Here is a 54,710-nt window from a genome sequence, read left to right on the forward strand (position 1 = left end):
GGCGAACAGACCGGCTCTGGCCAGCCGCGGAACGACTTCAGCAGCGAGCGATGCGTCGCTGTCCAACGCGTGGGCTTGTGCTGCCAGCCATGCGGCATCGGTCTCAACGAGCATGTTGGCCCCGCAACTCTTTGGCTGGCCGGAAGCTCTTTGGAAGGTAGGGTTGGAGCTGCGGATCGACGGGGCTGCGGGCAAGATTGTTCGCGAAGTTGCACAGCGTGGCCAGATCTACGCCGAGGCTGACATCCAGCGCCCGTCGTGCATAGACTGAGGCGTAGGAGTACTCGAGTTGCGCGTCACTGACCGCACCTCCTGTCGCGACGATCGCCTCCGTGAACTCACGGACGGCGTCGAGGCTGGTGTCACCGCAACCCTCGACCGCCTGCAGTACGAGGAGTTGGGCTCGGGTGACCTTGGCCTGGTGCAGCCCGATCTTGGTGTGGCCTGCTATGCAGAAGTCGCAGCCGCAGATTCTCGCTGCCGTGATCTGCACGACCTCTCTCGCACGCGCCTTCCATGCGCTCTTGGCGTTGATCTGGCCGACCCTGAGGTAGGGGTCAAGTGCTTCAGGCGCATTTGCCAGCACATTGATCAGGTTCGGGATGAAGCCATTGGCAGCGAGGACCTTCTCGGCCGATTGGCGGGCGCCCTCGGGCGCGGTGGCAATCTCGTGCACGGGCAGGCGGGTCATGGTCGAGCACAGGTAGTTCGAAGCCGTCCAGCGCGGCATTTCAATACCGCTCTGCGGCAGGAGAGCGGAACGAAGCCAGAGGGTTTCATCGGACTCAACCTGCCACAACGGAAAAAAGGGATAGCGGGCGCTGTTTCTGGTTGATGTCTTCGCTCGCAGGGCACCCTCCTGCGCTCGGGCCCACACCGGTAGTGTCGAGCCCGGGGCGTGGTGGCCTAGGCTTTTGCGGTAATTAGCAGGCAATGCCTTGCACGTGTTCAATGCATGGACCACCCCGTGACTGACGACCAGCGACTGGCCCGTCAGTGCGTTGCTCGGGAACGAGGCGAACAGCAGGGCTACCTCTGCGACGTCGTCCAGCGTCGTGAACTCGCCGTCCACCGTCTCCTTGAGCATGACCTTGCGGATGACATCCTCTTCGGAGAGGTTCAGGGCTCTGGCCTGCTCGGGAATCTGCTTGTCCACCAAGGGCGTGCGCACGAAGCCGGGGCAGATGACGTTGGCACGCACGCCGTGTTTTGCGCCTTCCTTGGCGATCACCTTCGCCAGTCCGATCAGCCCATGCTTGGCGGTGACGTAAGGCGCCTTCAGCAGCGAAGCTTCTTTCGAATGTACCGAACCCATGTAGATGATGCTGCCGCCCTTGCCAGCGGCGTACATGTGCCTGAGGGCGGCGCGCGTCGTCAGGAACGCACCGTCTAGCTGGATGGAAAGCATCCTCTTCCATTCGGACAGCGAAAATTCCTCCACCGGCTTGACGATCTGGATGCCGGCATTGCTCACCAGGATGTCGATGCCGCCGAGTTCGCGGGCAGCCAGATCAACCGCGCGATCGACTTGCTCCTCGTCCGTGACGTCGACGCCGACGGCAAATGTTCGCCATCCCTTGTCGGCAAATCGCTGAGCCGTCTCGTGCGCAGCGCCCTCGTTCATGTCGGCAATGACCACGATGGCGCCTTCGCGCGCATAGCGTTCGGCGATTTGTCGCCCGATGCCGCTGGCAGCACCTGTAATGAACGCAACTTTACCTTCGAGTTTGGACATGGATGTTTCCTTGGGTTGATGGTCAATACTCGTGGACGACAGTACCGAGCGCGAGAGTGAGGTCGGTGACGAAATGCTGGGCGGACACCACCCTGCGCACCGGGAGACGAGTGACGGGGGCCAGGGCATGCGGGTGCAGATCCAGCGCGGCGGGCCCGGTCCAACTGCCTTTGACTGTGACTTCTGTGGTGTGGTACTCGACCAGCTCGCAGATGCGCGGAGAGCCGTCCACGTGGGGAATGACCTTCAAGAGGTAGTTCGGTGCGGACAGGGCTTGTTGAAGGACAGCAGGATCGGTCGCACTATGCTTGAACCCCATGGTGGCTGTTGCGAGGCGCACCGGCCCGTAGTCCAGAGTTCCAAGCAGGGTGTCGCCCGCGACAACGAGGACCGGTGAGCCAAGCTTTTTTGGAAATCCCCAGATCTCGCGCCCACCAGCAATCGGCGCCTCGCTGTCCAGGTACATGGCGTGCACGTAGTTGCCTTGCTTACCGTCGTAGTGCACAGGAATGACTTGGCCCGCCTCTGTGTAGTCGCCGAATCCCGTCGAGTCGGGCATCCTCATGAACTCGAAGTTGACGATCGGATCCCGCACCTCAAGCGGTTCTGGCACGATTTCCCTCAGAGCGTCGATGTCCGTTTCGTAACTCACCACTAGATACTCACGGTTGATGAAGCGGTAGGGCCCGCACGTGAAGGCGGGGGAAGAAAAGGGCATAGAGAACGCGTTCTTGCGAACGTGGCTTTCAAGCATGGAGGTGCTCCAGAAGCGAAGGGTTAATAAATGCCGAACACGAGATAGAGGGCAATGACGACGAAGACGGCCACCGTCTTGAGGCATGTGACCGCGAAGATGTCGAGATAAGCCTCTCGGTGTGTCAGCCCGGAAACGGCAAGAAGCGTGATCACGGCGCCGTTGTGCGGCAATGTGTCCATGCCTCCGCTTGCCATGGCCGCAATGCGATGAAGGACCTCCAGCGGGATGCCAGCGGCCTGTGCGCTCTGGATGAATTGGTTCGCCATGGCCGCAAGCGCAATGCTCATCCCGCCAGAGGCGGAACCTGTGATGCCTGCGAGCACGGTGACCGCCACGGCTTCATTTATCAGAGGGTTGGGAATGCCGGTCAAAGCATGTGCGACGATCGCGAATCCGGGTAGCGCCGCGATGACTGCGCCGAATCCGTACTCCGAGGCCGTGTTCATGGCTGCCAGAAGCGAGCCGCTGATCGCTGATTTGCTCCCCTCAATGAAGCCCGTCGTGACGTTGGTCCACGCAAAGAGGAGCACGCTGGCTATACCCAGAAGCAGCGCGCCTTCGACTGCCCAGATGGCTACCACGGATGCCACCTCGCCGGTCACCGGGTTTGCGAGGCCTGGAAGGGCGATGACATAGGTCTTGCCGAAGGCGGTAGGTATCCAGCCCGTGAGGAACTTGTTGGCGACAGCGACGACGAGCAGGGGGGAACGGCGACCCATACGTTCGGTAGCCTTGCACCGGTCACAGGCATCGGCTCATTGAGGGTGTGGTTCCCATAGCCCTCGCCACGACTGGAAGCCGCACGTCGCCGCCATTCGAGATACGCGATGCCGGAAACGAGGATGAAGGCGGAGCCGATCGACCCCATCCATGGTGCCGCCCAGGTCGTAGTGCCGAAAAACGTGGTCGGAATGATGTTCTGGATCTGGGGAGTTCCAGGAAGCGAGTCCATAGTGAAGCTGAACGCGCCCAGCGCGATGGTCCCGGGAATCAGGCGCTTGGGGATGTGCAGCTGACGAAATAGTTCTGAAGCGAATGGATAGACGGCGAAGACCGCGACGAACAGCGAAACACCGCCGTACGTGAGTGCGACGCAGACGAGAACGATTGAAAGCATGGCGCGTTGCTTTCCCACGAGGTCGATGGTGGAAGCGACGATGGCTCTGGCGAAGCCGGATATTTCGATCAGCTTGCCGAATAGTGCTCCGAGCATGAAGACCGGAAAGTACAGCTTGATGAACTGCACCATCTTGTCCATGAACACGCCCACGTAGACCGGCGCGACCAGCGCGGGGTGTGTCAGCAGGACGGCCAGGAGCGCGGCGATCGGCGCGAAGAGGATTACGCTGTGGCCGCGATAGGCGGCGAAGATCAGCAAGCCCAGCGCAAACAGAATTATCAGGAGTGACATGAAGAGTCGGTCGGAAAGTTGAATTGGAGGTCTTGGCGGCGGTCGCCGCTGGCCTCGCCGACCGTGGTGGCATGCGGGCGGGTGCCTTTCGAAGATTCTTGGTTGTCGCCAAGGCCTTGTCTCCGCCCGTCGAGGAGACGTGCGTCTAACCACAATGGGTGTCAGGCGCTTTGACTGGAGGGGCCGCATGGTTTTCGAAGCGGTCCGCCCCCTCGCGCCGCAGGAACGCGTGCTCGATATGCGCGGCGTGCGGCGCTCCCGCTGGGTGGCGCGCTCACGCGGTTCGTGCATATCGAGGGTGGCATCAATAAATAAAAGCGGCTGGAGCCCACAAGAATCAGCCGCTTGTTCGCGTTGGTGGACTACTTCTTTCGGTTCGGGTCGATGACCGAAACTTCTGCCAGCACGAGACCGTTAAATACCCGCGCAACGCTCACGCGAAAAATTTCGCTTGTGCCGGCCTTGTAGACCGCCGCCTTGTCCAACTGGCTCGCAAGCGACTCGTAGTCGCGGTCTCGATCCCGGTGCCGCGGTACTGGGAGCTCGGCATTGCGTGGGTTTCCGGCAGTCGCCCAGTTGCGGCCAAGTTGCGCCAAATGCTTGGCAGCGCTTCTTCGATCGCGAGCATTTCCGAGCGGCCCGGACCATCGAAAACCAGCATCACGTTGGCTTGATAGCCGATGCCGCCTGCGCGGTCGATGAGCCGGGCGTCGCCCACCACAGCGCCACCGTAGGTTAGGGCAACTTGGCGGCCGAAGGCGCCGCTGAGCTTCTGCATGTGGAGGTACCGGGTGCGGTGATCCGCGGTTCCGTCCAGGGCCACTTCCAGTTCGACGCGCAGGAGCTGGCCGAAAGGGTGCACGCGCGCAGTCTTGCTGAAGTAGGCCTTCGTTTCGTGCAGGCGATTGCGGTGATAGTCCTCGTGCACCTGCTGCGCGCGGCCGGCTTTGGCGCCACGTTCGAACACTCTAATGAGGTTCCCGAATAACTCTAGGACGGCGACACACGAGGCGTCTTGAAAGAGCCAATGCGGGTGCACTGCCCCATTCAGCTGATGCAACCTAACCTCCGAAAACGCGTGGCATGCGGTTTAGATGCGCGGTGTGAAGAGCACGTCTTCGCAATCGCTGCGGATGAGATGGAAGAGGACGGGAAGTGCGCTCGCGAGTACGGGCCCAAGCTTGGTGACAACCGTCCCCTTGGACGTGCGGCGGGTCCCCCACCCTCCGTGTGCTGAAAAACGGCAATGCGGCGCTGGCCGCGTCTTCCGTGCATGACGCTCATTCGCGCGCTTCGTAGACCACCTTGTCGTTCACGATGGCCTTGAGGGGAACGATGTCTTTGATCTGCTCATCCGTTCAGGACGGGGGCGTCCCGAGACGGACGCATTCCGCTGGGTCACCATCGAGTAGCTGCCGCTGCTTTGCGCGCCCAACCTCGCCGCGGTGCTGACCGGCGCGATCTCGCTGGCCGGGATCCAGGGGCAACTGCTGTACGAGGTGGTTCCGGTCGACGCATCGCCCGCGCCCATCGACTCGCGCGGTTGATCCTGCGCAACGCCGCGTGCGGCAGCCTGCTCAAGCATGCAGCAGGCCGCTCAAGAATGAGCGCAGGCCAGTCCAGACATCCACCGCGAGGTCGCCCCATGAAGAACGTCACATCGGACGCAGTTCTGCAGGTCGTCGGGTTCTGCATCGCCACGCTGCTGGCCACGGGCGTTCTCGTGCTGGCGAGGCTGAATGAGCGCAACGCCGCGCCGGACGGCCTTGCACCCGTTCCACACACGACAAAAGTTCCAGATCACATCCAGCCGCCGCATCTTCATCCTGACCCTCACCGCGACGGGCGCTGCCGCCTGCGCCTCCGGTGCGTTCGGGCAGGCCCAGCTCGACGAGAAAGAGCCGCAAGCCGTGGCGCTCGGCTACGTCGCAGATTCGGCCAGGGCCGATACGAAGAAATCCCCGAAGCACGACAACGCCCAGCTGTGCAACGGCTGCGCACTGTGGCAATCGAAGCCGACCGACCCGAAGAGCAGCTGCGCGCTGTTCTCCGGCAAGCAGGTCAACGCCAGGGGGTGCAGCGCCTGGGCGAAGAAGGCCTGAGGGCCGGGCTGCCGGCAGCCTGGCATTCAAAGACCCAGTGCGACCCCATCACCGCGAGGGTCGTGCGCGCCCGCCAGGCTGCCGTCGGCTTCAAAGCGGATCACGCCGGGCAGCCCTGCCAGTGGGCTGTGCGCGGCGATGGGCGCGACCTCGTGGCCGCGCGCGGTCAACGATGCCATCACCTCGGGCCCCACGTCCTGCTCCAGCTTCAGGCTGTCGCGGCTGTCGGAGAAGGTCCGTCCGAGCAGGAAGCGCGGCCTTGCCAGTGCCTGCGCGGGGTCCAGGCCGAAGTCGATCAGCCGGGTGAGCAGCGCCACCAGGGTCTGCGGCTGCCCGTCCGCGCCCTGCGTGCCCAGCAGCAGCTCGGGCCGACCGTCGCGCATGAAGGCGACGGGGTTCAGCGTATGGAAGGGCCGCTTGCCGCCGCGCAGCCCGTTGGGATGGCTCGCATCGTGGTGGAAGGCCGCACCGCGGTTGTGCCACAGCACACCGGTGTCGCCGGCCACGACACCGCTGCCCAGTCGTAGTAGATGCTCTGGAGCACGCCCGCACCGCGGCCGGAGGCGTCCGCGGCCGCGAAGAACACGGTGTCGCCGTGGCGGAATCGCTGGGGCCAGGGCATCGCCCGTGCGCCGGCCTGCGCCCGCGCCGCCTGCTGTTGGATGTAGGCGGCGTCGAGCAGCCGCTGCACGGGCACCTCGGTGAAATCGGGGTCGGCCAGGAAGCGGTCGCGGTCGACGAAGGCCAGCTTGATCGCCTCGACCATCCGGTGGAAGTGCTCGGCGCTGCCTTCGGCGATGCCGGAGAAATCCTGCTCGCCGAGGATGCCCATGGCTTCCAGCGTGGCGAAGCCCTGCGTCGGCGGCGGCAGGCTCAGCAGCGTTCCGCCGCGGTAGGGCACGGCCAGCGGCGTCACTTCCCGGGCGCGGGTGCCGCGCATGTCGTCAAGCGTGAGCGGCGAACCCGCGGCCTGCAGGCCGGCCGCGAGGCGGTGCGCGACTTCGCCTTCGTAGAACTCGCGCGGGCCCTGCGCCGCGAGCCGCGACAGCGTGTGCGCCAGCCCGGGCTGGCGCTGGTGCTGGTGCGAAGGCCCGCCCGGAAACGCCGCGTCGAAGCCGTGCCAGTGCCGCGCCTCTGCGGCCCGCATCTCGTGCCAGAAGCGCTGCGAGGCCGACACGGCAAAGCCCTCCTGCGCATGTTCGATCGCGCGAGACAGCAGTGACGCCCAGCGCTGGCGGCCCTGCCAGTTGCGCGCCGAGATGTCGAAGGCCCGGGCCCAGCTGTCCACCGCCGCGGCCGTGGTCAATGCCGACGCGCCGCCGCGCAGCGGGACTGGTCCCGACAGCGGCGGGAGCGCTGCGGCGGCCTGCCCGACGCCGGAGATGCCGCGCACGGGCGCACCGGGCTGCGCGATGAGCCAGAAACCGTCGCCTCCGAGCCCGGTGAAGTGCGGGCACACGACGCACAGCACGGCCGCCATGGCGATGGCGGCCTCGATGGCATTGCCGCCATCGGCCAGCACCTCCAGGCCCGCCGCACTGGCCAGCGGATGGGGGCTCGTCACCATGCCTCGCCGGGAGGTGGCCGAAGCAGGTGCGGCGGGCTGGCGTGTGGGCTCAGCGGACATGGAAGCAGTCATGCGGAAGTTCGTTCATGGCGCCTGCGTCAGGAAGGCCGCCACCATCTGGCGGGTCATCTTCTGGTGCGCCTTCTGCCAGGCCGCGGCCTGCAGGTCCTTGTTGAAGATGCGTGACAGCGTGAACGCATGGGCTCGGCCGTAGTACGACAGGCTCACCATCGCCACGTACAGGTGCAGCGCATCGATGCCACTGCGCACGACCCCTGCCGCCACCCCGCGCACCAGCAGGCGGCGGATCAGCGCGATCACCGGCGACGACATCTCCGGGATCCGGTTCGAGCGCGCGAGGTGCCGCGCCTCGTTGAGGTTCTCGAAGGCCAGCAGCTTGCGCAGCCGCGGGTGCGTCGCGAAGTGGTGGTCCACGAAATCGGCGATGTGCAGCAGGCCGGTCAGCGGCTCCTCGGCCTCCGGGTCCAGCCGGAGTTCTTCGTGCCGCAGGTCGGCCATCACCGCCTCGAGCACGGCGACGTACAGGTCGTCCTTGCTCCCGAAGTAGTGATACAGCATGCGGATGTTCGTGCCGGCGAGCCGTGCGATGCGTTCGGTGCGCGCGCCGCTGTAGCCCTCGTTCGAGAACTCGTCGATCGCCGCTTCCAGGAGCTTCGCGCGCGTGAGTGTGGCGTCGCGCCGCGCGATCGTCTCCTGGGCCGGCGCCCGCCGTGGGGAAAGTTTGCTCATCGTGTGGATGGGAATGCAGGCGCTAGTGTCGCGGCAAGTTCAAGCAGCCGTTCGTCATTGCCCCTGGCCGAGATGAAGGATGCGCAAGGCGGCAGGCCCTCGGCAGCCGGCAGCGGAAACACCACCTGCGGCAGCCCCGCATGGCCGGCCACCGCGCCGAGCGCCAGTGCGCGCTCGTAGAAGGCGCCGCGCTGAGCCGCATCGGCCCGGCGCGACAGCGCGAAGCAGGGTGCGGCGGGAATCAGCCACGCCTCGTCGGGGCCCATCCTCTGTGCCAGCCGCGCGGCGGCCTGCGCGCGCCAGTCGCTCCAGCGCGTTCCCTGTGAGGCATCGAGCGCCAGCGCCGCCTCGAAGCGCGGCGCGATGGCGGCGCCGAAGCGCGGCCGCTGTCGCCGGATCCACGGGCCGACGTGGGCCTGAATCTCCAGGCCCTGAAGCACGGCATAGGCTTCGAACCAGTCGCGCCAGTCGCTGCCGCCATAGGCGCTGCGCTCGCTGTCGATGCGCATCAGGCGGGCCCACGCGGCCAGCGGCTCGCGCACCGCGGGCTCCGCCAGCGCCAGCGCGTCCGTGGCCACGCACAGGCGCAGGGGCGGCGCGGGCCGGTCGCTGCCGATGCGGGCTTCGGTGCCGAGCAGCGCATGCCCGGCGCGGCGCAGCAGGTCGGCATCGCGCGCGAACCACCCCACCGTGTCGTAGCTCGGTGCGAAGGGCAGGACCCCGTCGAGCGGGATCCGGCCGTGCGTGGGCCGCATCGCGGCGACCCCGCAGAACGCCGCCGGTACGCGCACCGAGCCGCCCGTGTCGGTGCCCAGCGCCAGGTCGACCTCCGCCCATGCGACCGCGGCGGCGCTGCCGCTGGACGACCCCCCCGGCAGCCGATCGGGGTCGCTCGGATGGCGCGGCGCGCCGTAGTGGGCGTTCTCGCCCTCCAGGCTGAAGGCGAGTTCGTCGCTGATCGTCTTGCCGACGACCCGCGCGCCTGCGCCACGCAGTGCGGCCACGCAGGGCGCGTCGTGCACGGCCGGCACGTGGCTGGTGGCCCAGTCCGGGTTGCCGCCGCCGGTGACGGCACCTGCGATGTCGATGAGGTCCTTCACGCCCAGGCGCACCCCGTTCAGCGCGCCGACGCCGGTGGCGGGCCGCTCGCAGCGGGGGCCGGGCATCCAGCCGCCCGAGCCGTGCGCGGTCTCCGTGTGCATCAGGCGGGCAGCGCCGCGAGCACGGCGGCCGAGTCGGTCACGAAGCCGAAGCACTTCTTGACGTTCCAGATCGTCGCCTCGGTGCAGAAGTCCGGCGAGCTCGTGGCGCAGCAGTCGCTCAGCATCACGCAGCCGTAGCCCAGGAAGTTGGCGTCGGTGAGCGTGTGCAGCACGCACTGGTCGGTGTTGCAGCCCGCGAAGAGGATGCTGCGCACCCCGAGGTTGCGCAGGATGCTGTCCAGCGGCGTGTCCCAGAAGCCGCTGATGCGGTGCTTGTCGACCAGAAAGTCGCCTTCGTGCGGTGCGAGCTCGTCCACGATGGCCGCGGCCCACGAGTCCTTCTGCAGCACGTGGCCCTTGCCGCCGGGCAGCGGGTCGCCCAGGCCGACGCCCGTGCCGCTGTTCTTGTACAGATGGATCTGGTTGGGCGGCATGTTGGCCAGGTCCGGGCGGTTGCCCGAGTTGACCCAGACGACCGGCACGCCGGCGTGGCGCAGCCCGGGCAGCAGCTTCTGCAGCGGGGCGATCGGCGTGCGGTCCGCCGCATAGTTGCCGCCGATGTGGTCGACCCATCCGCCCTCGGTGCAGAAGTCGTTCTGCAGGTCGATGATGACGATGGCCGTGCGGCGCAGGTCGAGCACCACGTTCTGCGGCTGCGCCTGCACCCGGGCGCGCAGCGGCGCGGGCGGCTCCACGGACATATCGACCTCGCGCTCGCTGGCGACCCAGTAGTACTGCTGGCCCAGGCCCAGGGCGCCGTCGGGCCGGGCATCGGGAAGATAGGGGTGGCGTTTCATCAAAGGCTCCGGTGGTGTGCGGGCGAAGGGCGCATCGCCGCAGGCTGGTGCATTCGTTGCGGTCGCCGCACCGATATGCGGCAGAAAGTCGGCGAATTCATTGGCACTGTTATTGCGATGCGTTGTCGGTAAGTAATTGATTAGTTACTTAACCCTCCAACTAGCGAAAGGCATGCCATGCAGATTCCGTCTCCCTCCCGCCGCGCCGCCGTCCTCGCAGGCGTCAGCGCCTTCACCGCCCTCGTGCTGAGCCTGCCGGCCTCGGCCGCCGATCCGATCGCGGTCGGCATCCTCATTCCCGGGTCCAAGTCGGACAAGGGATGGATGGAGTCCGGCTACGACGGCCTTGTGGCCGCGCAGAAGGAGTACGGCGCCAGGATCAAGGTGCAGATGATCGAGAACATCAACTACGCCGACATGGAGCAGGCGCTGACCAACCTGGCCAGCAAGAACGCGCTCGTGATCGGCGTCGGCGGCCAGACGCAGGCCGCCGTGCTCAAGGTGGCCAAGCGCTTCCCCAAGACGCACTTTTCGATCGTCGGCGGCAACAAGGCCGAGGAGACGGCCAACGTGGCCGGCTACGACGTGAAGCAGGCCGAGATCGCCTTCGTCGCGGGCGCCGCCGCCGCGATGCTCTCGAAGAACGGGGCCGTGAGCTACGTGGGCGGCATGGAGATCCCTTCCATCGTCAACGCCGGCAAGGAGTTCGGCAACGGCGCCAAGTACATCAAGCCCGGCATCAAGTACTTCGAGAACTACACCGGCGACTTCGACAACGTGGCCAAGGCCAAGGAAGCCACGCTGGCGGCCATCGCGCAGGGCGCCGACGTGCACTATCACATCCTGAACCTCGGCCTGCGCGGCATGGAGCAGGCGGCCAAGGAGAAGGGCACGAAGATCATCGGCAGCTACACCAACCGCTGCGGCACCGATCCGCTCTATCCCGCCTACAGCATCACCGGCGTCGGCTATCAGGTGCAGTACGCCATCAAGGAGGCCGTCGGCGGTACCTGGAAGGCCGGCTACAAGCCCTTCGGACTGGTCATGGGGCCGAACGCATCGGACATGGTCATCTGCGGGGCGACCGACGAACAGAAGGCCAAGCTCGAGCAGATCAAGAAGGACATCCTGTCCGGCAAGATCAAGGTGCTGGAGGGCTGATGCGCGAGCGCCACGCCATCGGCCTCGGTGAGGGCATCGGCGACGGCGGCCCGGGGTTCGCCGCAACGCCGGCCGCCGCGCCGCTGCTGAAGCTGGAGGGGCTGTCCAAGCGCTTCGGCGCGCTGCAGGCGCTGCAGGACGTCTCGCTGGCGCTCCATCCCGGCGAGGTCCACTGCCTGCTGGGCGAGAACGGCGCCGGCAAGTCCACGCTGTGCAATCTCGTCTTCGGCGTGCACGCCGCGGACGCGGGCCAGATGACGCTGGCCGGCGAGGCGTTTCGCCCGCGCTCGCCGGCGGATGCCCTTTCTCACGGCATCGCGATGGTCCACCAGCATTTCAGCCTCGTGCCCGACATGACGGTGCTCGACAACCTGCTGCTCGGCCAGATGCGCGGCGTGCTAGACCGCAAGGCCGGCGCGGCGCGTATCGCCGCGATGCGGGAGCGCTACGGGCTCGCGCTCGATCCGCATGCGAAGGTGCAGGACCTGTCGGTGGGCGAGCGCCAGCGCGTGGAAATCGTGAAGTGCCTGGTGCGCGAGCCGCGCCTGCTGGTGCTCGACGAACCCACCGCCGTGTTGCTGCCGCAGGAGATCGAGGCATTGCTCTCGGTGTGTACGCGCGTGGCGCAGCAGGGCTGCGGCGTGGTGCTGGTCACCCACAAGCTGGCCGAGATCCAGCGCGTTGCGCGGCGTGCGACCGTCCTGCGCGGCGGCCGAGTGGTGGCGCGCTCGGACGCGCCCGCACAGGATATCGACGCGCTGGTGCGCGCGATGATCCAGCGCGACCTGCAGGCGCCTGCCGCTGCGCCGGTACGGGCGTCTCGTGCGTCCCGGCCGGCACCGGGCAGCCCGACGCGCGAGGCAGCGCTGCTGGCCGACGGCCTCACCGTGCGCGACGTCGATGGCGTGGTGCGCCTGGACAACTTCACCCTGGTGGTGGAGCCGGGCGAGATCGTGGCCATCGCCGGCGTCGAGGGCAATGGCCAGAGCGAGCTGGGCGCGGTGCTTTCGGGAATGCTGCGTCCCACCGAGGGGCGCTATTTCGTCTGCGGCGAGGACATGACGCGCGCCACGCCGCGCCAGCTCAGCGCCGCGGGCTGCGGCGTGGTGCCCGAAGACCGGCATGCGCTGGCCTGCGTGACAGGCATGAACGTCGCAGAGAACATCATGCTCGACCGCCTGGACCGGTTCCGGCGCTTCGGCCTCCTCGACCGCGCGGCCATGCGCCGCGAGGCACTCGACCTCATGCAGCGCTATGACGTGCGCGCCGCCAGCCCCGACGTGCCGTTCGGAGGCCTTTCGGGCGGCAACCAGCAGAAGGCGGTGCTCGCGCGCGAGCTCACGCTCGAGGGTCTGCGCTTCCTGCTGGCGGCGCAGCCCACGCGCGGCCTGGATGTCGGCGCGGTCGAGGCCGTCTACGGCCACATCCGGGCCGCCGCGGACCGCGGGGTCGGCGTGCTGCTCATCTCGTCGGAGCTCGACGAACTGCTGAGCGTCGCCGACCGCGTGCTGGTGCTCTACCGGGGCCGGGTGATGGGCACATGCCCCACGGCGGGCGCGGACCGCGCGCGCATCGGTGCCTGGATGGCCGGGCACCGTGACAAGGAAGATGTTGCAAAGGAGGTCGCCCCATGAGCGGTCCTGTACTTGCCTGGTCGCGGCTTAGGCCGACCCCTGCGCTGCAGGTCTCGGCAGCCGCGGTGCTGCTGGCCTTTGGCGTCGGTGCCTTGCTGATCGCCGCGCTCGGCGTGCCCGTGGGCGATGCGGTCGCCGCGTTCGCGGACGGCGCCTGGGGCTCGTCCTATGCGCTGGCTGCCTCGATCAACCGTGCGCTGGTGCTCATGCTGGTCGGCCTGGGTTTCATCCTGGCCGAGCGCGCGAACCTCACGAACGTGGGCGGGAGAAGGGCAGATTGCCGTCGGCGGCATCACGGCTACGGCGCTCGCGCTGTGGCCACCAGTGGCGCAACTGCCTTGGGGGCTGGCCTTCATCGTTCCGATGCTGGGCGCCTGCGCGGCGGGCGCTTTCTGGGGCGGCATCGCCGGCGTCCTTCGCGTCAAAATGGGCACCAACGAGGTCATCGCGACATTGCTGCTTTCCTTCATCGCCATTTGGATGGTGTATGGCAGCGTGCAGTCCGAGCACCTGCTGCGCCGGCCGATGACGAGCAGCGCGACGCTGCCCGAGTCGCTGGAGATTCCGGTGGCGACCCAGCTGCCGCTACTCACCGGCGATGCGGGTACGCCGCTGCACGTCGGTCTCCTGATCGGGGTGGTGCTGGCCGTGGCGGTGGCGCTGCTGCTCAACCGCACGGTGACGGGACTGCAGCTGCGCGCAACCGGCCTGAACCCGCGCGCGGCTCGCCGCGCCGGCATGCCCATCGACCGCCTCGCCATCGGCGCGCTCTGCGCAGCCGGCGCCTTCGGCGGACTTGCAGGCGCCTTCATGCTGCAGGGCGAGCAGTACACGCTCAAGGCCGGTTTCTCGTCGGGCTACGGCTTCGACGGCCTGGTGGTGGGCCTGCTCGCACGCGGCAGCGCGACCGGCGTGGTTGCGGGCTCGCTGCTCTTCGGCTTCCTGCGTTCGGGCGGGATCAACATGGAAATGGTGGCGCAAGTGCCTACCGCCCTGGTCGTGGTGATCCAGGGGCTCATCATCGTGACGCTCGCCGGGGCAGCCATCGGCATCCAGCGCATGGAGGCGCGACGCAAATGATCGATCCCGAACTGGCCGCCGTCTTCGTCGGCTCGAGCATCCGGCTCGCTGCACCGTTGCTGCTCGCCGCCACCGGCGAGCTCGTGAGCGAACGGGCCGGCGTGCTCAACATGAGCGTGGAGGGCCTCATGCTGGCCGGCGCCTTTGCAGGCGCCACCGCATCATGGGCCACCGGCTCGCCGTTGCTCGGCCTGCTCTGCGGCGTGCTGTGCGTGCTGCCCATCGCGTGGCTGCAAGCCTTTCTAAGCATCACGCTGCGCGCCAACCAGATCGTCACCGGCATCGGCATCAACATCCTGGTGCTCGGCGCGACCACCCTGGGTTACCGGGCGATCTTCGGCAGCCGCTCGCGCGCCGAGATCCCGGGCCTGGACAAGTGGGCGCCACCCGGCCTGTCGGAGATACCGCACCTGGGCGAGCAGGTCTTCCGGCAGGCATGGCTGCTCTATGCCGCCATCGTGCTGATCGTGTTGGTGGGCTGGGTGATGCGCGCCACTGCGCTCGGCCTGGCGATCCATGCCGCGGGCACGTCGCCGCAGGCGGCGAGCCATTCGGGGTTGAAGGTGAGCCGCATCCGGTACGGCGCTGTGCTGTTCACCGGCTTCATGTCCGCGCTGGCGGGCTGCTTCCTGTCGATCGGTGACATCCACACCTTCACGGAAGGCATGACCGGCGGCGCCGGCTACCTGGCGATCGCGGCGGTGATCTTCGGCAACTGGCGCCTCGGCCGGACCGTGATGGCCTGCTGTCTCTTCGGAGCCGCCACTGCGCTGCAGTTCCAGCTTCCTGCGATGGGCATCGAGGTGCCCAGCGCCCTGCTGATCGCCTTGCCCTACGTGCTCGCGCTGCTGGCGGTGGGCGGGCTGGTCGGTCGACAGGTCGCGCCCGCAGCGCTCACGAAGCCATTGCCCGCGCAGGGCTGAAGCGCAGGTGCGGAGGAGGCGGCCCTGCACGCGAGGCCGCCGACCTCAGTCGCGATTCTCGTAGTAGCGGTGGTACTGCTCGCGCTCCCACTGGCGGCGGCGCCATTCGCGACGCTCGGCACGGCGCTCTTCCCAGCGTTCGGCGCGACGTTCCTCCCAGCGCGCGGCCGGCTCGTAGTAGACGGGCGGCGGAACGGAGTAGACCGGGCGCGGAGCCTGGTAGTAGGTCGGCGCCGGATAGGTGTAGACGGGGGCCGGCTCGTTCACGACCACGCCGGGGACGTTGATGCCGACGGACCAGCTGGTGTCGGCGTTGGCCGTTGCGGCGACGGTCAGGGCGCCAGCGGCAACGAGGCCTGCGGCGGCAAGCTTGAAGACGGTTCGCGAGAGAATCATTTGTTTCAACTCCAGAGGGCGGGAATCGCCGTGATGCGCTTCCAACGGACGGCGATCCGATACTGCGCACATCGCGACGGTGAAGAACGTTCCCAAATGTCACTGCGCCGCGAGGCCCTGCTGCGGTGTTTGCGATCCTTCGCGCATTTCTGGGCAACCATTGCCGTTCACCTCCCACTCACTTGTGAGCAAACGAAAAGGACTTACGGATGAAAGAACATGCAGTTCAAAGGTGCTGTAGGGCAGCGCGCAGCCCTGCACCTCGCCGGCCTTCAGCGCGGTGAGGGCTTGTGCCGCGCCGTTGGTAGGGAAAGTGAATCACGTTGAGCGCGGTCCCGGTCTTCATCTTGACCACCAGGCTCTTGAACATCTCGAGCTGGAGGTGGTTCAGCCCGCTGACGCCCGTCGTGCAGAAGCTCAGGCTGTAGGGCCTTTCGTGCGACAGCTTCGCCAGTTCGGGCAGGTCTTGGCCTGAGCGACGTAGCGCGCTCCCACGGCGCTGCTGGCGCCGGGGCGGTTCACCACGACCGCTTTTGGCGTATGCGCGAGTCCTGAGGGAATCTAAGGCTCGCGCTTCGGTTTACGTGTGCCTCCGAGTACAGCACAAGGGGTCTCCTGTTCAAGATCCGGGCTGCGCCTGTCGGCATCCTTTCCGACATCCGTGGCGAAGGCCGCCGACTAAGCTTGTCCATCGGGTTGGAAAGCTTGACTTGGAATTTTGATCCTGTGAAGTATCAAGAGGTTCTTTCAAGACATCGAGAGACGTGAGACGGGCACGGCGAGGTTGATGCCGTGGTGCGGCCGGTGCCAGTTATAGAAGTGGTTCCACACAGGCAGAGCCTCACAGCGCTGGTCTGAGTTCGCGTAGGCGTGCCCGTAGGCCCACTCGCGCAGGGCCGACTGGATGAAGCGCTCGGCCTTGCCGTTGGTCTGCGGGCGATACGCCCCGGTGAACTTCTGCCCGATGCCCAACTCGAGGCACGCTTCGGCGAACAGCCCAGAGCGAAACGACATGCCGTTGTCGGTCAACACCCGCTGGATCTGCACACCCATGCTTGCGAAGTAGCCTACCGCGGCCCGCAGGAACGCTTCGGCGCTGAACTTGGTCTCGTCGGGATGCACCTGCGTAAAGGCCAAGCGGCTGTGGTCGTCCACGGCAACGAAGACGAAGTCCCAGCCAACGCTGCGCGCACGCTGAGTGCGGTTACCGGTGATGCGGTGGCCGACCTTGTCGAAGCGCCCCAGCTTCTTGATGTCGATGTGCAGCAGCTCACAAGGGTTGTCTCGCTCGTAGCGTTGCACAGGCTCGTCCGGGCGCAGGTCACTCAATCTCGACAGTCCGGCACGACGCAGCACGCGACTGACGGTGGCTCGGGATACGCCCATTTAGGAAGCGATGCGTGCCTGCAAGAAGAACTTGCGCCGCAACTCGACAATGGCCAGAGCGACATGAGGTTCGATGGAGCGGGGCGAATTCTCGGGGCGCGAAGACTTGTCCAGCAGGCCTGCCGCACCATCGACCAGGCAGCGCGCCAGCCATTTACGGGCCGTGACGGCGCTGACGCCGTGCGAGGCGGCAGCATCTGATGCGCTGACGCCACGTTCAGTGATGTCCTGAACCATCTCCAGGCGCCGCAGGTACGTCAATCGGGCATTCTTATGGGTGTTCATCCGGGTCGGGGTCTTGAGTGGATTGGGGGTTTGGCGATTTCCAGTCTCTCAAAACTTCTCCGGGTGAACACCCGAAACACCTATGGGGCCTTCGCAACTAGAGCACGAGAGATCTCTTCTCGCTCCGCCAGGGTCAGCGCCTTCGCGCTGCGCCGCCGGTCCAGTGGTCGAATGCCACCGGTCTTCGACAGGATGGTGTGGATCGAGGTGTGAGGTCGGTCGAACAGATGGCCGATCTGATGCAGAGTCCAGCCTTCCTTCCAGCGCTCCCACATCAATGCCTTCTGGGCGTCCGTGTAGTGGGTTCGCGTCCAATACTTCATCTGCAACACTCCTTCTGCCTCAGCCGTGGTTATTGTGTTGCGTTGACCGGTTGAATCCGCCGCCGCCTGCAGACGGTCAAGGCGTCTTGGGCAAGTTTCCCCGCATGGTCGCGTTGAAGACGGCGCTTGCTGCTTGTCGGTCGGGTTTGGTCACCATCAAGGCGCTCTGAATCTTTCGCGGCGTGACGTGGCCGACGTACAGGAACATGGCTCACCTTGGACCTCGACGAAGTAAGAAGTCACCAGTGAGTTACCTGCCGAGTGTATTTTGGACCGTCCAACGCAGCGTCTCGACGCGACTAAGGTGGTCGTTAGTGCATGCGCAGGGTGTCAGGACGGTCATGCTGTGTGGCTCGGAAGCTAGTGGTTAACCCCACTGATGCTGGTGGGTTTTTGACTTTCGTCTCCACACTGTTAAATCCTGGTCGTACAGTCTGTTTCGAAACTTTGAAGTCACATTCTGGACTTCGAGACATCGCGCTGTGCAACTCGGGAGTAACAAAGAATGCCGATAGATTTGCTTCGTCGTATCGAGCGTGCCTCCCTCCCGCTTGTCATCCAAGACGAGAAAGACGTTCGGAATGCGATCGTGTTGGAGGCAGCAGCCATGATCAAGGCGCACCTGCCGACGGTAGATGCTATGGGTACGCGACCCGTAGTGATCTTCCGAATCACCGACGCAGGAAGACGAGCGTTAAGTGAATCTGGCTCGTCGGAGAACCAACGAGAGACGGTGTGAAAAATCTTTCGTCGCCCTTCGGGCGGCCGCAGCTCTTGGGGAACATATCCCGTCAGTTCGACCTGGCGGTTCAAACCGGAGATACCGGCCGCGTGAAGCGCCCCGTCCAAGCGGCATTTCGCCCAGCGTATCGCCGCGAGGTGGAGAACTGGCTGCTTGCCCCAGGTGAGAGCGTCAAGACAGACAAAGAATTGGTCCTGCACTACTTGGTCGAACTCCGCGACCTCTCATATGACGACCAGCCGCAAATGTGCGTCGCCGATGTGCTGAAAGACAGGCGAGCGGCCGCGATGATCGCCGCAGTTTTTTTGCAAAATTTGGTGGAATAGTTCTCAGTCACCTCCCGTCGGCGTTGCGGAAGGTTCAGCCTAAATGCTTGCGTGTCGGCCAAGGTGTCGAGGTGGCTGCGTAGATAATGGTTCCAGCCACAACGTGTTTGCTATGGCTGGCACATGTTGAGGTTTGGCCGATGCGCGTGCCACCACACCGCCGGCCGCCTAGATTTCTGGGGCCTGCCATGCGGTCCCAGCGCTCCCCGGGCCACGGCCGCGAGAGGGGCTTCCTCGTGCCAGCGCCGGGATTCTGTTAGTCGTCCTCCGCGTTTCTCTTCGTTATGTTTCCAGGGGCTCCCCCAAAAGGGCGGGAGGGTATGCCCGCTCGCACAAGTCTTTCGCTCCATGCAGGATATGTCGGCGCATTCCAGCGCGGAGGGCATCACGTGGACGCAGAAGAATTTGAGCGACGCTACGAAGCGTGGGCAGTTGCAGAAGCCGCCGTTCACGCCGCGATGACGCGCACTGGACTCCCTCAAGTCCGAGACATCGAGGCACTGCGCAAACGAGCGGACGGACTGCTGTTCGAATTGTGGGGCGACGGCGACCCAGTGCGAGGGTTTATCAAGCTCGACCAGCCGCCCGCACGTTAGTCGAGCGGTGACTTCATCGCTACGTCGGGGGGAAGCGCTAACTCGGCAACGGCGTGATGCGAAGGACATTACCGGGCCGTTCCACACCTCCATCCTCTGGCGGCGTCAGGTCGGCCCCAATCAACTCTGCCGCTACCGGCACTGCAGCACTCCGAAGATCAGCAGGTCGCGAACCTCCATCGGGAATGGACTGCTTCGATGCGCCTGAGGGAATCCACCGGCTTACAGGAGCCCATTGAGGACGTCGGCGCTGAGCCATGCGCAGAGCCAACATCGCGCTTTGTCAAATTTTGACTACAAAAGCTGTCGTCTCAGGGCGGTAAAACAATGTGCATGCCCACCCCGCAAGCGAAGATCGCAAGGGTCCAGCGTTTATCCGCTGAGGAGCGGTTGCGTCAGCCAACGCCCGAGGAGTGGCTCAGGCGTGTCGATGAGACACAGATGGGACAGATCGAGATGGTTCGGCCGAGTGATTTCGACCTTCCGTCAGGAGGAGGGGATTGCCGAACCGAGTTGGGCGATGTCGAGCTCTGTCCTGCAGGGCCCCCTCCCGCTCAGGATCCGCGCGCGAGTTCGGCGGGGTTGCTCTACCGTGAAGGTCTATCCCGGCGGTTGGGGCACGGCGGCGAGCCTCCATCAAGCGCCGGCGTCTGACGGACCCAGCCACAGCCGCCTTCGATTTGCTCGTCGACCTGTTCAGTGGGAGTGAAGCGGCTCTTGTCGAGTTGGGCGCTTCGCTGACGCCGCATACACGGCGGGCATCGCCGCGAGCGAGCCGGCTGCGCCGTAGACAGGGATTAGGTGGGCCGTGGGCGCGCGCGTCGGCACAGCACGGATCTGCGTGCGGCATATTCTGCCTTCGCCTTGTTGACTGCCTCCTCAGGCAGAAGTTGGAGCTTCTGGCAGTTCACGCATTGGTACAGCCGACGATCAGGAAACAAGCGCATCCACCCACGCCCCTCGACACGACCGAGATAGTCTATGGTGTAATTTAAGTCTGAAAAATGGTCATTTCCGCGGCAGTAGCGCGAACGTTACATCAATTGTTTCGCGACAAACATGACGAAGATCAATTTTATCAAGTTGTGACCTATCTGCCATAACAGGCCTCGTCCGTCCGCGAGGCCCCTCTACGTCTAGCCCCGGCTGCGCGTAGAAGCTCTATCGCCTGTTCTCACGGTTCAGGGCGTTCAAGCGCGCTAGGGCCGCATGCGCTTCGTCAAGGTCGCGTCTCAGCGTCTGCACTTCGGACCAACCGTTTAGGCTGTCTAACAGGCGAACGTAGCCCTCGTCTTCAAGGGAGCGGCCGGTCTCCCGGGCTGCGGCTTTAAGCATCTCGAGGATCTCGGGGGGGAGGGGAAGACCGTAAGTGCCGTCAAGCGTAGCCTGAAGGCGATGTATCAGTTCGGCGTTGAGGGTTCGCCCAGACAGGGTCGCGGAACGCTTGAACCGCTCACGCATGCCGTCCGGCAACTTGAGGTCATGCCTGTCGCCCGTCCGGACGGGGCGTCTTTCGCTCATTGGCCGAAATCTTCTGTGAGCGCGCCGCGCGGGCTACTTGTCGGCCGGCTTCGGTCGCACCCAGGCCGGGATCTCGAACAAGTCCAGCCCGCTCCCTGGGTCGTTAGCAACCCTCTCGATGAAGGCCTTGCGGAGGGCGGTGTTCGCGAGCGCCTGCCAGCCCGGACCGGTGGCCTCCAGCGCGGCCAGCACGTCGGGATCGAGGCGCAGGGTAGGGCTCTGATCGTCTTCCGTCATATCGTCTTTCTGTTGCGTGTCAGTCTTTAAGGTCGTACTGCCCCTGCAGCCTGCGGATGATTTGCGCGATATCGCCGCGATGGTTGCCGCGGTCGGTGATAACTCGAACCGTCCAGTTTGGGCCGCCATCCTCCGACGGGACGCCGATCACTCCGTCGCGGTAGACGTCGGTTTGCCGGCCGCGAAGGCCAGGCTGAGCCTCGATTCGTTGAATCAGCATCTGTTGCAGTTGCTTGGCGGTGCGCGTGGCCTTGGGCATGTACAAGGCATGTTACTGCCGCCGCGGCTGACAACAGTAAAGGAGGCCAAGGGCGAGATCGCCAGGCGCTCAAGTCCGCGGGCGGTATCCGGGACGCGCGCGACGAGCGCTGATGTTCGGCAGTTGACCCACTCTCGAGGCGGGGCTGCCCCCGATCGTAGAGCGCCAGGAGCAGGCGGCTCGTTCTAGGGTTGGCGCGGACGAAGCGCGGCGCGCACGTCAATCGGGCACTTCCGCTCCGTAGCGAGCGGCCACGACGGCGCGGCCAACGGCAGCCCGCGGCGTCACGCCCTCAAGCCAGGGGCCTCGGCCCTCGGGCAGCCGCCCACCAGGCTTTCCGACCACGATCGCGCACCACTGCCAGTTCCTTCCAGGCATGGGTGCGACGTGGATGGCCTCGCGTTCGAGCAAGCGCTCGAAGGCCGGCCACTCGTTGACGTAGTCGGTGCCGGCTATCTCGCCCAGGGCTTCGGCGATCCAAGCATTGAGGGCTACGCCGGCGAGCTCATCAGTCTTCATGTGTCGGAGGTGCCGAGTAGCGAAACCTCGTCGCCGTCGGCTGCCACCATTACGCCGGGCGTGCCCTCGGCAAGCTCGATTGGCACACCCATGTGCACCATGCTGTCGGTCGGCGGAAAGCTGCCGATGACGCGCAGCCGCTCGTACTCCTTGTGCTGTGCCGGCGTGAGGATGAATTTCTTCGGGTAGGTGTTGCTCTTAGCCCTCCAGTGCGCCACGAGTTTCTCGGTCATCGAGAGGTACAGGGACGCCATGCCGCTCACCTCGCGCTGCGGCGGATCTCCACCGGGCCGATGCCTTCGTAGACGATGGCGGCGTCCTTGAGCGAAGTCACAGTCCAGCGCGGGCCGGGCGTCACCTTGTAGTCGCCGGGCGCCAGCGGCAGCTCGGTTTCGTCGTGGGCTTCGGTGCTGTACCAGATCGGCGTGCGGAGGATGGTGGTCTCGGAGGAAAAGAATTCAGCTTGCATGGTTCGATTCTCGAGGGTCGCACTATCCGAGCTTTTCGCTCTTCATGCCGATGCGGGAGACGAGCCATGCTTGCAACTTCCCTTCTTCAGGTGTCTTTGTCCTGCCCTTGTGCCTTAGCTGGTTGCGCTCCATCTCTTCCGCAGTCTCGGGTAGGCGGCGCACCTCGCGGGTTTCGAGCATGGGCGTAGCGCCAGGGTAGTACCGCGGGCCTTCTTCCAAGGTCATCTTTCGATCCGACGGCCGCGACTTTCTCCGCCAGATGTCCGGCGGCAGCATGAAGGTGAAGTATTCGACGTCTTTCATGGTTAGAACGGCACATCTTCTTCGAAGGCTAGCCAAGTCTGCGGTGCCGGCGTGTGAGGCAGCTCAGGCTTCGGGCTGCTCGTAGTGCTCCCGCGCGACTTCGTGGGGAGATCGTGCCTTGAGGACCGGGTAGAGGGCTTCTGGCCAGGTGGGCGTTGACCTGCTTGAAGATGTCTTCGGCCAGATCGCTGGCTTCCAGCCGGTGGCAGAAGCTCAGGATGGTCGTCTCATCGGGGATCGCCTCCAGGCCGAGTCCGGCGAGCGTGCGCAGCGAGGCGATCTCATATAGCGCTTCTTCCATCGCCGGGTCGCTCAGGGGCGAACCAGTTCTGCATCAGGTGCACGCGCAGCATGGCTTGCAACGGGTAGGGCCGACGGCCTCGGCCTGCCACTGGAAAGTGGGCACGATGACTTTGAGCAGCGCTTTCCATGGCACCACCAGTTCCATTTCGGCAAGGAAGACTTCGCGCCTTGTCTTCTTCCTCTTGCCCGCATGCTCCGCATCCGCAAAACTGATCTGGCTCATCGCTCGTGCTCCTTTGCAGGGTTCAGTCCCTCATGCAAGAAACGTGCTCTTGTTCAGACCTTCCCTAGGTGAATCTGCAGCTCAGCTGGCGAGAAATCTGTCCAAAGTATCCCCGGGCTTAACTCCGCAGACGGAGCACCAGCGCGAAAACAACAATACATCCACAAAATTTTCGCCACGCTCAATCTTCGAAATATATGACTGTCCAGTGCGCAAAGAAGCTGCCAATTGCTCTTGCGTAAGGCCAGCATCTACGCGCAAGGCGCGCATGAGAACTCGAAGCTTTTCATATTTGGCATCGTAGAGAGAAACCGACATTCATCAATCGTTAAGTCCTTTTCGGAATAGTCGTAAACAGACTAGACTGACGGCTTGATGCAATGAAGTTTTCCAAGACGAATACGTAACATGAAAAGCCGGGCGATGAACTCTCCTTTTCCTAGCGAACGAGCCGTGCGGCTTCCTGCTTCGGTGACGAGCGTCACCAAGCGAGAGTCCGTACCCGCTGAGCGCAGCCTGTCCGCATCGCGTATAGGGGCCCACGTGAAGACGCTGCGCATGGCATCAGGCACGCCCGCGAGCAGTCTGGCGAAGCTGGCGGGAATCTCAGCTTCGTTGCTCTCGCGCGTGGAACGTGGTTTGGTTTCGCCTTCGGTAGAGACCTTAGATCGGATTGCCGAGGGCTTGCGCGTGCCGGTGTCACGCTTGCTGAGTGACCAAGGTCGCCGCATGGACTTCTGCCACGTGCCAGCTGGGCGCGGCCTTGCGGTTGAACGGATTGGTGCCGATTCAAACTATAGGTATGAGCTGCTTGGTCACCTCTTGTCGGGTAATCTGTTCGCCGAGCCCTACCTTGTCACTCTCTTACCCGATGCCGAGCCCTGCATTACGCTTCAGCATCCAGGTGTGAAGTTCCTGTTTTTCCTCTCTGGTCGGATTGCGTATCGTTGTGGCAATAAAACGGTGTCGGTGGGAGCTGGAGACTCCCTGCTGTTCGACGCAACTTCGCCGCATGGTATCGAAGCAGTCGACAGCGGCCCGGTGTCATACCTGTCTGTGCTGCTAGCTCTGCGCGACTGAAATTAAGTCATTGGTCGCGCAGTCCGACGCTCAAGGTACGTCTCGTCAGAAAATCGCTGCGGCTTCTGAGGCGTCCGTGGTCAAGAGCTCCTGCACTCCGCTCGACAACCGCCTGCCCGCGGCTCTTTGCTCGCTGACGATCGCTAGTGCAGGCGCAGCGGAACTCTTTCAAGCCTGTGGGCGTGGTCCTTATCCAGTCTTCGCATCGCTTGTGACAGTTCGGCATGCCGAACTGTAGGTCCCGAGCCGGCGACAGCGTTACTGAAGTCATGCGAAGCGCAAAACAAAAAGTCCGCCGCCTGTAGACCAGCGCGCGAAGTCGGGTTGTTGTAGCTCAGGCGTCTGGTGGGCAAGAGCGGCCTCGCTTTGAGGCGCGCCTAGCAGTCGCTTCTCAGAAGTTCCGGCGCGTGCTCAGAGCCTTCTCAATCTTGCGATCCGTTTTGTACTGACTCAGCGCATACACCGCCCAGATCGCAGCCGGAAGCCAGCCGATTAGGGTGATCTGCAAGATCAAACAGATGATGCCGGCGATCGGACGGCCGATCGTGAAGAAGGCGACGAAGGGAAGAAGGATGGCCAGGATGAGACGCAAGATGTTTCTCCGTGGTTGGTCTAGACATGATCCTGCCAAAGGACTGGCCGGCCGACCATAGCTTCTCCTCACGATCTATCCACCCACCGGGGTGCCAGTGGTCGGCATCTCCGGCGTAGATCGCGAGAGGGCCTTAGCACGGCTTGAATGCGGCCCACAGGTTCCAGGCAGTCGCGCGCTGAAAGCCGCATGAGGCGGGCCATAGCATCACACCAAAATCGCGACGCCAGCGTGGCTTGACTGCGCATCGCTCACGCTCCCATGACCGGCTGATCGTCGATCCGATGGAACCCACCCGCTTGAGCCTCTCGGACGAGCGAGCCTCGTGCCGATTTCCGCCGCCGTCCACCTCAGCTCTGCGCGATCCAGCGATCAGCTGATAGACAGCCAAGCCTGCCCTAAAATCTGGCCTGACTGGCTCTCGAAGGCGTTCTGCGGTTTGGCCCAGCCCGAGCCGTCCATCACGCCTCCCCCGATGATCAGACCCGCGAGGGCGCGGAGGGCATCCTGCCGTCGGTGTCCGTGAACCCGTACTCCTGCGCCAGTTCTGCAACCAATTGCAGTCGACCGCTCTTTTCCATGATCGCTGGATCGGCCGCCAGGCCGACCACTGCCCGCCTCGCGAACTCGGACGACTTGACGCTTTCCATGATCCGCTTGGCCAGTGGTGCTGGGACCCGATCCGCCTGAGCGAGGAACTTCTCGCTATTGACAAAGCCGGGCCAGATCACGACCGCGGCGACGTTGAAGGGCTTGAGGTCGTGAGCCATGTCCTTGGCCATCTTGTCGACGCCGGCCTTCTGGACACCAAAAGGCACGCCGAACGTGTAGCGCACAGCGCCGCCCGAAGAGGTATTGACGATCAGTCCCTTGCGGCTGGCAATGTAGTGCGAGCGCTGTCCCACGCGCAGCAGGTCTTCCCAAAGGCCGTCTTCGAGTTCGCAGAAGGGGACGTTGGCATATGAGACGGGGCCGCAAACACGTTGTTCACCAGGATGCCGATCGCTGCGTTTTGCTCATCGTGCACACGCTCGAAGACGCGCTTCACACTGCCGTCGTCGCCATGGTCGCAGACGATCGGGGCTGTCACGGCTTTGAAGCAGCCACTGGCACTGTCGGCGGCGCAGGTGTTGCCGTCGCACCGGCCATGGGAGCCGGATGCGTTGATACCTCGTGGCGCACCAAGCGATGCTGGGCGATCTCGCGCGCCGATTCGGCGATCGCGTCCGCATTGTTCCGCTATCCGGCGATGCAATCTCGGGACTTATGAGTTGCCCGTGGCGTTCTCTTGCGTCAAGAGCTTCTCGGCCCTTGATAGGCAGAAAGTGGCCGTCGGATCGGCGCTGCGCAGCCGCACGCGCCTGCGACGCTGGCGAGCCTGCGCGAAAGAACATGCTCTTGTTGGTTACCAATCGTCGTGCTTCTTCCCAGACGTCGGCGGCACACGGCGCATCGAATTCGCTGCGCCGTGGCTTACCCTGAACGGACTTAGAGGTCCATGCCACCGGGAGGCGCAGCGGACGCCTTTTGCGGCTTGGGCATTTCCGCGACCGTTGCGTCGGTCGTGAGAATCAACCCAGCGATCGACGCCGCGTTCTGCAGCGCTGTTCGCGTGACTTTGGTCGGATCGACCACGCCGAGTTCAACCAAGTCGCCGTATTCGCCGGTCGCGGCGTCGTACCCGTGATTTCCCTTGCCTTCGAGCACCTTGGCCACCACCACCGAGGGTTCCACACCTGCATTCGCGACGATGGCACGCAGCGGTGCTTCAAGCGCGCGCAGCGCGATGCGGATACCGGCGTCCTGGTCGCTGTTGGCGCCCTTGAGCCCGGAGATCGCGGCACGCGCGCGCAGCAGCGCGACGCCGCCCCCAGGCACGATCCCCTCGGCCACCGCCGCTCGCGTGGCGTGCAGCGCGTCGTCGACGCGGTCTTTCTTCTCCTTCATCTCGACCTCGGTGGCCGCGCCCACGCGAATTACCGCCACGCCGCCCGCGAGCTTGGCAACACGCTCCTGCAGTTTCTCGCGGTCGTAGTCGCTCGTGGCCTGCTCGATCTGGGCCTGAATCGACTTCACGCGCGCATCGATGCGCTGCTGATCGCCGCCGCCGTCGATGATGATGGTGTTCTCCTTTTGCACCTCGATGCGCTTGGCACGACCGAGGTCTTCTAGCGTAGCTTTGTCGAGTTGCTTGCCGGTTTCCTCGGATATCACCGTGGCACCGGTGAGCACCGCGATATCCTCGAGCATTGCCTTGCGGCGATCGCCAAAACCTGGCGCCTTCACGGCCGCCACCTTCAGCACGCCGCGCATCGAGTTGACCACCAGCGTCGCGAGCGCCTCTCCCTCAACCTCCTCGGCGATGATCATCAGCGGCTTGCTAGCCTTGGCGGCGGCTTCGAGCACCGGCAACAGCTCGCGGATGTTGGAGATTTTCTTGTCGTGCAGCAGCACGAACGGATCTTCGAGGTGCGCGACCTGCTTCTCGGGATCGTTGATGAAGTAAGGGCTCAGGTATCCGCGGTCGAACTGCATGCCCTCGACCACGTCGAGTTCGTTGTCGAGCGACTTGCCGTCTTCCACGGTGATCACGCCTTCCTTGCCGACCTTCTCCATCGCGTCGGCAATGATCTTGCCGATGGCTTCGTCCGAATTGGCGGACAGTGCTGCCACTTGCGCGATTTCCTTGCCGGTAGAGATGGGCTTGGAGAGGTTGTGCAGCTCGTCGAGCACTGCGGCCGTGGCCTTGTCGATGCCGCGCTTCAGGTCCATCGGGTTCATGCCCGAGGCCACGTGCTTCATGCCCTCCTGGACGATGGCTTGCGCTAGCACCGTAGCAGTAGTGGTGCCGTCGCCCGCCACGTCGGCGGTCTTGGAGGCGACCTGCTTGACGATCTGCGCGCCCATGTTCTCGAACTTGTCGGCAAGCTCGATTTCCTTGGCGACCGACACCCCGTCTTTCGTGATGACCGGCGCGCCGTAGCTGCGCTCGAGCAGCACGTTGCGGCCCTTCGGCCCCAACGTGACTTTCACGGCGTCGGCAAGGATGTTCACGCCCGCGACGATGCGCTGGCGGGCATTGTCGTGAAACTGAACGTCTTTGGCAGTCATTTTTCGATTGCTCCTTCTTGACTCAACTGTTCATGAAATAGACTCGCACTCGCGGCTTTTTCAGGCCACGCGTTTGAGGCTGCTGCGTTCCGGCGCCTCAACGACGGCAAGGACATCGTCCTCCCGCAGCACCAGCAGTTCCTCGTCGTCGATCTTGACGGTCTGGCCTGAGTACTTGCCAAAAAGCACTCGATCGCCGGCCTTCAGATGCAACGGACGAAGCGTGCCGTCAGCAAGCAGCCTCCCCTGGCCCACGCCGACCACTTCGCCTTGCTCGGGCTTCTCGGCGGCCGAATCCGGGATCACGATGCCGGAGGCTGTCTGCCGCTGCTGCTCGATTCGTTTGACGATCACTCGGTCGTAAAGAGGATGAAGTTTCATGTTCGATCTCCTAAGCGATAAAGGTCATCAATGGAACACACGCCACCCGGGGGCGGCGCGATGATTCCGCTTCTCTCGCCGGCGTGCAGGCGCCGGCGTGCGAGAGCTATGGGCTTCGGCGCGCGTGTTCAAGAGGTCGCGGCCGCGGTTTTTTTGTGACTATTGTTTTCAGCCGGACCCCAGGACCGGTCCGTTCGCGTGCCCGAGGCGGTACACGATTCGCTGCGGCCCCGGGCCGCTTGCGAGGCCGGGGACCACAGGGCACGGCAGCGTGCGCCCGCCCGAGCTGTCGAGCGTGTCGTCGGCGTCTTCCGGAATGGCGGACCAGATGCCGCCCTTACGCGGTCTGAACAGCCAGCGCACATAGCCGCGGCGGCTGGCCTCGCGCAGCATCTGGTCGCGGTCGGACGCCTGCGCCACCGCGTGCTCGCCCGCGCCACCGTTGCCCGCTGCGGCATCCTCCTCGTCGGCATAGCCGAAGGCACGCAGGGCCTCGCTGACTTCGGTTGCCGGCGCGCCCAGCCGCCACCAGGGCGGCCGTACTATGCGCTCCAGGTCCCATGCGCCGAGTTGCCAGGCGGCTTCGAGCAGCGCCTGCTCAAGCGTGTCGGGGCGCTCGCCGGATATATCGAGCCTGGCGATCGACAGGGGCACCGGCCGCCGCGGCAGTTCCACACCTGGCATCTTCAGCGGCGTTTGCCGCAGGAAGCCATGCCAGTGCAGCGACAGCAAGGCTGCGTCAGGGTGCCGCGCGACGCTCGTGACCGTCACCGCATAAAGCGGCAGGCGCATTGCAGCCGAATGCGCTGTGACGGTTTCGAAAAGGTTCATCCGTACCTCCACAAAAACAACAACGAATCCAACAACCGGACCGCTTTTGAATGTCCGGCAGCGCCGAGGTTTCCACAACACGGGGCTCTTGAAAAGTGCGGCTCCTGCGGCCATATTCCGCTCCGGAAGCGTGCCTTCCATCTTCGCCCTCATCCTTGTTTATTCATTCCCTTTCGAGGAGATTGTCTTGACGATGAAGATCGCGCAGATCGCGCCTCTCTACGAAGCCGTGCCTCCGCGGCTCTATGGCGGGACCGAACGTGTCGTCTGCCACCTGGTCAACGCCTTGGTGGACCTCGGCCACGAGGTCACCCTCTTTGCTTCCGCCGACACTTGCACACGCGCCGAACTCGCGCCGATGCGTGCGCAGGCACTGCGCCTCGATCCGGCCCCGCTGAAGTCGGATCTCGCAAGCCATCTGCACATGCTGGGCGAACTGCGGCAGCGCGCACGCGAGTTCGATGTGTTGCACTTCCATGTCGACCTGCTGCACTTTCCCTTCTTCGAGGACATGGCACAGCGCACGATCACTACGTTGCACGGGCGCCTCGACATCGTCGACCTGCCGGTGGTCTATCGTCGCTGGAACCGCTATCCGCTGGTATCAATCTCGCGACACCAGCGCAAGCCGCTGCCGTTCGCCAACTGGCTGGCCACCGTGCCCCACGGACTTGATGCGTCGACCTACCGCTTCGAGCCCCGAAGCGGTGACTACCTGGCGTTCCTTGGCCGCATCTCGCCGGAAAAGCGGCCCGACCGCGCCATCGAGATTGCCCGCAGGGCAGGGCTGCCGTTGAAGATTGCGGCCAAGGTGGATGCGGCCGATGCGACCTATTTCGAGCAAGTCATCCAGCCGCTGCTGCGCGACAACCCCTGGGTCGAGTTCGTGGGCGAGATTGGCGATGCCGAGAAGTCGGCGTTTCTCGGCGGCGCCCGCGCGCTGCTGTTCCCCATCGACTGGCCTGAACCCTTCGGGCTGGTGATGATCGAGGCCATGGCCTGCGGCACCCCGGTGATCGGCTGGCGCTGCGGGTCGGTGCCCGAGGTCATCGATGACGGCACCAGCGGCCTCATTGTGGAGGACCTGGACCAGGCCGTGGCCGCGGTGCATGCGGTCGACCGGCTCGACCGGCGCCTCGTGCGCGAAGCCTTCGACGTTCGCTTCTCGGCCCGCGCGATGGCCAGCGCCTATGTGGCGCAGTACCGCCGCCTCACGGACCAGAAACACAGCAGCGGCGGCGCCATCGCGCAAGAGACCGCGCTTTGCAGCGAGTTCGCATGATCCATGAGCAGTGAGACATTCGCCAACGATCAGGTCGAGGCCGCGCCCGAGCGCGCGGTGCAGCATGCCTTTGTCCTGAAGGAAGCTGACACTTACCTCGTGATGGACGCCCATGGCGATATAGGTGGCGGCGTCGACGGCCTGTTCCATCACGACACCCGGATGCTATCGGCTTTCGCGCTAAGGCTGGACGGAACTCGCCCGTCGCTGCTGTCCAGTGGCGTGAGCAGCGACAACGTTTACTTCACCGCCAACCTCACCAATCGGCCGCTGCCCGTGCTCGGGTCCACCTCGACGCCGCAAGGTGTGATCCACTTGGAGCGCAAGCGCTTTCTGTGGGGAGCGAGGATGTTCGAGCGCCTGCGCCTCGTCAACTACAGCGACCAGCCCGCGCGCGTGCCGCTGGCCTTGCGCATTGCGGCAGATTTCCGGGACATGTTCGAGGTGCGCGGGCAGGTGCGTGCACAGCGCGGCGAATTCGGCCCGCCTGAGATCGGCGCCCGGGGCATCATGCTTGAGTACCGCGGCCTGGACGCGGTGCTGCGCCGCGCGTGCATCGATTTCTCAGAACCGGCGCAGCATCTGGACGCACAGTCTGCGATGTTCGAGGCCAACCTGTCTGCGCGCGGCGCGTGGACGCTGTATATCGAAGTGGGTACCGAACCGGCGCTGGTGAGCGCCGACCGTTTCCGGAAGGCCGGGGTGCAGGCTCGCTGGCGGATGCGTGCGCGCCAGCGCCGTGGATCACGCCTGCACGCGTCCGGGCGTCTTTTCCAGAGTTGGCTCGACAGGTCGCGTGCAGACCTCGCTCTGCTCACGACCGACATGGCGACGGGGCCCTATCCCTATGCAGGCATCCCATGGTTCTCCACGCCGTTTGGGCGCGACGCCATCGTCACAGCCTTTCAGACACTATGGATCGATCCTGCACTGGCGCTAGGAGTACTAAGGTTTCTTGCCGCGCGTCAGGCACAACAGACCTCCAGTTTTCGCGACGCTGAGCCAGGAAAAATAATGCACGAGACGCGCAGGGGCGAAATGGCGGCGGTCGAAGAGCTGCCTTTCGGCCGATACTACGGCGGCGTCGATACCACCCCGCTCTTTGTTGCATTGGCGGGTGCTTACATGCAGCGCACCGGCGACGCACAAGCCATTGATGGGATATGGCCTGCGTTGATAGCGGCCAGCGAATGGATGGAGCGCAGCATGGCGCGGCACCCCGCAGGATTGCTCGCCTACCAGCGCGGCGAAAGCAGCGGCTTGTCGAATCAAGGCTGGAAGGACAGCCATGATTCGATCTTCCATGCGGATGGCAGCTCGCCAGAAGGCCCCATCGCTCTGGTGGAGGTGCAGGGCTACGCCTATGCCGCTTTCCTCGCGATGGCTACCCTGGCGGAACTGCGCGCAGATCCGCGCGCCAGCCATTGGCGTCAACGATCGGTCCAGATCGCGTCGGCCATCGAGCGCGAATTCTGGCTGCCGACTCAGCAGTTCTACGCGCTGGCGATCGACAGTGGCAATCGGCCATGCGCAGTGCGATCGTCGAACGTTGGGCACCTGCTGTTTGCCGGCGTGCCGACGCCCGATCGGGCTGCTGCAATCACGCGAGGCTTGCTGTCGCCGGCGTTCGAGTGCGGTTGGGGCATTCGAACCCTGCCGCTGGAAGCCGTGCGCTTCAATCCGATGTCGTATCACAACGGCTCGGTGTGGCCACACGACCTGGCTCTATGCGCGGCGGGCATGGCGCGCTACGGCGAGCGCGTGGGTGTGGCTCGCATTGTGGACAACCTGTTCGAAGCGGCCTCGCATTTCGGAATGCGGCTGCCTGAGTTGTTCTGCGGGTTCGAGAGGCAACCGGGGCAAGCGCCCGTGGCTTATCCGGTTGCCTGTTTGCCGCAGGCCTGGGCTGCGGGCGCGGTCTTCATGTTGCTGCAAGCTTGCCTCGGTTTGAGAGTGGACGCAATCCGCAACACGTTGGAAATCGTTCATCCACGCCTTCCGACCGACATCGATCAGTTGCACCTGCTGGAGCTGAAAGTCGGCAAGAGCTGTATAGACCTGCACTTCGAGCGCATTGGAAAAGAGGGTGTCGTTGTCAATGCGGAGAACCGCTCAGAGGCTTCGAAACTTGAAATAAACCTGCGAATCTAAGACAAGTACCGGCGCTCACGAGCGCAGCTCAAGGGCGCCCGTGATGCGCTGGGATCTGAACGTACCGCAGCGCTGGACGATCGAGACGAGTGGTCGACGGGTGGGCCCGCTATGATCGGCGCAAGGAAGCCATGGATACCTTAAATCGGGGTGCCAGCGATGCGCAAACTCTTGACGATTAAAGATTCTTTTCAGATTTCTGGCGCGGGTTGGTTGTCGTTCCTTGTCCGAGAATCGACGAGTACGCAGGGCCGGAGGCGCCTCAGGTCGAGCTGCGTTTGCCCAACGGGGAAGTCTCGATCGCAACGCTCAGAATCGAACGTGCCTTTTTCTCTCCAGCGCCTTTGGAGCCTCGGTGGACCTGCGTCCTTCCAAGCGCATCAAGTGCGGAGGTTCCGATCGGAACCGAGATCTGGGTTCCGAAGAGATGTCTCCCGGACACCGACCGCTTCTAGGTACACATTGATCTATGAGCCGCATCGTGCACGCTGAGAACGGCCTGCAACGCTGCGGCGACTTCGACGCGCTCCAAAGCACCGCAAGGGCCCTTGCCGCAACGTCTGGAGCCTCTTTCGAGGCTGTTGTCGCTTTCAAGACACACCTCGGGTATGCAAGGCCAGCAATCGTCTCTTTGCGATGACCGGGTTGGTCAGCCCGAACAGGCTGATGAGATGCGCCTCGTTCTTTGCCAGACCCTTGTATCGCACCTTCTGTGCCGGAACAAGTTCTTCACGACATGGAACGGAGGCTCGGCCTTCGCACGCCCGCTGGCCTTCAACTGCTCGGCCTGCTCCGGCATCCGTGCCACTTGCGCGTGAGGTCCAACCTTCGCCGCTTGCCCGGCTGCATCGCCACATGCCAGCGCGGGCCTCGGGCTTCTTCGCGCCCGTCCTCGCCGCGGTAGCCCGCATCGCCGAGAGCATGCTGCTCGTCGTCGCGCAGCAGCGCGCCGGCCTGGCTAGCGTCGGCCGCGTTGGCAGCCGTGCCGATCACCGAACGCACCAGCCCCGAGTCGGCGTCCACGCCGATATCGCTCTTCATGCCAAACTGCCAGGCGTTTGGCCTTCTTGGCCTGCTGCATCTCCGGGTCGCGCGTCTTGCCCTCATTCTTCGTCGAGCTGGGCGCAGTGAAGATGGTCGCGGCCACGATCGTGCGGGCGCGCATCAGCACCCTTGCTCGGCGAGGTGCGCATTGATTTCCTCGAACTAGGCTGCTGCCGTTTCAAAGACACCTTGTTAAGGTGGAAGATGAAACCGGAGGTGGCTCATGGGAATGAGAAGGCAATCAGCCGAGAGTTCAAGCTTGAGGCAGTCAAGCTGGTGAAGGAGCGAGGCGAGTCGGTGGCGCAGGCTGCACCCGACCTCGATGTGCATGAGAACGTGCTGCGCAAATGGGTACGTGAGGCGACAGCGGACCCGCAGCAGGCGTTTCCTGGTCAGGGCGCGATGAAACCCGAACAGGCTGAGCTGGAGCATTTGAGGAAGGAGAACGTCAAGCTGCGCATGGAGCGTGACCTGTCGAAAAAAGCGGTGGCCTACTTCGCCAAGGAGTCGATGTGAAGTTCGGCTTCGTTGCGAAACACCGAGGGACGTGGCCGTTGGCAATGATGTGTGAGGCGATCGGTGTCTCGCGAAGCGGCTTCTATGCGTGGCTCAGCAGGCCCCGAGGCCAACGCAGTCTGGAAGACGAGGTGCTCGGCAGCCTGGTGCGTCAGAGCTTCCTGAGCAGCGACCGCACCTATGGTCTCGGCGCGTGTGGCATGACGTGCTGGCACTGGGTCAGCGATGCGGATTGCACCGCATTGAGCGGCTCATGCGTGAGCAGGCCCTGCGCGCGAGGCCGCGACGTCGAGGCTTGCCGCAGGACCGAGGCCAGCGCAGCGCTATCGCCGACAACGTGTTGGACCGCCAGTCCAGGCTGGTGCGCCCAACCAGAAGTGGGTGGCCGACTTCACGTACATCCGGACGGCCGAGGGCTGGCTATATGCCGCTGCGGTACTCGACCTGTACTCGCGTCGCATCGTCGACTGGTCGATGCAGGACAGCATGACCACGCAGCCCGTTGCCGATGCGCTGATGATGGCAGTGTGGCGCCGGGGCAAGCCGGTCGCGTTGCTGCATCACTCTGACCAGGGAAGCCAATGCACCAGCGAGCACTTCCATGAGCTGCTCAAGGAACAAGGTATCACTTGCAGCATGAGCCGAGCGGGTGAGGGCTAGGACAACTCGGCCATGGAGAGCTTCTTCAGTTCATTGAAGACCGAGCGCACAGCCAGAAAGGTGTACGGGTCCAGGGAACAGGCCCGCGCCGATGTGTTCGACTACATCGAGCGGTTCTACAACCCGACGCGCCGTCACTCGACGCTCGGCTATGTCAGCCCTATACAGTTCGAGAAAGCTCAAAATGGACTGCCCCTGGTCCGGTAGACAAACCCCGCCTATCCTTTGAGCATAGGAGGGAGTGCCATGAGCACCCAGAGGTTTACGCCGGAATTCAAGGAAGAGGCGGTCAAGCAGGTCATCGAGCGCGGGTACTCAGTGCCAGATGTCGCAGCGCGCTTGGGTGTGTCGGCCCATAGCCTGTACAAGTGGGTCAAGGCGGTTGCGCCGGATAAACCCGAACAACAGTCCAAGGAACTGCTGGAAGCCAAGAGCGAGATCCTTCGGCTACGCGCGCAAATGCGTCGAGTCGAAGAGGAGCGTGACCTGTTAAAAAAAGCCGCGCGGTACTTTGCCAGGGAGCCCGAGTGAAGTACCGCTTCATGAACGAGCACCGTCATGAATACCCGCTGGCCATGATGTGCCGGGTTCTGCAGGTGGCACGGGCTGGTTTTTATGCGTGGTTGCAATGCCCCGTGTCTGACCGGGCCAAGGACGATACGCGGCTGCTGGAACTCATCCGCCACTCATACGCCGCCAGCCATGGTGTCTATGGTGCTCGTCGCGTCTTTGGCGACCTCCGCGAAGCCGGCGAGAGCTGTGGCCTGCATCGTGTGGAGCGGCTCATGCAGAGCCACAAAATCAAAGCCATACGAGGCTACAAAAAGCCCCGTGCCATTGCCGGTCGCCCGTCCATCATCGCGCCCAACCATCTGCAGCGCGAGTTCACGGTCGATGTGCCCAACAAGGTGTGGGTCACCGACATCACCTACATCCGGACCTGGCAAGGCTGGCTGTATCTGGCGGTGGTGCTGGACCTCTACGCCCGAAAGGTCGTGGGATGGTCCATGAAGCCGACGCTGGGCAGGGAGCTGGCACTGGACGCATTGCTGATGGCTGTGTGGCGCCGCAAACCGCAGCAACGGGTCCTGGTGCATAGCGACCAGGGCAGCCAATATGGAAGCGACGACTTCAAGCGCTTCTGCGCAGCCCACAACCTCGAGCCGAGCATGAGCCGACGGGGCAACTGCTGGGACAATGCCGTCGCCGAGTCCTTCTTCAGCAGCCTGAAAAGGAGCGCATCCAGAAGCGCATCTACAAGACCCGGGATCAAGCGCGCGCCGATGTCTTCGATTACATCGAGGCGTTCTACAACCGAACCCGCCGCCACAGCCATCTGGGCGGCATCAGCCCCGGGGCGTTCGAACGCGCCTCGGCTTGAGGCAGGGGTTTGTCTACCGGATCGGGAGCAGTCGAAACCTCAGCGCGGCCGCGCGCCGGGGCTCTTTTTTAGGTCAGCGCTCGATTGAGACGCGCTGTGCAGGTGGGTCTTGAAAGTTTCCGCAGCCGCTCCTGGATTGATCACCGTCAAAGTTCTGGACAGCCGAAAAGGAGGCTTCTATGACCATGAACTTGCTGCGGCAGAGCGCGAGTTCCCGTCTGCCGGTCCCGTCCTATCGAACCGTAGACATCGATCAAGTACGGATCCTCAGGGCGGCCGGACTAGTCGTGGCGCTGATCCCTTCGCCCTCCAATCTGCTCACGCTTTCGGGTGACGGTCTGGCTGCCCAGGTACTGGCGGTCACGCAAAAGGGGCGGGAAGAACTGGCTAGGTTCGACTACCCGGAAGCTTGGCCACACCTGTGGCAGAAACGCATGCCGCGGATTTTCACGAAGCATCGTTGGCCCCCGCGGCTACCCAGTAAGCCGGCCGTGCCACCTGGATGCACTAGGCCAGCGGTCGTCAACAAGCCGCGGCGCGCGCGGTTAGACACGCTGGTGTTCAAAAGCTTGTCAGGGATCGCACTGGTCGCCAGAACCTAAGCGCCAAGGGCGCGCTGGCGGGCGTCGCTTGCCCGCCAGTGTCTGTCGATCGGCAGTCGAGCGCATGGAGGAGCCGCCACTACGTGGCCGGCCTCCTCCGCCTGCGAGCCCATGACTCGCCCATGTGGGGTCGCCACCACCTCTCACCCGGGTTTCGCTTGACGAGAGGAGTTATTCTGGAGCGACCGTGACGCGAACTCAACCTGGGCACGAGTGACCTCATCCTCGGATCGGAGCTGCAGCTTTTTGCAGTTTGCGCATTGGTACAGTCGCCGCCAAGGGAGCAGACGCATCCAGGGACGACGTTCGACACGGTAGAGGTGGTTGGGAGTACAGCTGCACGATTGAAAAACGGACATGTCTACCACTAGTTCGAAAGTTGCACTCATTATTCCGAGGCAACCGTGACAAAGGTCACCGTTTTCCGTGGGAAGTTGTGATCGAGCTAACAGGTTGGACCGCAAGTTGACGAAGAGCCGCTCTTACAGGCCCTAGCGAGCTTGTCGGGCGAAGTTGACCGGGTGGTCCGACGTCTGCGAAGGTGCGGATGAACGCTGCCCGCTCCGCTGCCCTCACGGGGCAGTAGTCGACCGAGGCTGGTGGAGAAACATGATCTTCGTCTCCACATTGTTAGTACCTAGTCCTACAGTCTGTTTCGAGACTTCCAAGTCACATCGCAGCTTGTGTGTGCAACTTGGAGGAACAGCATGCCGACGGATTTGGGTAGTCGAATTGAGCGCGCCGCGCTGCCGCTCGTCGGGATAGAGAGACGTGCGGAGCGCGGTCGTGCTCCAGGCAGCGGCGATGATCAAAGCCCACCTCCCGGCGAATGAGCGCATGAGCACGCGCCCGGTAGTGGGGTTTCGGATCACCGATACAGGGCGGCAGGCTTTGAGTGAACTTCGCCCCTCGGACGCTGGTGAGCCAAAGCGTGGGCGGTCTCAAACTCCAAGTGCAACACCCTCCGGAAACTGCGCATTGTGGTCGAGGCAGTCCTGGAGGAAGGCCTCCGCAGGCGTCTTCCAATCGAGCGTGTTGCGCGGGCGGGTGTTGAGCTCCCAGGCGATCGCATCGAGCTGGCGTTGGCTGTAGACGCTCAGATCGGTGCCTTTAGGCAGGTGCTGCCTGATCAGCCCATTGATGTTCTCGTTTCGCCCTCGTTGCCAGGGACTGTGAGGATCAGCGAAGTAGATCGTCAACCCCGTGCTCTCGGCCAGCCGCTTGTGCAGCGCCATCTCCTTGCCTTGGTCATACGTCAGGCTCTTGCGAAGCGCTTCGTCCAGCGGGCCAAATGCGGCCTCGAAGCCTCTGAAGACATCCAGCGCCGTCGCACCATCGACCTTCACGATCATCACGAAACAGGTTCTGCGACACACCAAGGTGCCCACGCACGACTGATTGCGTGCCCCTTTGATCAGGTCGCCTTCCCAATGTCCTGGTACCAGTCGGTCGTTCACTTCGGGCGGACGTACGTGGATGCTGAGCATGTCCGCCAACTTGCCGCGTTGCTCCGCATTGCGGCCGTGAGGCCGGCGCGCACCACGGGCTTGGCGCAGCAATGACGTCAACTCTTTGCGCAGCTCCCCCTTGGGGCGAGCGTAAATGGCGGTGTAGATCGTTTCGTGCGAGGCTTGCATATCGGCGCGTGCGGGCTGTTCGCGCTTGAGGATAGTGGCGATCTGTTGGGGCGACCAGCGCCTTCCCAGCAGTTCCATCGTGCGTGACCACAACGCCGTGTGCGGGCGAAGCTTGCGCACTCGGCGGGCACGCCGCCTCATCCGCAGCGCACGCTTGCCAGCAGACACCGCGTCGTAACCAGGCGCAAGACGCGGACGTCCCCACACCACTTCACCCTCTGCATGGTGGCCGTTGCGTCGCAACTCTCGGGTGATAGTGCTTGGTGCTCGGTTCAGCATCCGCCCAATCGATCTGGCACTACTGCCTTGCAGGCTCATAGCCATGATCACCCCTCGCTCTTCTGCTCTCAACTGCTTGTAACCGCTCGACATACATCACTCTCCTGAGGGCTGAAGAGTGTTGCACTTGATATTTGAGACCGCCGTGGATAACTTCCCTCTCCCGTCAGCCAATGAACCCCCCAGCAGACCCGAGCTCCTGGGAAACTTATCCTGCAGGTTTGAACTTGCCATCCAAGCCGGAGATACCGGCCGCGTGAAGCGGCCCGTGCGGGCGGTCTTCCGGGCGGCGTATCGCAGTGAGGTGGAGGATTGGTTGCTTACTCCAGGTGAGCGGTCCAGAACAGACAAGGATCTGGCGCGGCAGTATTTGCTCGAGCTGCGCGACCTGTCTTATGAGGACGAGCCGCTGATGTGCATCGCCGATATGGTGGAGGACAGACGAGCGGCCGCGATGATCGCCGCAGTTTTCCTGAAGGACTTGGTTGAGTAGCGGGAGGGTGCGATGGGGCCGTAGGCACGACGTCCGAGCGCTACGTGGACTTGCTAACGTCCACAGGGCTCGAATCGCAGCGATGCGCTTCCGCCGCGCTCGGCGATGTAGGCGAGGACCTCTGCCTCCAACCGCGTGCGCACTTCCGCCTCGCTTTCATACATGAACGAAGCAAACACGCTGACCAATCGACGCCCACACCACACTTCCGCGCGCCCGCCCCAAGCGCTCCCGGAAAGCGGGTGAGCGTGAAGTGCCACAGTGGTGGAGTATCGAGAGGCATGGGTCGTGAGGTAAATTTCCTCTCGCGGTGCCATGCGTTGCGACGTGTCTGATCCAAACGTCGGACGAAAACTCAGGACGGGTGCTGCTCACCCCTGCGCGACAGCAACGCCGGCCGAAAGATGAGTGCGATCGGGCGCTGCCGCTCGGCAGTTGCCTACGTAAAGTGACTTTGGTGAGGCTCACCGAGCATTAATAGATTTCCTGCCCTTCGGAGGGGCCGGCATGCCAATGGATTTTGCGTCGTATCAAGGACGCTGGGTTTCCGCTTGCGCTTCACGACGAAGCCGATATTCGAAATGCGGGCGTTCTCGAGGCTGCCGAAGAATCTCTGCTCGTCCGGAAAGGTTGCCGTTAGGAGCGGCGCGAGTCACAGCGCAACGCACTTCCCAGCCGTCGCGAAAAAACTGGCCGAGAAAGTCTGGTGTGCTGATGATCATCTCGTGGCTGTGGTGAGGGGGAACAGGCTAGGGCTCGAAAAGCGTCGTCGGCGTCTGCGTGCGGAGGGAGGATGCGTAATCCAACCTTCACGCATCGCTGTGCCAGTCCGCACCGGGGGCTGTTGTCGCGATACCGGAGAGCTTCGGTATCAGAGCGCCGTCGATGAGGGTCCACAGCGTCAAATCGCTGCTTCGTTGGACAGCTATGCGCGCAAGGCGCACCAGACGGTGTCAACACACACAGGCACTCTGGCCTGTCCTACGTGAAACTCACCGCAAGCCTGACGTGCTCTGTGGCGAGGTGGCTTGACCTTCCCTTCCATCACAAGCGCGAGGCCGTCATGCCAAATTCCCCGCATCCTTCGTTCGACTTTGCACCGTCCGCTGATATGAGCCTGGGCGTCGAACTTGAACTGCAGCTCATCGATGCAGATTCGGGCGATCTCGCTCAGCGGAGTCCGCAGATCCTTGAGGCTGCGCGTCTTCTCGGGCCTTTGGCACGAGGGGCAATCGTTCCCGAGGTGAGCGCCGGCATGATCGAGATCTCCACCGGTGTCTGTGCGAATGCCTGCGAGGCGGCTGCTGACCTCGAAACCCTACGCAGCAGGGTCTCGTGCGCGGCCGCCGAACACGGCGCCCGCATATCCGGCGGCGGGCTGCATCCTTCCAAGCACTGGTGGGAACAGCAGATCTTCGACAGCCCACGCTATCGCGCCTTGACTTCGCTGTATGGGGAGGTACTCAAGCAGACAACTGTATTCGGGCAGCATATTCATCTTGGGTGCGCTGACGTTGAGCGCGTCCCGCTATTGATGCACCAGCTCGCCAGATACGTGCCGCACTTTATTGCACTCTCTGCGTCCAGTCCCTTCATGGAAGGGAGAGACACCGGATTCGACTCCACCCGGACGTACTGCCCGAACCCGTTTCCCACAGGACCCCGTGCGCCATTTACGAACTCCTGGCATGAACTCACCGAATGTCTGTCCAAATGGCTTGCGTGCGGGGTCATCAAGTCAATCAAGGACTTGCATTGGGACATCCGACCGAAGCCTGAGTATGGAACGGTCGAGATTCGCGTCCTCGATAGCCCGTTGTCTATCGAGCGAGCCGCCGAACTCGCCAGCTTCGCGCAACTTCTCGGAACGTGGCTGCTGGAGTCACAACCGTTTATCCCCCGGGACGAAGACTACCTCGTGTACGAGTACAACAAGTATCAAGCCGCGAAGTTCGGCCTGAAAGCAATCTACGTCGATCCGATGACACGGAAACAATTGCTTCTGAGAGACCACCTCGGGAACCTGCTGTCGACTTTGGCGCGCCACGCGTCGGCGCCGAGAGATGAAGAACGACTCGCAACCCTGCGCAAGGTGGTGAGCACCATCCAGAACGACGCAACCGTGCTGCGCAGCTTGAGAGGCCGCTGCCGCAGCGTCAAAGAAATGGCGCTCCTTGCAGCGGGGATGATGGAAACATCTCAAAATCCGGACGATACTGTGCGCGCCTCGATGCCTCTCTTGCCTGCCAAACCCCGCGAGCCTCTTAGCGTATCTCGTAGTCAATGGGCTTGAAAGAGCCATTGTTCGAATTTTCGGCCGAACACGCTGTCAATCCGCAGATGAGGTCCATCTCAGCGCGTAGTTCAATAAAGTCGCCGGCGCGAGACGTGGGTGGCTTGACTTGAACCTCGCCGGTCTCGGTGACGCCGACATTCATGAAAACATTGAACGTTGTTCCAATCTGGTCCGGACGAATTCCGTACGGTTCAAAAGCTCGGTACAGATTCTCAAAGCAGCTGGGGTGATGCCCGTGGTGCTGATAGAGAATTTCGAACATCTCCTGGCTGCACGGGGTTAACAGGAAGTCGTGTCGACCGACCGTGTCATCGACAATGCGAAACATTGGACGGCTGTTGTTTGCGTAGAGTAGATCGCCCTTGGTCAGGTAGATCTTTGAAGCATAGTCGATGGACCGCCCGGAGGACAGGCTACAACTGTGGTCGTCCTGTGCGAAGGCGTACAGGTCGGCAACTTGTTCGCCGAATGGATCGTTGATGCGCAGGATCTGGCCGCTTCGCAAAGTGAAGGCGACGCCCGACTGCGGCGGGATACGGCAGCAGCCGGCCGCGTGGGTCAGCGTTTTCTCCTCAATCATTCGATTCCTTTCAAGAGTGATGATGAAACGGACACTTCCAGTTAGATTCCACGGCCCGTCCGGAGTACTGGCGCGCTTCAGAAGCTTCACCAAAGCGGGCGAGCACAGGATTGATTGATCCCTGCAGGTCAATGTCGCGCTGCCGGATAGCCTCCTGCATCGACTGGTACTTCCCAGACGCTTTCATTGCTTCGAACTGATCGTGGAAGTTGAAGACCAAGCAAGGCACGGCCGACCGGCGCGCATGGCGTGAAGCCTGTGGATGCATGCCCACGACGAAGAAGGCGCGACCTCCCACGCTAAATGAGAAGTCGCAGCGCTCTGAATCGTGGCTGACTTCACAGTTCCAGTGATAGCCGCGTTCTCGATCGAGGTCATGCAACGATTGAAGTTGGGTCCATAGGGCTTTTTCGAACTCGATCTCGTTGGTGGGAGATCCGTCGAACAGGGCCACAAAGCTCACCGGCACGACGCCAGGGTCAGGAAAGGCCGCAGAGTAGGCTATAAGGGCGTCGAAAAGCTCTGGAGTCTGAGATGGATCTCCAAGCGTCCGCAGCTCGATGAACTGTACGCGTTTCTTGTTGAGCGCGGATTTCGCGCCTACGCATGGAAATCCCTCGGACGAGATAAACGCGCGCATTCCCTCGATGCGAGATCTGTTGGACGAAGGCTCCGTTTCGGCGGGGGAGAGGAGTTGATCTGTCATGCATCAACGGTCGGCAAGCGTCCCGGCCCTCGTCGAAGGCAAATCCGCCATTCGTGTGTGCGAAAAAAAATCTTGCGTGTAGGCCGCGCGGAGCGAGAGGCAGGACAGCTCCGACGAGCTTCTGCCGCGGTCGCGCTTTCTGCGGCTCTCGCCGCCACGGCTGTTGCAATCAGAAGGGTCTCTGTGAGAACCTACAGCTGCGAGAACCCCACGTGTGCAAACAGCGCCAATGACGAGGAAGATCGCATCACGAGCCAGAGGCCCAACGCCATCGTGCTGACTAGCACTCCCACTGCCGTTGGCCTTCTAGCCGCTCGTGTCAGGAACGCAGGCGGGTCCAGAGAAAGGCCAGGGTCGCCAGCGCCATGACCGCGGTCGCGGCCCAGCCCAGCACCCGCCAGTGCAGCGGCAGCACCAGCTCGCCCATGAGGCGGCGGCTGCCGGCGGCCCACATGACGCCGACCATGATCGGCACCGACATCAGCGAATTGAGCACCGCCGCCCACACCAGCGCTTTCATCGGATCGACGCCGCACAGGCTGATGCCGATACCGCAGGCCATGGCGGCCGCGAGGATGCCGTAGAAGGCCGGCGCCGCGCCCACCGGCTGCTCGAGCCCGCGGCGCACGCGCAGGAACTCGGCGCAGGCATAGGCGGCGGAACCGCCGAGCACCGGCAGCGCCAGCAGGCCCGTGCCGATGATCCCCAACGCGAACAGCGCGAACGCCGCGCTGCCGGCCACCGGGCGCAGGGCCTCGGCCGCCTGCGCGGTCGAGCCCACGTCGGTCTGGCCATGGGCATGCAGGGTGGCGGCCGAGGCCACGATCATCGAGAAGGCGATCGCGTTGGAGAAGCCCATGCCGACCCAGGTGTCGAAGCGCAGCCGGCGCAGTTGCGTGCGCGCCTGCGCGGGATGCGTCCTGAGCGCATGGTCCTGCGGAACGCGCTCGATCTCCTCCACCTCCTGCGCCGCCTGCCAGAAGAACAGGTAGGGGCTGATCGTGGTGCCGAGGATCGCCACCACCATCTGGATGCTCTCGGCATCCCAGTGCAGGCGCGGCAGCAGCGCGCCCGCGAGCGCTGCCTTCCAGTCGACATGCGCCACCAGCGCCACACCCACGTAGGCCAGCAGCGAGAGCGTGAGCCACTTGAGCACGCGCACGTAGCGGTGGTACGGCAGCCAGGCCTGCAGCGCCAGCGACAGCAGGCCGAAGCCCAGCGCGTAGAGCGCCTCGGGTCCGCCCAGGCCCAGCCGCGCGACCTCGGCCATGGCGCCGATGTCGGCCGCGAGGTTCACCACATTGGCGACCAGCAGCAGCACGACCGCGAGCAACACGACCGGGCGCGGCCACAGGGTGGCGAAGGCCGAGGTCAGCCCGCGGCCCGTGGTGCGGCCGATGCGCGCGCTCGCGAGCTGGATGCCCACCATCAGCGGATAGGTCAAGAGCAGGGTCCAGCCCATGCCGTAGCCGAACTGCGCGCCGGCCTGGGTGTAGGTGGCGATGCCGCTGGGGTCGTCGTCGGCGGCGCCGGTGATGAGGCCGGGGCCGAGGCGGTTCAGGAAGCCGCGCTTCGCGGGAGGCTCGGCGCCTGCGCCAGCACTGGCGTTGTTCTCGTCCTGCTCGCTCGGCCTCGGCATGCTCGCCTCGTCGGTGACCACGGGAACCCGAAAGTAGTGCGCGATCACAGTTCCATCTGTAGGACGCTGCTGCAACCTGGATGCACTTTGAAGGCAAGACCACGCCCCCATGCCGATCAGACGCATTTTTCGAACAGAACTATACATTGGTTCGCCTCTCGCCTACATATGCGCATGGCATGCCGGAAAACGCTGGAGGCTACAGATTCCACCACACGTCATCAGCCATCATTTGCGCGAGGCACTTCATGTCCAGTACTTCTTACCAACTTCCCCGCGGGTGCTTCGCCGTGGTCACCGGAGCGTCTTCCGGTATCGGCCTGGAACTTGCACGCTGTTGTGCGCCGCCGGCCTCGATCTCTTGATCGCGCTCGACGAGCCGGAAATCGAGGCGGCCGCGATCGCATTGCGCCATGCGTGTGTCTCAGTGATTGCTTCGCAGGTAGATTTTTCTACGCTCGATGGCGTTGATCGATTAGTGGCCGCCGTCGGTAATCGTCCTGTGGATTGCTTGCTCGCCATCGCGGGCCGTGGCCTTGGTCATGCGTTTGTCGACGAAGCCTTCTCGCAGGCAAAGCTTGTCCTCGACACCAACGTTACCGGCACCATCTACCTGATTCACCGGTTGGCCGGCCCGATGCGCGCACGGGAGTCGGGGCGTATCCTAGTTACGGGGTCCATCGCGGGCTTCATGCCTGGGCTCCTACCAGGCGGTCTACACCGGCACAAAGGCTTTCCTCGATTCGTTCTCGCTCGCCTTGCGCAACGAGTTGAAGGATTTCGGCGTAACCGTGAGTTGCCTCATGCCCGGACCGACGGACACCCGGTTCTTCGAGCGTGCGGACATGCTCGATACGAAAGTGGGACAGGACGGCAAGATAGCCGACCCAGCAGAAGTGGCGCGCGTCGGCTTCGAGGCGATGCTGAATGGAGAGGCGGACGTGGCGGCGGGCTGTAAGAACAAGTTGCAGGTCGCGATGGCCAGGGTCATGCCGGCGCAAGTACTGGCTGAGCAGCACCGCAAGATGCCGAACCCGGAAGCGGCGACCGCTGAGCGGGGCACTATGGAGTTTATGAGAAGCATCGAATGATCCCGATGAGCTTGCCCGACTGCACGAGACTCATCACCACTGCTGCGCGCTGGCCGGCCAACTCGCTGCCCGCGAACAGCCACTTCTTCGCGCCCTACTGGCGCAGTTCGGCAGTGAACCGTCGACAGCCATGCCGACCCTTGTGACCTTGAAGATCTCGCGGATCTTCACTCAGCTCGCTGTGCTTGTCAGCTGCGCCGAGCGCCTTCAGCTCGTAGCAGAAGCTGCTGCGCGCCAGCACTGCCGCGCAGCAAATCGGCAAGAAGGATGTTTAATCGATCACGATCAACGTCCTTTCACGGGCGCAGAGCGCGACTTGGTTCGACCCAAGGCCTGCACTTTTTCAGGTAAGCATTCTCCGCCTGCAGCTGCTGAAGATCGCGTAGCAGCTCGCCGCGACTGCGTTAGTCACTTGCCGCCGCCTCACGGTCATCGCGCCTCCTCGGCGGCTTGCTTATCCTCGTCTGTTCCTATTTCCATCCAGGCTGCAAGGCGGGCGCGCCGTGAGCGGCATACGCCCGATTCCACTCCGCTGTCAGGCTGAGGGGCCGGATGTTGAAGAGGGCCGCAGCCAGCCAGCCCGACAGGCCCTCATCCTGCATCCGGTGCAGGACCTCGAGCTTGGAGTCGACATCGGAGTTGGCGCGCTCCCGCGCCAGCAGACCCAGCTTTCCCACTGGCCTTGTAAGCGTGCTGGCGGTAGCGCGCAATTCGCCAGCGCCCTTTCTGTAGGCCATGACAGCAGCAAGCTTCTGTTTCTCTCTGTACTCGGCCATTTCGATTCCTCGAGTTCGTCCAGGTTTCGGGGGCCAGATAGATTTGATTGGACGCCATCCTCGGGAGCCGCAGCGACTGGCGCAAGGTGGGACCGCTGGGCGCCCACATGGCAACCGCCGATTCAGTGAAGCTTCTGTGATAACCGGGTGGCGCAAGAAGACCTCGGGCCCCCGGGCGTCAACGTAGCACCACGGGGGCGAAAATGACATAGAGTAGGGCCGCCTGCTCAGCGGTGCGGTTCGACCGCCCCGAGCTAGTGGCGCTCTCGACGATGCGCCGCAATGTGGCCTGCGTATAAGGTGACACGGGGTATCTCCAGGTCGACGCTCATGCCCTCAACTATCTGCGTGACGAGCGGGCCCGAACGCGCAACAGCTTCGAGCAACGTTTCGCTGCCCAGCTTCAGGTACTCACACGCACAACCGGTCAACTGGACCAGCACTCTGCCATGCGAGGAGCGCACTGAAATCTCGTAGCCATTGCTCTCAGTCGGCGAGGGTGCCTGGACCGCGAGCGGGGGGCGCGGCGATCCAGGCCGCCCAATCACGGCTTGGCCTTTTCTAGCTGAGCGGACAGTTCATCCAGCACCGCGTCTTCCCCCATACCGAGTTCAGCGCCGGTCTGCGGATCGCTGGTCGGATCGGAAGCAGTGCGCACCGCCAGCGCGTCCACGGCAGCTTCTTCTTCCGCAGTCAGATTGACCGAAGCGTCACCACTGCCTCCGTCGACGGGGCACTGCGGCAGTGGGTCCTCGACGAAATCCCATTGCTCTCCCTGATTCCACGGCCCGCGCACATCGCTTCCCTTCGACATGTTGAAGTACACCTTCGTGAACTCCGGCATGCCGGGAAGCTTGCCGGGTGGGAAGTTCGGCGTGATCGCATAGAGCGCCTTCTCGAACGACTTCTGGTGCGCGATCTCGCGTGTCATCAGGAAGCCCAAGGCTTCTTTCACCCCCGGATCGTCGGTCAGGTTGATCAGTCGCTCATAAACGATCTTGGCCCGTGCTTCGGCCGCGATGTTCGAGCGCAGGTCGGCCGTGGGTTCGCCGATGCTGTCGACGTAAGCCGCGGTCCAGGGAACGCCCGCTGAGTTGACCAGCGCAGGTCCACCGCCATACAACACCTGCGTGAGGTGGCTGTCGTTGCCAGCGCCCGTGATGGTTCGATAGGCCTCTGCTTCCGAGTCGACGCCTTCGGCCAGCCTTCCTTTCGCGCCGCGGTTGAGCATGGCAACCATCGTACCGATCACTTCGAGGTGACTGAGCTCTTCGGTGGCGATGTCGAAGAGCATGTCCTTGCGGCCCGAGTCCTCCTCTGCGATGGCCTGTGTGAAGTAGCGGCAAGCGGCGGCGAGCTCACCCTGGGCGCCGCCGAACTGCTCTAGCATCAAGTTGGCCAAGCCTGGATTTGTTTCACTGACGCGCAAGGTGTACTGAAGACGTTTGTTGTGAGAGAACATGATGAAGCTCCATGGTGGGGGTGGATGGGTCCAGCTCAACTGAACTGGAAAATTAATCCTGGGCTTCATCCACGAGTCGATGCACGGCGGATGCGGACGGCATGCGTAGGAATCCACCCCGCAGGCCCCTGGGTTCTCCAACCAACGCCCGCCGTCGCTAAAACCGCAGGCGCGGGGATGCGGTAGTAGGAATGTTGTGGATCTGTTCCAACTGCCGCAGAACGAGGCGATTGCGCTGCGCCGTCTGAGAAGCCACGCAGTCCTTCGGCACGACCACTTCGAGGTCGCGCATCACCGCTTCGGAGGCAGTCACCAGAATGCACTGGTCGCTCGCCACGCCGGTGAGGATCAGCTGGGAAGCTTTGAGATGTTGAAGCAACAGCTCAAGAGGTGTGCCAAAGAAGGCGGACTGCTTGGGCTTGAGGACAAAGTAGTCCTCTTTGCTCGGCATGAGGAGTTCTGTAATCTTGGCGCCTCGGCCGCCGCCGCGATACGCATCGTCGATCAGCGTGCGGAGGTCGGACCGCCAGCGACCAGCGTTGTCATTCGCGTAGATGACCGGCACGCCGGCGTGGACCGCCCTCGCTTTGAGGCGAGCGATGTGAGGAGCGATTTGCGCGGCATAGCGCACCAGCTTTTCTCCATCTTCGAAATCCCAGCAACTGATCATGTCGATCACGAGCATGGCGAGGCCCCCGCTGGCTCTCTCCGTCGCCAGCCTTCCCGGCACCTTTGAACGAGCCCCTTCGGCGCGTTTATTGTCCGGGCGGGCCATCATGCCCCGAGGGAGGCTTGACATCGCCTCCATCCCTTCTGAAGACGCTCAACTGGCCGTCTGCTTCGAGGCGCGCGATGCGGACCTGCCGCAGCGACTCCACCCCCTGCTGCCGCAGCTTGCCCATCAGCTCGTCCGTCGAAATCATCTCCCGGCGCAGCGCGCGCTGATTCAGCTGCCCATGTCGCACCAGCACCGCAGGCAAAGGCTCGAGCAAGCGGGAGATTGGTTCGAATCTGTAGCTGAGCCAGTCGAGGACGAAGTTCCAGGCGATCAGCGTCCCCAGCAGCACCAAGCCGTCATTGATGGACTTGTATTCGCCTTGCATCGCATTGCTGGATGCGTCGGCAACCAACACCACGAAGAGCAGATCCGCCACGCCCATGGACCCGATGTCGCGACGCAGGACAAAGCGAAACACCAGAAGCAGGAACCAGTAGACCACGGTTCCCCGCACCACCATGTGCCAGACAGGAAAGTCTCGACCGAAAAGCGAAAGAAGCTCGTCCATTTCTTTACCCTAGTGCCGTGTCAAGAACCATCATCACGACGAAGCCGAGCATGAGCCCGCCTGTGGCGAAGGTCTCGTGGCCCTGCCTGTGCGATTCCGGAATGATCTCGTGACTGATCACGAACAGCATCGCTCCCGCGGCGAGGGCAAGGCCCCAGGGCAGCAGCGAGGGCGAAATGCTGGTCAGCGCGGCGCCGGCCACCGCTGCGACCGGCTCGACCAGCCCGGAGAGCACCCCCACGCCCGCCGCCTGCCATCGGCTGTAGCCCACGCTGCGAAGGGCGAGCGCCACGACCAGGCCCTCCGGCGCATCCTGGATCGAAATGCCGGTCGTCAGCGCACTGGCTCCCACGGGGTCGGTTCCTGCGAAGGCCACGCCGATCGCAAGGCCCTCCGGGAGGTTGTGCAGGATGATGGCGAACACGAAGAGCCAGATCCGCTTCATCGTTCGAGACCCTGGGCCCTCGGCCCCCTTGACGAAGTGTTCATGGGGAATGGTGCGATCGAGCGTCAACACCGCAAGGGCGCCCAGCAGGATGCCCGCTCCCACCATGGCGCCAGCCCCCCAATGCGAAGCTCCTTGTCCCTTGGCGGCTTGCAGCGCGGGGATGATCAGCGAGAACGAGCTTGCGGCGAGCATCACTCCGGCACCGAAGCCGAGCATGGTGTCGTAGACGCGCTGCGAAAACTGCTGCGAAAGCAGGACTGGGATGGTGCCCAAGGCCGTCGCGAGCGCCGCGATCCCTCCCCCGGCAAGCGCCAAGCGGATGGCAGGTGCATCGTCCATCGCCACCACGGCTTCGTAGCCCATCACGAGCATGCCGAACCCGACGATGCCGATGCCACTCCAGCGCCTCAGGCGCTTGCCCTTCGAGCCACGGTGTGAGATGGATAGAGGATTCAAGTGAAGAGGCCCGGCATCGCGAACAAGAAAAAAAAATGAGCCCGGCCGAAGCCGGACTCCAATCTTCGGCACCCGCCGAAGACCCCGAATTCATGCGGCTGCTTCCAGCGCAGGCATCCGGATCGATCACCTCCCAGGAAAAGGAAAGACGGGGACACCGGTCAAACATGAAATTCACGTAAACCGTGTCGAGACCGTGTAGGTCGAACGCTACCTATGAATAGCGAATGCTGGCAATCGCCGCGCTGCTCGCTAACGCACAGCGTCGTAGCCTCTGCGACTACACGCCGAGCTCTGCGTCGGCCCCTCACTGCTTGCTGCTGTTTCGTGCTCCTACGGATAGCAGCCTTGCATACCAAAGGATCAATATGCCAATCAAGACCCCTTCCGAACTATTCATCCACGATCTTTCGGATACCTATAGCGCAGAGAAGCAGATGACCCGCTCGCTTCCCAGGCTCGCCCGTGCGGCCACGGACCCTCAGCTGGCTCAGGCCTTCGAGGATCACCTCGAGGAAACGCGCGCGCAAGTCGAGCGGATTGAAGAAATCGCCGAGGCCCTTGGCCTGAAACTCAAGCGCATCAAGTGCGAGGGCATGGCCGGCCTGGTGGAGGAGACCCTGTCCATGGTCGATCAAGTTCAAGAAGGACCGGTGCTGGATGCAGCGTTGATCGGATCGGCCCAAAAGGCCGAGCACTACGAGATCGCGAGCTACACCTCGTTGATCCTCATGGCGAAGAAGCTGGGCTATGCCCCGGCGGTGCCGCTGCTGCAAGCCACGCTAGCCGAGGAGCAAGCGACCGACAAGCGCCTCGGCGCCATGGCGGAGGCCAGCGCCATCGAACAAGCTGAAGCGACGAGCTGACCCGTTTCAAAGGATCAAGATGAAAACCCTATTTCGTACCGCCACGGTCGCAGCCGTCTTCGCCGTCACCTACGGTCTGAGCTCTGCGGTGTTGGCTCAGGCTAAGCTCGAGGCCGCTGACGCATCCATGCTCAAGGACATCGCGCAAGCGAGCATCGCGGAGGTAGAGACCGGGAAGGTCGCCGTCGAGAAAACGAACAGTGCGGACATCAAGAAGTTCGCCCAGATGATGGTCGAAGACCACACCAAAGGCCTGAGCGACGTGGGGTCCCTGGCCAAGAACAAGGGTGTAGAACTGCCCGACGTACCTGACGCGAAACACAGAGCAGCGATGCTGAAGTTCAAGGCGCTTCAGGGCGATGCTTTCGACCGTCAGTACGTGAAACAGGCTGGCGTCGATGACCACGAAGCGACCGAGAAGCTGCTCAAGAAAACCCAGGCCGAGGCAAAGGACCCTGAAGTAAAGGCGCTCGCAACAAAGATGCTGCCTGTGGTCCAGGGCCACTTGGCACATTCGCAGCGGCTTGCAGGTTCAGTGAAATGATAGTCGTCGCTGTCGAACGGTGGTGATGTTCGACGCCGGAGGGAGCGCTGACCAGAGCGATCTCGGCCCTCCGCGCGTTCGCTGGTCATTTTCCGAGGAGGGGGGCCGGATAAACCTCGGGTGGGGAGCCCTCATTCGAACGAGCTCTCTTTCGTAGGGATTCGATGTCCAGCGAGCATGCATTTGTTTACCGGGGCCACGCATTTCGGATTGAGCTTCGACCGAACGACGTGGCCAGTACCGGGCGAGTGTGGAGGTGGTTTCTCCTGCGCCATCCCTTGCGCCTCCCGCAAGGCATTGATCTTCATGCAACAGCAGCTCAGGCACTGCGGCATGGACGACAGCAGGCCATGCGTTGGGTGGAGGAGCGTCCTGTGGACTCACGCGCGCAGTCCTAGTGCACGGCTGGTCCAGAAGCGCTGAATGCGCCTAAGGGAGTACTGACGCCCAGTAATCGGGCTGGTCGCTAGCTCAAAAAATCGCAGAGCTGCGCGCTGACGCGCACAGGCTGTTCGTGGTGAAGCCAGTGGGTGCCGTCCTCCAGGCGCGAAAGAATGCCTTTCGCGCAATACTTCAGCGCTTCATCACCCAGGCCAGGCTCCAGCGCCGTATCCTGGTCTCCCCAGAGGATCAAGGTGGGAGCTTCAATTGGGGTTGAATAGGGCGCCCGATGGCCATGGCGCGCTACCAATTCAGCATACTCGCAACCGCGTGCGGCTGGCTCCAAGCCTCGCAGTACGCCTCCAGCAACTCAGGGTCGAACGCATCGGGCTTGCTTGTGCGAGTCAGTGAAGCACGCAAGAGCGCGCACCGATTCGCGCCGAGCATCGTTTTCGGGTAAAAAGGGGAGGTGGAAGAAGCCGACGTATGCGCTGCGAGCGAGTTGAAATGGATGCGACAGGGCGTAGCCGAGAAGACTCGCCGGGTGCGGTGCGTTCAGAATCGCTAGGCGCTGTACCCGTTGGGGGTCTCGCGCGGCAACGTGCCATGCGACGATCCCTCCCCAGTCATGGCCCACGAGCGCAAACTCCTGCGCATCCAATGCGTCTGCAAGCGCGCATATGTCGTCAGCCAAGACATCCAGTGCATAGGAACTGACACCGCTGGGCTTGTCGGACTGCCCATAGCCTCTTTGATCCGGAATTGCCACCCGCCAACCAATCGCGAGGAAAGGTTCTACGTATCGCTGCCAAGCCTGCCAAGTTTCTGGGAATCCATGCAGCAGGATCACGAGAGGGGCGGTTTGGGGGCCGGCGGTGACGACATGCAGCGTGATGCCGTTTACCGATATCTGGGAGTGTTCCATGCCTGGTTCCAATCTAGAGCATAAAAGGAAGCGCCTGCATGCCTAAAGGGCCCGAGCGTCGAATGCCAACTTCCATTTCCGAATGCAGGCTGATGGGCCGATCTTAGGAGGGCCGCCATGGATGACATGCGCCGCGCGGATTCGAGAAGCTATGCCGGTGGCGGGATGCAGATTCCAATTTGGCCGTTTTTCACCACGCCAGCGTAGGACGTGGAAGCGTTCATGCGTGGGCTTGCGGCAAGGGTACACACGCGCTTCCCGTCGATCTCAGCGAGGCGACAACCAAAGTTTGTCCTTCAGCAGATCGTTCAATTTGCTTACGCGAGCGCGCTCGCGCCACGGCGACAACCGGCTTCTTGAATCAGAAGGAGCCTTTCATGACCGACGACACCAAGAAGACTGCGTTGGACCGCAAGCTGATCTCGCTGGAAGAAAAGCACGAGGTGAGGTCCTGGACCGAAAGCCTTGGCTGCAGCGAGATGCAGCTGCGCGATGCGGTCAAGGCTGTTGGCAATTCCGCGCAGGAGGTGCGCGGGTACCTTGCTGAACGTAAGTAGGTAGTCGCCAAGAGCAGGGCCGGATAACCTGATTTGTTGGAGCCGGCTCATGGCCGCAACCAAGAAGCTCGCGTCCTATCGGCAGAAGCGCGACTTCAAGATCACCGCGGAGCCCGCCGAAGGCGGGACGCCCTCGGCGGGCGCGCTCGGCTTCGTCATTCAGAAGCATGCCGCCAGCCGCCTTCATTACGACTTTAGGCTCGAGTTGGATGGCGTGCTTGTGTCGTGGGCGGTCCCCGAGGGCCCAAGCTTCGACCCCAAAGAAAAGCGCCTCGCCGTCCATGTGGAAGACCACCCTCTGTCCTACGCATCGTTCCGAGGGCACCATTCCTCCAAAGCAATATGGCGCTGGAACCGTCATCGTCTGGGACAACGGGACCTGGGAGCCGATCGGGGATCCCCGCAAAGGCCTCAAGGCGGGCAAGCTCGTTTTTCGGCTTGATGGCCACAAGCTCAGGGGCCTCTGGGAGCTGGTGAACATCGCCAAAGGCGGCGAGCGCCAGGAACCGTGGCATCCTGTTTAAGAGAAGGACGAATTCGCGCGGTCGCACGCGGAGTTCGACGTCGTCAGCGCGCTGCCCGACAGCGTGTTTGCCAAGCCGCTACGCAAGCCAGCAGCACCCGAGACAACAAAGATCGCAGTGGAAAAAGCCGCGCCGTAACGAAGCCTGGCCGTGCCAAACAAGGGGCGACGGCGAAAGCGCCTCTCAGCGCTGGCAAGGCGCAGGTGCAGAAGACAGGTTCGCGCCTGAAGAGCAGGCCGGAAGGCACTGCTGCCGGAAAAAATCGGCCCCCAACTTGCCACACTCGCCAGCGGCGTGCCGAGTGCCGGGAATGGATCCTACGAGATCAAGTTCGATGGCTACCGGCTGATGGCGCGGCTGGACAAGGGCAAAGTGCAGCTGATCACTGCGCGGTGGTCACGACTGGGCCGCCAAGATGCGCAACTGGTGTCCGAGCTGAGCGGGCTCGGTCTGCGCGGCTCATTTCTCGATGGAGAGATTGTGGTGCTGGCGAGAACGGTGCGCCGGACTTCAACGCTTTGCAGAACGCCTTCGACCGGCGTCGTGGGGAAGATCGAATCGTTTTCTTCGTGTTTGATACACCGTTCTTCGAAGGCGAGGACCTGAGGGAGCTGCCGCTCAAAAAACGCCGAGATCTGCTGGAAGCATTCCTCGCACACAAGGCTTCCGAGCACGTGCGGTTCAGCCAGGACTTTCCGGCCGAGCCGCATGCGATCCTCAGGTCCCGCATGCAGCATGCAGCTCGAGGGAGTGATCGCTAAAAGAGCGGATGCACCCTATGTCTCCCGTCGTACGGAAACCTGGCTCAAGCTCAAGTGCAAGCTGCGGCAGGAGTTTGTAGTGTGCGGTTTTGTCGATCGCTCGGACAACGCTGCCCAAGTGGGCAGCCTGCTGCTGGGCGTGCACGACGAGAGCGGCCAGCTCGTATCCGCGGGAAGTGTCGGAACCGGTTGGGCGTGGAAGAGTCGGCCGACATTCGTCGGCGCCTGGCTCGCCTTCAGGTTGAGGCACCGCCTTTCGATGTCGCACGAGCAGCTCCTGGACGCTGGTCCAAGCGCAAGGCAGGTTCCGAGCGATGGGTCCGGCCGACGCAAATCGCGGAGGTCAGCTTTGCCGAGTGGACGC

General features: G+C 63.4%; 50 protein-coding genes and 13 pseudogenes (1 of these 63 running past the window's edge). 23 read left to right on the forward strand and 40 right to left on the reverse strand.

Annotation, left to right across the window (positions count from 1 at the left end; translation table 11 throughout):
- The 6 genes and pseudogenes from ACHMXE_RS06805 to ACHMXE_RS06830 all read right to left on the reverse strand — a co-directional run.
- Positions 1-114: the start of an acyl-CoA dehydrogenase gene (locus ACHMXE_RS06805; protein ID WP_203208114.1), read on the reverse strand. It extends 978 nt beyond the left edge of the window; 114 of the gene's 1,092 nt are visible here — the first part of the coding sequence; its start codon is at positions 112-114; its stop codon lies off the left edge, out of view.
- Complete coding sequence (locus ACHMXE_RS06810; protein ID WP_395347451.1) at positions 104-730, reverse strand: carboxymuconolactone decarboxylase family protein; 627 nt, start codon at positions 728-730, stop codon at positions 104-106. Before ACHMXE_RS06810 ends, ACHMXE_RS06805 begins: the two co-directional genes overlap by 11 nt.
- A 234-nt stretch (positions 731-964) precedes the next feature.
- A pseudogene (locus tag ACHMXE_RS06815) lies at positions 965-1,735 on the reverse strand (3-hydroxybutyrate dehydrogenase); the annotation flags it as partial.
- A 22-nt stretch (positions 1,736-1,757) separates the two neighbouring features.
- On the reverse strand, positions 1,758-2,489 hold the full coding sequence (locus ACHMXE_RS06820) for an acetoacetate decarboxylase (RefSeq protein WP_395345035.1): 732 nt from the start codon (positions 2,487-2,489) through the stop codon (positions 1,758-1,760).
- A gap of 23 nt (positions 2,490-2,512) precedes the next feature.
- Positions 2,513-3,903: pseudogene (locus tag ACHMXE_RS06825) on the reverse strand (GntP family permease).
- Positions 3,904-4,336: 433 nt separating this feature from the next.
- Positions 4,337-4,870 carry a hypothetical protein gene (locus tag ACHMXE_RS06830; protein ID WP_395345037.1) on the reverse strand — a complete coding sequence of 178 codons (534 nt, stop codon included), beginning with the start codon at positions 4,868-4,870 and terminating at the stop codon, positions 4,337-4,339.
- Positions 4,871-5,642: 772 nt separating this feature from the next.
- On the opposite strand from ACHMXE_RS06830, the gene ACHMXE_RS06835 reads away from it, so the two are divergent.
- On the forward strand, positions 5,643-6,005 hold the full coding sequence (locus ACHMXE_RS06835) for a high-potential iron-sulfur protein (protein ID WP_203208108.1): 363 nt from the start codon (positions 5,643-5,645) through the stop codon (positions 6,003-6,005).
- A 26-nt stretch (positions 6,006-6,031) separates the two neighbouring features.
- Here ACHMXE_RS06835 and ACHMXE_RS06840 read toward each other — a convergent pair.
- The 4 genes and pseudogenes from ACHMXE_RS06840 to ACHMXE_RS06855 form a co-directional block, all read right to left on the reverse strand.
- Positions 6,032-7,644, reverse strand: a pseudogene (locus ACHMXE_RS06840) (gamma-glutamyltransferase family protein).
- Between the two features lie 12 nt (positions 7,645-7,656).
- Entirely contained in the window at positions 7,657-8,322 is a 666-nt protein-coding gene (locus tag ACHMXE_RS06845; protein WP_203208107.1) for a TetR/AcrR family transcriptional regulator, read from the reverse strand.
- On the reverse strand, positions 8,319-9,524 hold the full coding sequence (locus ACHMXE_RS06850) for an amidase (RefSeq protein ID WP_395345039.1): 1,206 nt from the start codon (positions 9,522-9,524) through the stop codon (positions 8,319-8,321). Before ACHMXE_RS06850 ends, ACHMXE_RS06845 begins: the two co-directional genes overlap by 4 nt.
- Positions 9,524-10,321: a cysteine hydrolase gene (locus ACHMXE_RS06855; RefSeq protein WP_395345041.1), complete on the reverse strand. Its 798-nt coding sequence runs from the start codon at positions 10,319-10,321 to the stop codon at positions 9,524-9,526. Before ACHMXE_RS06855 ends, ACHMXE_RS06850 begins: the two co-directional genes overlap by 1 nt.
- 177 nt (positions 10,322-10,498) lie before the next feature.
- On the opposite strand from ACHMXE_RS06855, the gene ACHMXE_RS06860 reads away from it, so the two are divergent.
- The 4 genes and pseudogenes from ACHMXE_RS06860 (at position 10,499) to ACHMXE_RS06875 (ending at position 15,119) form a co-directional block, all read left to right on the forward strand.
- A complete protein-coding gene (locus ACHMXE_RS06860) occupies positions 10,499-11,482 on the forward strand; it encodes a BMP family protein (RefSeq protein WP_395345043.1) in 984 nt (327 codons plus the stop codon).
- On the forward strand, positions 11,482-13,116 hold the full coding sequence (locus tag ACHMXE_RS06865; RefSeq protein ID WP_395345045.1) for an ABC transporter ATP-binding protein: 1,635 nt from the start codon (positions 11,482-11,484) through the stop codon (positions 13,114-13,116). The genes ACHMXE_RS06860 and ACHMXE_RS06865 overlap by 1 nt, the downstream gene beginning before the upstream one ends.
- Positions 13,113-14,196 (forward strand): annotated as a pseudogene (locus ACHMXE_RS06870) (ABC transporter permease). The gene ACHMXE_RS06865 and the pseudogene ACHMXE_RS06870 overlap by 4 nt, the downstream one beginning before the upstream one ends.
- Positions 14,193-15,119: an ABC transporter permease gene (locus tag ACHMXE_RS06875; RefSeq protein ID WP_186475809.1), complete on the forward strand. Its 927-nt coding sequence runs from the start codon at positions 14,193-14,195 to the stop codon at positions 15,117-15,119. The pseudogene ACHMXE_RS06870 and the gene ACHMXE_RS06875 overlap by 4 nt, the downstream one beginning before the upstream one ends.
- 45 nt (positions 15,120-15,164) lie before the next feature.
- Here ACHMXE_RS06875 and ACHMXE_RS06880 read toward each other — a convergent pair whose 3' ends face one another.
- The 3 genes and pseudogenes from ACHMXE_RS06880 to ACHMXE_RS06890 form a co-directional block, all read right to left on the reverse strand.
- The gene (locus ACHMXE_RS06880) at positions 15,165-15,611 is read right to left on the reverse strand and encodes a hypothetical protein (protein WP_395345047.1); all 447 of its coding nucleotides are present in this window, start codon (positions 15,609-15,611) and stop codon (positions 15,165-15,167) included.
- 651 nt (positions 15,612-16,262) lie between these two features.
- A pseudogene (locus ACHMXE_RS06885) lies at positions 16,263-17,186 on the reverse strand (IS481 family transposase).
- A 92-nt stretch (positions 17,187-17,278) separates the two neighbouring features.
- Positions 17,279-17,509, reverse strand: a pseudogene (locus tag ACHMXE_RS06890) (IS30 family transposase); the annotation flags it as partial.
- Between the two features lie 735 nt (positions 17,510-18,244).
- Between ACHMXE_RS06890 and ACHMXE_RS06895 the strand changes: the two are divergent.
- Together ACHMXE_RS06895 and ACHMXE_RS06900 are read left to right on the forward strand one after the other, a co-directional pair.
- Positions 18,245-18,577 (forward strand): hypothetical protein, encoded by a 333-nt coding sequence (locus tag ACHMXE_RS06895; RefSeq protein WP_395345049.1) that lies wholly within the window; start codon positions 18,245-18,247, stop codon positions 18,575-18,577.
- Between the two features lie 389 nt (positions 18,578-18,966).
- Positions 18,967-19,173 carry a hypothetical protein gene (locus ACHMXE_RS06900; RefSeq protein WP_395345051.1) on the forward strand — a complete coding sequence of 69 codons (207 nt, stop codon included), beginning with the start codon at positions 18,967-18,969 and terminating at the stop codon, positions 19,171-19,173.
- A gap of 1,161 nt (positions 19,174-20,334) precedes the next feature.
- Here ACHMXE_RS06900 and ACHMXE_RS06905 read toward each other — a convergent pair.
- The 9 genes and pseudogenes from ACHMXE_RS06905 to ACHMXE_RS06945 form a co-directional block, all read right to left on the reverse strand.
- Complete coding sequence (locus ACHMXE_RS06905) at positions 20,335-20,694, reverse strand: Arc family DNA-binding protein (protein ID WP_395345053.1); 360 nt, start codon at positions 20,692-20,694, stop codon at positions 20,335-20,337.
- A 33-nt stretch (positions 20,695-20,727) separates the two neighbouring features.
- Positions 20,728-20,931, reverse strand: a complete 204-nt coding sequence (locus ACHMXE_RS06910) for a BrnA antitoxin family protein (RefSeq protein WP_395345055.1) — start codon at positions 20,929-20,931, stop codon at positions 20,728-20,730.
- A 19-nt stretch (positions 20,932-20,950) separates the two neighbouring features.
- The gene (locus ACHMXE_RS06915; RefSeq protein ID WP_395345057.1) at positions 20,951-21,190 is read right to left on the reverse strand and encodes a hypothetical protein; all 240 of its coding nucleotides are present in this window, start codon (positions 21,188-21,190) and stop codon (positions 20,951-20,953) included.
- A 219-nt stretch (positions 21,191-21,409) separates the two neighbouring features.
- A complete protein-coding gene (locus ACHMXE_RS06920) occupies positions 21,410-21,709 on the reverse strand; it encodes a hypothetical protein (RefSeq protein ID WP_395345059.1) in 300 nt (99 codons plus the stop codon).
- On the reverse strand, positions 21,706-21,942 hold the full coding sequence (locus tag ACHMXE_RS06925) for a hypothetical protein (RefSeq protein ID WP_395345061.1): 237 nt from the start codon (positions 21,940-21,942) through the stop codon (positions 21,706-21,708). Before ACHMXE_RS06925 ends, ACHMXE_RS06920 begins: the two co-directional genes overlap by 4 nt.
- A 26-nt stretch (positions 21,943-21,968) precedes the next feature.
- Positions 21,969-22,178: a hypothetical protein gene (locus tag ACHMXE_RS06930; protein WP_395345063.1), complete on the reverse strand. Its 210-nt coding sequence runs from the start codon at positions 22,176-22,178 to the stop codon at positions 21,969-21,971.
- A gap of 22 nt (positions 22,179-22,200) precedes the next feature.
- Positions 22,201-22,482, reverse strand: a complete 282-nt coding sequence (locus ACHMXE_RS06935) for a hypothetical protein (RefSeq protein WP_395345065.1) — start codon at positions 22,480-22,482, stop codon at positions 22,201-22,203.
- 109 nt (positions 22,483-22,591) lie between these two features.
- Positions 22,592-23,008 (reverse strand): annotated as a pseudogene (locus tag ACHMXE_RS06940) (transposase); the annotation flags it as partial.
- 81 nt (positions 23,009-23,089) lie between these two features.
- On the reverse strand, positions 23,090-23,326 hold the full coding sequence (locus ACHMXE_RS06945) for a multiprotein-bridging factor 1 family protein (RefSeq protein ID WP_395345067.1): 237 nt from the start codon (positions 23,324-23,326) through the stop codon (positions 23,090-23,092).
- A 240-nt stretch (positions 23,327-23,566) separates the two neighbouring features.
- Between ACHMXE_RS06945 and ACHMXE_RS06950 the strand changes: the two genes are divergently transcribed.
- The gene (locus ACHMXE_RS06950) at positions 23,567-24,088 is read left to right on the forward strand and encodes a helix-turn-helix domain-containing protein (protein ID WP_395347452.1); all 522 of its coding nucleotides are present in this window, start codon (positions 23,567-23,569) and stop codon (positions 24,086-24,088) included.
- A gap of 391 nt (positions 24,089-24,479) precedes the next feature.
- Here ACHMXE_RS06950 and ACHMXE_RS06955 read toward each other — a convergent pair whose 3' ends face one another.
- The 5 genes from ACHMXE_RS06955 to ACHMXE_RS06975 all read right to left on the reverse strand — a co-directional run bounded on the left by ACHMXE_RS06955 (position 24,480) and on the right by ACHMXE_RS06975 (position 29,144).
- Positions 24,480-24,680, reverse strand: coding sequence for a YqaE/Pmp3 family membrane protein (locus ACHMXE_RS06955; RefSeq protein WP_395345069.1), 201 nt, complete (start codon positions 24,678-24,680; stop codon positions 24,480-24,482).
- 479 nt (positions 24,681-25,159) lie between these two features.
- Entirely contained in the window at positions 25,160-25,585 is a 426-nt protein-coding gene (locus ACHMXE_RS06960; protein WP_395345071.1) for an SDR family NAD(P)-dependent oxidoreductase, read from the reverse strand.
- 583 nt (positions 25,586-26,168) lie between these two features.
- Positions 26,169-27,791 (reverse strand): chaperonin GroEL, encoded by a 1,623-nt coding sequence (gene groL / locus ACHMXE_RS06965; RefSeq protein ID WP_395345073.1) that lies wholly within the window; start codon positions 27,789-27,791, stop codon positions 26,169-26,171.
- A 60-nt stretch (positions 27,792-27,851) separates the two neighbouring features.
- Positions 27,852-28,172 (reverse strand): co-chaperone GroES, encoded by a 321-nt coding sequence (locus ACHMXE_RS06970; RefSeq protein WP_395345075.1) that lies wholly within the window; start codon positions 28,170-28,172, stop codon positions 27,852-27,854.
- Between the two features lie 168 nt (positions 28,173-28,340).
- Positions 28,341-29,144 carry a diguanylate cyclase gene (locus ACHMXE_RS06975; protein WP_395345077.1) on the reverse strand — a complete coding sequence of 268 codons (804 nt, stop codon included), beginning with the start codon at positions 29,142-29,144 and terminating at the stop codon, positions 28,341-28,343.
- 52 nt (positions 29,145-29,196) lie between these two features.
- On the opposite strand from ACHMXE_RS06975, the gene ACHMXE_RS06980 reads away from it, so the two are divergent.
- Together ACHMXE_RS06980 and ACHMXE_RS06985 are read left to right on the forward strand one after the other, a co-directional pair.
- Positions 29,197-30,285, forward strand: coding sequence for a glycosyltransferase family 4 protein (locus ACHMXE_RS06980; RefSeq protein WP_395347454.1), 1,089 nt, complete (start codon positions 29,197-29,199; stop codon positions 30,283-30,285).
- 3 nt (positions 30,286-30,288) lie between these two features.
- Positions 30,289-32,436: a glycogen debranching N-terminal domain-containing protein gene (locus ACHMXE_RS06985; RefSeq protein WP_395345079.1), complete on the forward strand. Its 2,148-nt coding sequence runs from the start codon at positions 30,289-30,291 to the stop codon at positions 32,434-32,436.
- Positions 32,437-33,026: 590 nt separating this feature from the next.
- Here ACHMXE_RS06985 and ACHMXE_RS06990 read toward each other — a convergent pair.
- Positions 33,027-33,642, reverse strand: a pseudogene (locus ACHMXE_RS06990) (IS5 family transposase); the annotation flags it as partial.
- A gap of 42 nt (positions 33,643-33,684) precedes the next feature.
- On the opposite strand from ACHMXE_RS06990, the pseudogene ACHMXE_RS06995 reads away from it, so the two are divergent.
- Both ACHMXE_RS06995 and ACHMXE_RS07000 read left to right on the forward strand, forming a co-directional pair.
- Positions 33,685-34,863 (forward strand): annotated as a pseudogene (locus ACHMXE_RS06995) (IS3 family transposase).
- A gap of 39 nt (positions 34,864-34,902) precedes the next feature.
- Positions 34,903-36,037: pseudogene (locus tag ACHMXE_RS07000) on the forward strand (IS3 family transposase).
- A gap of 1,543 nt (positions 36,038-37,580) precedes the next feature.
- On the opposite strand, the gene ACHMXE_RS07005 reads toward ACHMXE_RS07000, so the two are convergent.
- Positions 37,581-38,648, reverse strand: a complete 1,068-nt coding sequence (locus ACHMXE_RS07005; RefSeq protein WP_395345082.1) for an IS30 family transposase — start codon at positions 38,646-38,648, stop codon at positions 37,581-37,583.
- Between the two features lie 163 nt (positions 38,649-38,811).
- On the opposite strand from ACHMXE_RS07005, the gene ACHMXE_RS07010 reads away from it, so the two are divergent.
- Positions 38,812-39,048, forward strand: coding sequence for a hypothetical protein (locus tag ACHMXE_RS07010; protein ID WP_395345084.1), 237 nt, complete (start codon positions 38,812-38,814; stop codon positions 39,046-39,048).
- A 530-nt stretch (positions 39,049-39,578) separates the two neighbouring features.
- On the opposite strand, the gene ACHMXE_RS07015 is transcribed toward ACHMXE_RS07010, so the two are convergent.
- Complete coding sequence (locus ACHMXE_RS07015) at positions 39,579-39,770, reverse strand: hypothetical protein (RefSeq protein WP_395345086.1); 192 nt, start codon at positions 39,768-39,770, stop codon at positions 39,579-39,581.
- A 263-nt stretch (positions 39,771-40,033) separates the two neighbouring features.
- Here ACHMXE_RS07015 and ACHMXE_RS07020 point away from each other — a divergent pair, with 263 nt between their 5' ends.
- Positions 40,034-41,341: a YbdK family carboxylate-amine ligase gene (locus ACHMXE_RS07020; protein WP_395345088.1), complete on the forward strand. Its 1,308-nt coding sequence runs from the start codon at positions 40,034-40,036 to the stop codon at positions 41,339-41,341.
- Here ACHMXE_RS07020 and ACHMXE_RS07025 read toward each other — a convergent pair.
- From ACHMXE_RS07025 to ACHMXE_RS07035, 3 genes are all read right to left on the reverse strand, one after another.
- The gene (locus ACHMXE_RS07025) at positions 41,313-41,924 is read right to left on the reverse strand and encodes a DUF1989 domain-containing protein (protein WP_395345090.1); all 612 of its coding nucleotides are present in this window, start codon (positions 41,922-41,924) and stop codon (positions 41,313-41,315) included. The two genes, ACHMXE_RS07020 and ACHMXE_RS07025, sit on opposite strands and share 29 nt — an antisense overlap.
- A gap of 10 nt (positions 41,925-41,934) precedes the next feature.
- Positions 41,935-42,630, reverse strand: a complete 696-nt coding sequence (gene gntA, locus ACHMXE_RS07030; protein ID WP_395345092.1) for a guanitoxin biosynthesis heme-dependent pre-guanitoxin N-hydroxylase GntA — start codon at positions 42,628-42,630, stop codon at positions 41,935-41,937.
- A 319-nt stretch (positions 42,631-42,949) separates the two neighbouring features.
- The gene (locus ACHMXE_RS07035; RefSeq protein WP_395345094.1) at positions 42,950-44,269 is read right to left on the reverse strand and encodes an Nramp family divalent metal transporter; all 1,320 of its coding nucleotides are present in this window, start codon (positions 44,267-44,269) and stop codon (positions 42,950-42,952) included.
- A gap of 109 nt (positions 44,270-44,378) precedes the next feature.
- On the opposite strand from ACHMXE_RS07035, the pseudogene ACHMXE_RS07040 reads away from it, so the two are divergent.
- Positions 44,379-44,909, forward strand: a pseudogene (locus ACHMXE_RS07040) (hypothetical protein); the annotation flags it as partial.
- A 118-nt stretch (positions 44,910-45,027) separates the two neighbouring features.
- The gene (locus ACHMXE_RS07045; protein WP_395345096.1) at positions 45,028-45,360 is read left to right on the forward strand and encodes a hypothetical protein; all 333 of its coding nucleotides are present in this window, start codon (positions 45,028-45,030) and stop codon (positions 45,358-45,360) included.
- 470 nt (positions 45,361-45,830) lie between these two features.
- Here ACHMXE_RS07045 and ACHMXE_RS07050 read toward each other — a convergent pair whose 3' ends face one another.
- The 5 genes from ACHMXE_RS07050 to ACHMXE_RS07070 form a co-directional block, all read right to left on the reverse strand.
- Positions 45,831-46,136, reverse strand: a complete 306-nt coding sequence (locus tag ACHMXE_RS07050; RefSeq protein WP_395345098.1) for a hypothetical protein — start codon at positions 46,134-46,136, stop codon at positions 45,831-45,833.
- A 544-nt stretch (positions 46,137-46,680) separates the two neighbouring features.
- Positions 46,681-47,598, reverse strand: a complete 918-nt coding sequence (locus ACHMXE_RS07055; protein WP_395345100.1) for a manganese catalase family protein — start codon at positions 47,596-47,598, stop codon at positions 46,681-46,683.
- Positions 47,599-47,755: 157 nt separating this feature from the next.
- Entirely contained in the window at positions 47,756-48,283 is a 528-nt protein-coding gene (locus tag ACHMXE_RS07060) for a cysteine hydrolase family protein (RefSeq protein WP_395345102.1), read from the reverse strand.
- A gap of 70 nt (positions 48,284-48,353) precedes the next feature.
- Positions 48,354-48,884, reverse strand: a complete 531-nt coding sequence (locus tag ACHMXE_RS07065) for a DUF421 domain-containing protein (RefSeq protein WP_395345104.1) — start codon at positions 48,882-48,884, stop codon at positions 48,354-48,356.
- A 4-nt stretch (positions 48,885-48,888) separates the two neighbouring features.
- Entirely contained in the window at positions 48,889-49,704 is an 816-nt protein-coding gene (locus ACHMXE_RS07070; RefSeq protein ID WP_395347455.1) for a ZIP family metal transporter, read from the reverse strand.
- Between the two features lie 452 nt (positions 49,705-50,156).
- On the opposite strand from ACHMXE_RS07070, the gene ACHMXE_RS07075 reads away from it, so the two are divergent.
- Both ACHMXE_RS07075 and ACHMXE_RS07080 read left to right on the forward strand, forming a co-directional pair.
- The gene (locus tag ACHMXE_RS07075) at positions 50,157-50,654 is read left to right on the forward strand and encodes a ferritin-like domain-containing protein (protein ID WP_395347457.1); all 498 of its coding nucleotides are present in this window, start codon (positions 50,157-50,159) and stop codon (positions 50,652-50,654) included.
- Positions 50,655-50,673: 19 nt separating this feature from the next.
- A complete protein-coding gene (locus ACHMXE_RS07080) occupies positions 50,674-51,198 on the forward strand; it encodes a DUF4142 domain-containing protein (protein ID WP_395345106.1) in 525 nt (174 codons plus the stop codon).
- 466 nt (positions 51,199-51,664) lie between these two features.
- On the opposite strand, the gene ACHMXE_RS07085 is transcribed toward ACHMXE_RS07080, so the two are convergent.
- Positions 51,665-51,832 (reverse strand): alpha/beta fold hydrolase, encoded by a 168-nt coding sequence (locus ACHMXE_RS07085; protein ID WP_395345108.1) that lies wholly within the window; start codon positions 51,830-51,832, stop codon positions 51,665-51,667.
- 117 nt (positions 51,833-51,949) lie between these two features.
- On the reverse strand, positions 51,950-52,504 hold the full coding sequence (locus ACHMXE_RS07090) for an alpha/beta fold hydrolase (RefSeq protein WP_395345110.1): 555 nt from the start codon (positions 52,502-52,504) through the stop codon (positions 51,950-51,952).
- Positions 52,505-52,881: 377 nt separating this feature from the next.
- Between ACHMXE_RS07090 and ACHMXE_RS07095 the strand changes: the two genes are divergently transcribed.
- The 5 genes and pseudogenes from ACHMXE_RS07095 to ACHMXE_RS07115 all read left to right on the forward strand — a co-directional run.
- Positions 52,882-53,061 (forward strand): DUF3606 domain-containing protein, encoded by a 180-nt coding sequence (locus ACHMXE_RS07095; protein ID WP_395345112.1) that lies wholly within the window; start codon positions 52,882-52,884, stop codon positions 53,059-53,061.
- Between the two features lie 49 nt (positions 53,062-53,110).
- Positions 53,111-53,308, forward strand: a pseudogene (locus tag ACHMXE_RS07100) (DNA polymerase ligase N-terminal domain-containing protein); the annotation flags it as partial.
- A gap of 34 nt (positions 53,309-53,342) precedes the next feature.
- Positions 53,343-53,585, forward strand: a complete 243-nt coding sequence (locus tag ACHMXE_RS07105) for a DNA polymerase ligase N-terminal domain-containing protein (protein ID WP_395345114.1) — start codon at positions 53,343-53,345, stop codon at positions 53,583-53,585.
- Positions 53,586-54,103: 518 nt separating this feature from the next.
- Complete coding sequence (locus tag ACHMXE_RS07110; RefSeq protein WP_395345116.1) at positions 54,104-54,346, forward strand: hypothetical protein; 243 nt, start codon at positions 54,104-54,106, stop codon at positions 54,344-54,346.
- A gap of 195 nt (positions 54,347-54,541) precedes the next feature.
- Positions 54,542-54,700, forward strand: a pseudogene (locus tag ACHMXE_RS07115) (hypothetical protein); the annotation flags it as partial.
- Between the last annotated feature and the right edge of the window lie 10 nt (positions 54,701-54,710).

Source organism: Variovorax sp. UC122_21, assembly GCF_044056785.1.
Taxonomy (GTDB): Bacteria; Pseudomonadota; Gammaproteobacteria; order Burkholderiales; family Burkholderiaceae_C; genus Variovorax.

Excerpts from the sequence above, each read along its gene's own strand:
- ACHMXE_RS06905 (WP_395345053.1), bottom strand. The coding sequence starts at position 20,694 with ATGAGCGAAAGACGCCCCGTCCGGACGGGCGACAGGCATGACCTCAAG.
- ACHMXE_RS06925 (WP_395345061.1), bottom strand. The coding sequence starts at position 21,942 with ATGACCGAGAAACTCGTGGCGCACTGGAGGGCTAAGAGCAACACCTAC.
- ACHMXE_RS07015 (WP_395345086.1), bottom strand. The coding sequence starts at position 39,770 with ATGATCATCAGCACACCAGACTTTCTCGGCCAGTTTTTTCGCGACGGC.
- ACHMXE_RS07025 (WP_395345090.1), bottom strand. The coding sequence starts at position 41,924 with ATGATTGAGGAGAAAACGCTGACCCACGCGGCCGGCTGCTGCCGTATC.
- ACHMXE_RS06920 (WP_395345059.1), bottom strand. The coding sequence starts at position 21,709 with ATGAAGACTGATGAGCTCGCCGGCGTAGCCCTCAATGCTTGGATCGCC.
- ACHMXE_RS06810 (WP_395347451.1), bottom strand. The coding sequence starts at position 730 with ATGCCGCGCTGGACGGCTTCGAACTACCTGTGCTCGACCATGACCCGC.
- ACHMXE_RS06985 (WP_395345079.1), top strand. The coding sequence starts at position 30,289 with ATGAGCAGTGAGACATTCGCCAACGATCAGGTCGAGGCCGCGCCCGAG.
- ACHMXE_RS06975 (WP_395345077.1), bottom strand. The coding sequence starts at position 29,144 with ATGGAAGGCACGCTTCCGGAGCGGAATATGGCCGCAGGAGCCGCACTT.
- ACHMXE_RS07080 (WP_395345106.1), top strand. The coding sequence starts at position 50,674 with ATGAAAACCCTATTTCGTACCGCCACGGTCGCAGCCGTCTTCGCCGTC.
- ACHMXE_RS07065 (WP_395345104.1), bottom strand. The coding sequence starts at position 48,884 with ATGGACGAGCTTCTTTCGCTTTTCGGTCGAGACTTTCCTGTCTGGCAC.
- ACHMXE_RS07060 (WP_395345102.1), bottom strand. The coding sequence starts at position 48,283 with ATGCTCGTGATCGACATGATCAGTTGCTGGGATTTCGAAGATGGAGAA.
- ACHMXE_RS06950 (WP_395347452.1), top strand. The coding sequence starts at position 23,567 with ATGGCATCAGGCACGCCCGCGAGCAGTCTGGCGAAGCTGGCGGGAATC.
- ACHMXE_RS06915 (WP_395345057.1), bottom strand. The coding sequence starts at position 21,190 with ATGCCCAAGGCCACGCGCACCGCCAAGCAACTGCAACAGATGCTGATT.
- ACHMXE_RS06820 (WP_395345035.1), bottom strand. The coding sequence starts at position 2,489 with ATGCTTGAAAGCCACGTTCGCAAGAACGCGTTCTCTATGCCCTTTTCT.
- ACHMXE_RS06980 (WP_395347454.1), top strand. The coding sequence starts at position 29,197 with ATGAAGATCGCGCAGATCGCGCCTCTCTACGAAGCCGTGCCTCCGCGG.
- ACHMXE_RS07105 (WP_395345114.1), top strand. The coding sequence starts at position 53,343 with ATGTGGAAGACCACCCTCTGTCCTACGCATCGTTCCGAGGGCACCATT.
- ACHMXE_RS06930 (WP_395345063.1), bottom strand. The coding sequence starts at position 22,178 with ATGCAAGCTGAATTCTTTTCCTCCGAGACCACCATCCTCCGCACGCCG.
- ACHMXE_RS06865 (WP_395345045.1), top strand. The coding sequence starts at position 11,482 with ATGCGCGAGCGCCACGCCATCGGCCTCGGTGAGGGCATCGGCGACGGC.
- groL (WP_395345073.1), bottom strand. The coding sequence starts at position 27,791 with ATGACTGCCAAAGACGTTCAGTTTCACGACAATGCCCGCCAGCGCATC.
- ACHMXE_RS07035 (WP_395345094.1), bottom strand. The coding sequence starts at position 44,269 with ATGCCGAGGCCGAGCGAGCAGGACGAGAACAACGCCAGTGCTGGCGCA.
- ACHMXE_RS06935 (WP_395345065.1), bottom strand. The coding sequence starts at position 22,482 with ATGAAAGACGTCGAATACTTCACCTTCATGCTGCCGCCGGACATCTGG.
- ACHMXE_RS06970 (WP_395345075.1), bottom strand. The coding sequence starts at position 28,172 with ATGAAACTTCATCCTCTTTACGACCGAGTGATCGTCAAACGAATCGAG.
- ACHMXE_RS06855 (WP_395345041.1), bottom strand. The coding sequence starts at position 10,321 with ATGAAACGCCACCCCTATCTTCCCGATGCCCGGCCCGACGGCGCCCTG.
- ACHMXE_RS07095 (WP_395345112.1), top strand. The coding sequence starts at position 52,882 with ATGACCGACGACACCAAGAAGACTGCGTTGGACCGCAAGCTGATCTCG.
- ACHMXE_RS07075 (WP_395347457.1), top strand. The coding sequence starts at position 50,157 with ATGCCAATCAAGACCCCTTCCGAACTATTCATCCACGATCTTTCGGAT.
- ACHMXE_RS07005 (WP_395345082.1), bottom strand. The coding sequence starts at position 38,648 with ATGTCGAGCGGTTACAAGCAGTTGAGAGCAGAAGAGCGAGGGGTGATC.
- ACHMXE_RS06945 (WP_395345067.1), bottom strand. The coding sequence starts at position 23,326 with ATGTCGGTTTCTCTCTACGATGCCAAATATGAAAAGCTTCGAGTTCTC.
- ACHMXE_RS06875 (WP_186475809.1), top strand. The coding sequence starts at position 14,193 with ATGATCGATCCCGAACTGGCCGCCGTCTTCGTCGGCTCGAGCATCCGG.
- ACHMXE_RS07090 (WP_395345110.1), bottom strand. The coding sequence starts at position 52,504 with ATGGAACACTCCCAGATATCGGTAAACGGCATCACGCTGCATGTCGTC.
- gntA (WP_395345092.1), bottom strand. The coding sequence starts at position 42,630 with ATGACAGATCAACTCCTCTCCCCCGCCGAAACGGAGCCTTCGTCCAAC.
- ACHMXE_RS06910 (WP_395345055.1), bottom strand. The coding sequence starts at position 20,931 with ATGACGGAAGACGATCAGAGCCCTACCCTGCGCCTCGATCCCGACGTG.
- ACHMXE_RS06835 (WP_203208108.1), top strand. The coding sequence starts at position 5,643 with ATGAGCGCAACGCCGCGCCGGACGGCCTTGCACCCGTTCCACACACGA.
- ACHMXE_RS07070 (WP_395347455.1), bottom strand. The coding sequence starts at position 49,704 with ATGCTCGTGATGGGCTACGAAGCCGTGGTGGCGATGGACGATGCACCT.
- ACHMXE_RS06860 (WP_395345043.1), top strand. The coding sequence starts at position 10,499 with ATGCAGATTCCGTCTCCCTCCCGCCGCGCCGCCGTCCTCGCAGGCGTC.
- ACHMXE_RS06850 (WP_395345039.1), bottom strand. The coding sequence starts at position 9,524 with ATGCACACGGAGACCGCGCACGGCTCGGGCGGCTGGATGCCCGGCCCC.
- ACHMXE_RS06845 (WP_203208107.1), bottom strand. The coding sequence starts at position 8,322 with ATGAGCAAACTTTCCCCACGGCGGGCGCCGGCCCAGGAGACGATCGCG.
- ACHMXE_RS07050 (WP_395345098.1), bottom strand. The coding sequence starts at position 46,136 with ATGGCCGAGTACAGAGAGAAACAGAAGCTTGCTGCTGTCATGGCCTAC.
- ACHMXE_RS07055 (WP_395345100.1), bottom strand. The coding sequence starts at position 47,598 with ATGTTCTCTCACAACAAACGTCTTCAGTACACCTTGCGCGTCAGTGAA.